The sequence below is a fragment of the Flammeovirga sp. OC4 genome, from assembly GCF_000812565.1.
Taxonomy (GTDB): domain Bacteria; phylum Bacteroidota; class Bacteroidia; order Cytophagales; family Flammeovirgaceae; genus Flammeovirga.
Window position 1 is genome coordinate 173,015 of sequence record NZ_JTAM01000001.1, and the last position, 57,671, is coordinate 230,685.

At 34.8% G+C, this 57,671-nt stretch carries 35 protein-coding genes (2 of these 35 running past the window's edge); 13 read left to right on the top strand and 22 right to left on the bottom strand.

The features are described 5' to 3' along the window. The 3 genes from PL77_RS00800 to PL77_RS00810 form a co-directional block, all read left to right on the top strand. Positions 1-668: the 3' portion of an AraC family transcriptional regulator gene (locus PL77_RS00800; protein WP_044201009.1), read on the top strand. Its footprint begins 253 nt before the window's first position; the window shows 668 of its 921 coding nt (coding positions 254-921); its start codon lies off the left edge, out of view; its stop codon occupies positions 666-668. 196 nt (positions 669-864) lie between these two features. Next, positions 865-2,829: a (E)-4-hydroxy-3-methylbut-2-enyl-diphosphate synthase gene (ispG, locus tag PL77_RS00805; protein WP_044200698.1), complete on the top strand. Its 1,965-nt coding sequence runs from the start codon at positions 865-867 to the stop codon at positions 2,827-2,829. A gap of 167 nt (positions 2,830-2,996) precedes the next feature. After that, positions 2,997-3,725, top strand: coding sequence for a DUF4184 family protein (locus PL77_RS00810; protein WP_082026336.1), 729 nt, complete (start codon positions 2,997-2,999; stop codon positions 3,723-3,725). A gap of 80 nt (positions 3,726-3,805) precedes the next feature. Here PL77_RS00810 and PL77_RS00815 read toward each other — a convergent pair whose 3' ends face one another. From PL77_RS00815 to PL77_RS00830, 4 genes are read right to left on the bottom strand one after another with little or no spacing between them, the layout of a single operon-like run. After that, entirely contained in the window at positions 3,806-4,408 is a 603-nt protein-coding gene (locus PL77_RS00815) for a DUF445 domain-containing protein (RefSeq protein WP_044200702.1), read from the bottom strand. Continuing rightward, the gene (locus PL77_RS00820) at positions 4,408-4,995 is read right to left on the bottom strand and encodes a Maf family nucleotide pyrophosphatase (RefSeq protein ID WP_044200704.1); all 588 of its coding nucleotides are present in this window, start codon (positions 4,993-4,995) and stop codon (positions 4,408-4,410) included. Before PL77_RS00820 ends, PL77_RS00815 begins: the two co-directional genes overlap by 1 nt. Before the next feature lie 55 nt (positions 4,996-5,050). After that, entirely contained in the window at positions 5,051-8,668 is a 3,618-nt protein-coding gene (locus tag PL77_RS00825; protein WP_044200706.1) for a caspase family protein, read from the bottom strand. 55 nt (positions 8,669-8,723) lie between these two features. Further along, positions 8,724-8,984, bottom strand: a complete 261-nt coding sequence (locus PL77_RS00830; protein ID WP_044200708.1) for a DUF2061 domain-containing protein — start codon at positions 8,982-8,984, stop codon at positions 8,724-8,726. Between the two features lie 230 nt (positions 8,985-9,214). Between PL77_RS00830 and PL77_RS00835 the strand changes: the two genes are divergently transcribed. From PL77_RS00835 to PL77_RS00860, 6 genes are all read left to right on the top strand, one after another. Next, positions 9,215-9,586, top strand: a complete 372-nt coding sequence (locus tag PL77_RS00835; protein ID WP_044200710.1) for a hypothetical protein — start codon at positions 9,215-9,217, stop codon at positions 9,584-9,586. Positions 9,587-9,615: 29 nt separating this feature from the next. After that, positions 9,616-10,203 carry a hypothetical protein gene (locus tag PL77_RS00840; RefSeq protein ID WP_044200712.1) on the top strand — a complete coding sequence of 196 codons (588 nt, stop codon included), beginning with the start codon at positions 9,616-9,618 and terminating at the stop codon, positions 10,201-10,203. A gap of 278 nt (positions 10,204-10,481) precedes the next feature. Next, positions 10,482-11,060: a DinB family protein gene (locus PL77_RS00845; protein ID WP_044200713.1), complete on the top strand. Its 579-nt coding sequence runs from the start codon at positions 10,482-10,484 to the stop codon at positions 11,058-11,060. Positions 11,061-11,335: 275 nt separating this feature from the next. Then, positions 11,336-13,075 carry an ABC transporter ATP-binding protein gene (locus PL77_RS00850; RefSeq protein ID WP_044200715.1) on the top strand — a complete coding sequence of 580 codons (1,740 nt, stop codon included), beginning with the start codon at positions 11,336-11,338 and terminating at the stop codon, positions 13,073-13,075. Between the two features lie 216 nt (positions 13,076-13,291). Next, entirely contained in the window at positions 13,292-14,788 is a 1,497-nt protein-coding gene (locus PL77_RS00855; protein WP_044200717.1) for a SulP family inorganic anion transporter, read from the top strand. 92 nt (positions 14,789-14,880) lie between these two features. After that, entirely contained in the window at positions 14,881-15,276 is a 396-nt protein-coding gene (locus PL77_RS00860; protein WP_044200718.1) for a hypothetical protein, read from the top strand. Positions 15,277-15,344: 68 nt separating this feature from the next. On the opposite strand, the gene PL77_RS00865 is transcribed toward PL77_RS00860, so the two are convergent. The 8 genes from PL77_RS00865 to PL77_RS00900 form a co-directional block, all read right to left on the bottom strand. After that, the gene (locus tag PL77_RS00865; RefSeq protein ID WP_216595867.1) at positions 15,345-16,838 is read right to left on the bottom strand and encodes a sulfatase-like hydrolase/transferase; all 1,494 of its coding nucleotides are present in this window, start codon (positions 16,836-16,838) and stop codon (positions 15,345-15,347) included. Positions 16,839-16,872: 34 nt separating this feature from the next. After that, positions 16,873-19,107, bottom strand: a complete 2,235-nt coding sequence (locus PL77_RS00870; protein ID WP_082026337.1) for a family 16 glycosylhydrolase — start codon at positions 19,105-19,107, stop codon at positions 16,873-16,875. A gap of 200 nt (positions 19,108-19,307) precedes the next feature. Continuing rightward, a complete protein-coding gene (locus PL77_RS00875) occupies positions 19,308-23,363 on the bottom strand; it encodes a hybrid sensor histidine kinase/response regulator transcription factor (RefSeq protein ID WP_044200722.1) in 4,056 nt (1,351 codons plus the stop codon). Positions 23,364-23,501: 138 nt separating this feature from the next. Next, positions 23,502-24,755: a hypothetical protein gene (locus PL77_RS00880; protein WP_156152199.1), complete on the bottom strand. Its 1,254-nt coding sequence runs from the start codon at positions 24,753-24,755 to the stop codon at positions 23,502-23,504. A gap of 138 nt (positions 24,756-24,893) precedes the next feature. Further along, positions 24,894-27,437: a TonB-dependent receptor gene (locus tag PL77_RS00885; RefSeq protein ID WP_044201015.1), complete on the bottom strand. Its 2,544-nt coding sequence runs from the start codon at positions 27,435-27,437 to the stop codon at positions 24,894-24,896. Positions 27,438-27,692: 255 nt separating this feature from the next. Then, positions 27,693-28,904, bottom strand: coding sequence for an NAD(P)/FAD-dependent oxidoreductase (locus tag PL77_RS00890; protein WP_044200724.1), 1,212 nt, complete (start codon positions 28,902-28,904; stop codon positions 27,693-27,695). A 104-nt stretch (positions 28,905-29,008) separates the two neighbouring features. Then, positions 29,009-31,525, bottom strand: coding sequence for a YfhO family protein (locus tag PL77_RS00895; protein WP_044200726.1), 2,517 nt, complete (start codon positions 31,523-31,525; stop codon positions 29,009-29,011). Positions 31,526-31,555: 30 nt separating this feature from the next. Then, positions 31,556-32,743: a glycosyltransferase gene (locus PL77_RS00900; protein ID WP_044200728.1), complete on the bottom strand. Its 1,188-nt coding sequence runs from the start codon at positions 32,741-32,743 to the stop codon at positions 31,556-31,558. A 99-nt stretch (positions 32,744-32,842) separates the two neighbouring features. On the opposite strand from PL77_RS00900, the gene PL77_RS00905 reads away from it, so the two are divergent. After that, on the top strand, positions 32,843-34,177 hold the full coding sequence (locus PL77_RS00905) for a flippase (RefSeq protein WP_044200729.1): 1,335 nt from the start codon (positions 32,843-32,845) through the stop codon (positions 34,175-34,177). Between the two features lie 489 nt (positions 34,178-34,666). Continuing rightward, positions 34,667-35,602, top strand: coding sequence for a hypothetical protein (locus tag PL77_RS00910; RefSeq protein ID WP_052444067.1), 936 nt, complete (start codon positions 34,667-34,669; stop codon positions 35,600-35,602). A gap of 61 nt (positions 35,603-35,663) precedes the next feature. On the opposite strand, the gene PL77_RS00915 is transcribed toward PL77_RS00910, so the two are convergent. After that, positions 35,664-37,106, bottom strand: a complete 1,443-nt coding sequence (locus PL77_RS00915; RefSeq protein WP_044200731.1) for a LysM peptidoglycan-binding domain-containing protein — start codon at positions 37,104-37,106, stop codon at positions 35,664-35,666. Between the two features lie 207 nt (positions 37,107-37,313). On the opposite strand from PL77_RS00915, the gene PL77_RS00920 reads away from it, so the two are divergent. Continuing rightward, entirely contained in the window at positions 37,314-37,793 is a 480-nt protein-coding gene (locus PL77_RS00920) for a glutathione peroxidase (RefSeq protein ID WP_044200732.1), read from the top strand. A gap of 121 nt (positions 37,794-37,914) precedes the next feature. On the opposite strand, the gene PL77_RS00925 is transcribed toward PL77_RS00920, so the two are convergent. The 5 genes from PL77_RS00925 to PL77_RS00945 form a co-directional block, all read right to left on the bottom strand. Next, a complete protein-coding gene (locus PL77_RS00925) occupies positions 37,915-40,155 on the bottom strand; it encodes a GH92 family glycosyl hydrolase (protein WP_044201019.1) in 2,241 nt (746 codons plus the stop codon). A gap of 63 nt (positions 40,156-40,218) precedes the next feature. After that, the gene (locus PL77_RS00930; RefSeq protein WP_044200734.1) at positions 40,219-43,263 is read right to left on the bottom strand and encodes a GH92 family glycosyl hydrolase; all 3,045 of its coding nucleotides are present in this window, start codon (positions 43,261-43,263) and stop codon (positions 40,219-40,221) included. A 44-nt stretch (positions 43,264-43,307) separates the two neighbouring features. Next, a complete protein-coding gene (locus tag PL77_RS00935; RefSeq protein ID WP_052444069.1) occupies positions 43,308-45,500 on the bottom strand; it encodes a beta-N-acetylhexosaminidase in 2,193 nt (730 codons plus the stop codon). Between the two features lie 128 nt (positions 45,501-45,628). Next, positions 45,629-47,854: a GH92 family glycosyl hydrolase gene (locus PL77_RS00940; protein WP_044200735.1), complete on the bottom strand. Its 2,226-nt coding sequence runs from the start codon at positions 47,852-47,854 to the stop codon at positions 45,629-45,631. A 56-nt stretch (positions 47,855-47,910) separates the two neighbouring features. After that, positions 47,911-48,891, bottom strand: coding sequence for an isoaspartyl peptidase/L-asparaginase family protein (locus tag PL77_RS00945; protein WP_052444070.1), 981 nt, complete (start codon positions 48,889-48,891; stop codon positions 47,911-47,913). Positions 48,892-49,361: 470 nt separating this feature from the next. On the opposite strand from PL77_RS00945, the gene PL77_RS00950 reads away from it, so the two are divergent. Next, entirely contained in the window at positions 49,362-52,280 is a 2,919-nt protein-coding gene (locus tag PL77_RS00950) for a two-component regulator propeller domain-containing protein (protein ID WP_044200737.1), read from the top strand. Positions 52,281-52,508: 228 nt separating this feature from the next. Here PL77_RS00950 and PL77_RS00955 read toward each other — a convergent pair whose 3' ends face one another. From PL77_RS00955 to PL77_RS00970, 4 genes are all read right to left on the bottom strand, one after another. Next, positions 52,509-54,086 carry a M28 family peptidase gene (locus PL77_RS00955; RefSeq protein ID WP_044200738.1) on the bottom strand — a complete coding sequence of 526 codons (1,578 nt, stop codon included), beginning with the start codon at positions 54,084-54,086 and terminating at the stop codon, positions 52,509-52,511. Between the two features lie 148 nt (positions 54,087-54,234). Further along, positions 54,235-54,720: an Lrp/AsnC family transcriptional regulator gene (locus PL77_RS00960; RefSeq protein WP_044200740.1), complete on the bottom strand. Its 486-nt coding sequence runs from the start codon at positions 54,718-54,720 to the stop codon at positions 54,235-54,237. Positions 54,721-55,074: 354 nt separating this feature from the next. Then, positions 55,075-56,325: an N-acetylmuramoyl-L-alanine amidase gene (locus tag PL77_RS00965; protein WP_172665783.1), complete on the bottom strand. Its 1,251-nt coding sequence runs from the start codon at positions 56,323-56,325 to the stop codon at positions 55,075-55,077. A 305-nt stretch (positions 56,326-56,630) separates the two neighbouring features. Further along, a protein-coding gene (locus PL77_RS00970) for an aspartate kinase (RefSeq protein ID WP_044200743.1) crosses the window boundary here: on the bottom strand, positions 56,631-57,671 show its 3' portion. The gene runs 285 nt beyond the window's last position; 1,041 of the gene's 1,326 nt are visible here — the last part of the coding sequence; its start codon lies beyond the right edge, outside the window; it ends in the stop codon at positions 56,631-56,633.

Consider the following 57,671-nt stretch of genomic DNA (forward strand, 5'->3'; position numbering starts at 1 on the left):
GCTTTATCAACGATAGAGACTCTTACTTGAGAAAAATTAATGATGATGTTTCATTGCATACCATTCACACAAGTTTCACGTCAGTTACATTTGACGCAAAAGCTTTTGACTCAGTGAATTTCTTTAACTCTCTTGACATCCCTCCTTTCATTATTCCAAAACACGAGGAGATCAGCGAAGCTATTGACAAGATATATAAAGAATCTTTAGGTGATAAACCTGGAAGAGACCGAATTGCGACGAATATCACTGAATATGCAGTGATTGAAGTCTTTAGACATGTACTAGAAAAGAAATTGTTTGTGGAACAAATTGCCACAAATAGCAATTACTTTAAAGATCCTCGATTGATTGATATTTTCAACTTCATCAAGGATAATATATCAAGTGATCTATCTAACAAGATCCTTGCAAACGTAGCCAATGTATCCGAAGATTATGTAGGGCAATATTTCAAAATGTTGACTGGTATTAACCCTCAAGATTACATTGAATACCAAAGAATGGAAAAAGCAGTTGAATTGCTTCGTACATCAAGAAAGAGTATTCGTGCCATCGGGTCTGAGGTGGGCTATAAAGACACCGCCTATTTCTGTAGACGATTCAAAATGATGTTTGGTATCCCTGCAGGAAAAATGAGAAGAAGAGATTCATTAATGAATGTATAAGCTCTTTTTTACAAGAAATTCTCAAAATGGAGGTCCTCATTAAAGGACCTCTTTTTTATGTTTAATAGTTTATTACGTACTTAACACCAAGCCAAAATAAACAAAACATTAAAAAATTGGTTATTGGTAACATATAACATTTATTCTATTCTGAATCTAAATTTTATCTGTATTTTTGTCGCAAACAAGCATTCCAATGAAAAAAGAAGATATTCAAACATATAACTACTGCGACAATATTAACGCGTATCAAAGAAGGCAAACCGTAATCGTTAATATTGGAGGAGTTCCTATGGGAGGAGACAACCCTATTCGAATTCAATCTATGACTACTGTTGACACAATGGACACTGAAGGGTCAATCGAAGAAATTATAAGAATGGTTGAATCAGGTTGTGAATATGTAAGAATCACGGCTCCTAGTAAAAAGGAAGCTGAAAACCTTCAAGAAATAAAAGACGGATTAAGAGCTAGAGGTTACAACGTGCCTTTGGTGGCAGACATTCACTTTACTCCAAATGCTGCCGAAGTAGCGGCCAAAATTGTTGAAAAAGTCAGAATCAATCCTGGTAACTATGCCGATAAGAAGAAATTTGACTTTATCGAATACGACGATGCTACTTATCAAGCAGAACTAGATAGAATTAGAGAGAAATTTATACCACTTGTTGAAATCTGTAAGGAACACGGTACTGCCATGAGAATTGGTACAAACCACGGTTCACTTTCTGATCGTATCTTAAGTAGATATGGAGATACTCCACTTGGAATGGTGGAGTCAGCTTTAGAATTCCTAAGAATTTGTGATGAATTAGACTATCACGAAATTGTGCTTTCTATGAAAGCTAGTAACACACAAGTGATGGTACAAGCTTATAGATTGTTGGTTCAAAAAATGGAAGAAGAAGGTTTAAAACCTTATCCTCTACATTTAGGAGTAACGGAAGCGGGTGACGGAGAAGATGGAAGAGTAAAATCTGCAGTAGGGATTGGAACGTTATTAGAAGATGGACTTGGTGATACGGTAAGAGTATCCTTGACGGAAGCTCCGGAGGCTGAGGCCCCTGTTGCTGAAGCCTTAATCAAAAGGTATGACAACAGAAGCACTGAAAGCAAATCAATCAACACACCAATTACATCGTCACCAAAAAATCCTTTCAAATATGAAAGAAGAGTAACCAAAGAAGTAGCTACATTTGGTGATCATAATGTCCCTAGAGTCATTGCTAATTTTTCTCAAATTGAGGAAATCACCATGAAGAACCTAAAAGTGATAGGACATCACTATTTACCTGCAACAGACAAATGGGCTATGAGTGATCATGGAGCAGACTATATCTATACAGGTAAAAAAGCACTTCCTTTTATGGCCCCTAATGGCCTAAAAAATATCGTTGATGCATCTTCATGGAATTCAACGGAGGACACCTACCCTCTTTTTGAACTAGATCAGTATTTGAATAGCGAAGAGGTACACCAAGAGCTTAATTTTGTAAGAGTCTCTTTTGAAGCTATTGATGAGGCTACCTTAACCTCATTAAAACAAGCAGAAAATGTAGTGCTTATCATTCATACTGAAAACGCTCATGCTATGCCTGAGTTGAGAGCATTATTATTTAAGCTTTACAGTGAGGAAATTAAAATTCCAGTAGTGATTGAGAGAAGCTATGAAAATCTTACGGATGATCAACTGCAACTTTATAGCTCTACTGATATTGGTGGTTTATTAATCGATGGATTAGGAGATGGCGTAATGCTTAGCACCACACACACTCTTGAAGCTACTGAGTTTTGTAATCGATTATCATTTGGTATTCTGCAAGCCGCAAGAACACGAATGACAAAAACGGAGTACATTTCATGTCCATCTTGTGGTCGAACATTATTTGACTTACAAGAAACGACTGCAATGATTCGTCAGAGAACAGATCACTTGAAAGGTGTCAAAATTGGCATTATGGGTTGTATTGTAAATGGCCCTGGTGAAATGGCTGATGCCGATTACGGTTATGTTGGTTCTGGTAAAGGAAAAATTACGCTTTATAGAGGACAAGAAGTCGTAAAAAGATCAGTTCCTGAAGCAGATGCTGTAGATGAATTAATCAAACTTATTGATGAGGATGGCAATTGGTTTGCACCTCAACAAGAGGTAGTTCAATAATATATAGCTATACAATAAGGGTTAAAGTCATATTTAACCCTTATTTGTTATAGTAATAATTGAATTAATTTAATTTACTTACATCATTATAAACAGATAATATAGTGATCGGTATGTTATCTGTTCTCAAATTTTTATCTTAAACTAGTAAAAATTTGCTTTAATATATGCCCATAACATTTGCTCATCCTAGTGCAGTTCTACCACTTTTCAGGTATTCCCATTATTTATCTGTCTCAGCTCTTATCATTGGAAGCATGATTCCAGATTTTGAGCATTATCTTCAGCTTCAGCAAAGTGTAAAACTAGCTCACACTTTTATTGGCATTTTTCTTTTTAATTTACCTGTAGGAATATTGGTATACTATATCAATAAATTATTTTTCAAACCTGTATTAAGAAGGGTTACTCCTATTCGTTTCAAAAGACGTCAAATAAGAACCAATTATTCATTTTTTCAAATTCTAGTTTCAATAACAATAGGCATTGCCACTCATTTTTTCCTTGATGCTATCACAGGTGAAGAAGGCTTTTTTGTAAAAGACCTACCCTATCTCATGGACGAGGTTTACATCACACCTTCTTTTAAAATGAATATTCATAATATTATATGGGTAAGCGTTTCATTGTTTGGAACAGCACAATGTGTTTGGTTGGCGATTACTGCATTTGACTTTAAAAATAGTTTGAAGAAGGTGAAACTGAGTGAGTGGTTCCCCTCTTTTTGGTTGGAATTATTTTGTATACTTATTATTATAATATTCATACGTAATCTAATTCTCCCTCCACCATTGATCTTGTGGGATTGGGGAATTGCTATTGGCGGTGCTTTTTTCTACGCTCTAACTTTCACTTGTTTTAGATGGCGTTACTTTTTGAAAATGATTAGAAGATAATAAGTACAAAATCAAAAATAAAAGGGATTGTATTTTTCAACACAACCCCTCCTTGAAAGTATAAAATGATGGATAAATATTTATGCTAGCATTAATATTCCCACTTGAATCAAACCAATAAAGAAACCAAGAACGGCTCCCATAATCTCTATAAAAGTAAGCTCTTGCTTAATAACTGACATCAATAAATCTTCAAACTTTGCATCCGAAAAATCCATGACTTTTTCATAAACCACTTGCTCGATACTAATACTTGAAATATTTGCTCCAATATCATCCAGCAGTTTCGGCACCATCTCTTTTACAGAATTTTCCATTCCAGTTCTAATTTGCTGAATAATCGCATCACCACCAAACATTTGTAGCATAGGTCCAAACTGCGTTGCTTTTTCATCAACAAATTCGTTGACTCTGACCATAATTGCCTTAAATAGTTTTTCCTGATTCTCTTCTGTTTTTAGCTTATCTAAAATCATATCAGGTGTAAAGAGATCCTTCTCAACGATTATTCCAAGTCTCCTTGCCAAAGTTTTCTTTCTTCTTGGAAAGACACCATGTAAGGTAAAAAACAATATCTTAATTGGTTTCCTTGGATGGAAGAGCATTTTAATTGCTACATAATTTGTAATCCATCCAATCCCAGCAGAAATCACTGGAAACATCCACATTAAATAAGAACTCATTAATTATCTTCTTTAAGAATTTGATTTAATTTTTGATATAAAATAGCAGTGGGCAAACCCATTACTGTAAAATAAGAACCTTCTATTTTCTGAATCATGGTCATACCTATCCATTCTTGAATACCGTATGCACCTGCTTTATCAAAAGGTTGCTTTTCATTGATATAATAATTCAGCACTTCTTCACTCATCGGAAGAAACGTTACTAAAGTACGATCAGTAAATGACACTTCTTGAGTACTTGTTTTTATACAAACAGCAGAATAAACAGTATGTGAATTCCCTGACAGACCTTGAAGCATTGTCTTAGCCTCTTCAAAATCTTTTGGTTTACCTAACACATCACTTTGGTTTACCACCACAGTATCCGAAAAAATGGCAATTTCGTTTTCTTTCAAATCATCAAACGCCTTTGCTTTTTGCTTTGCAATATATTCAGCTACCTCCTCGGGTGGAAGGGTATCAGGATACGATTCATCAACCTCTCTTACTTTTATCTCAAATGGAATATCCATATCTGATAACAGAGAAGCCCTACGCGGACTTTTTGAAGCTAAAATTATTTTTTTACCTTTTAAATCTATCATTTAGGTATAAATTCTCTTTGTTGTTCAGTTTTCGAAACTCAAAAATAATAAATAACTATAGATCCCTAAAAAAGTTTAGAATATCTATTATGCAACGTTCTAATAATGATTCCTTTTCATCCGCCGCATATTCTTTGTAATACACTTGCTCACTCCCTTCTACTATTTTCATTTTCAAAGCAATAGAATCGTTCACTACAGTATATCTACCTTTTATCCGATAAACATCCTCTCCTTTTGCAAAAGGCGAAAAAGTAAAATAATTATAGCCACTATTCAACCCCTCAGACAATCTCAGAAGCCTTTCATCAATCATCTTTGATATACCTTCATGATCCAACCAAGAACTATCCTCTTCAATTGCTGTTGAAGTCACCCTTGATAACGCAGTTGAAATATTAATATTACTTTTCAAATCATCCGTAACTCTTCCAATATCAAAACTATCACCTCCTTCAGGAATTCTCATTTCTGGTTGCTGAGATGCCCCGAATCGCTCGGCCAATCTTGGTACTTCATCGACGGCATTACCAAACATCATTTGTACATCTACAAACTCCCCTTTTCTAAGGTTACCTCTTTTTAAATAATCCAATAATGCATAAGTCAACAACCCTTGGCCGTACATTGTCGATTCATAGCTTACTTTATCTGCTGCAGACCCCGCTAAAAGATACATTCCAGACCTAGATCTCACTCGCTCTAAGGCTCTCAATCGAACAGACTCATCATCAACATTTCTCATCGCAATAATTGTCTCTGCAAACTTCCCCGCATTACACGCATCCATGATAAAAACTTGTCTTGTGACTGGAATTTTTTTCATCCAATCCAACCATTCTTTCCCTGCAATAGTATAATTATCTCTAATAGATTGATCTTTAAGATCTGCTGTGATCATATCTTTGGTAAGGTAGTAGAAATCTTCTTCCCCATTTTGTTCTTGTAATGCCATTCCATGCCCTGCAAGGAAAACAAAAAGTACATCGGATGGATTTGCCAAAGACTGAAGACTATCAAAGCTGTTTTTAATATTTTCCTTTGTGGGTTGATAAAGAGGATCTTCAGCATTAGTCGAAAATAAATCAACTCTTACTCTATGTTCCCCAAATAATTCCGAGGCAGATTCTTTGATGGATGAAGCTATTTTTTCAGCGTCATCTGCGGCATACTTTAGATCTAAAGTAGTTCCTCTGTAATCCGATACACCAATTACAATTCCATAAAAAGAAGGAATTTCCTTTTGAGTATTCTTAGATTTATGTCTGATCGTTAAGCCTCTTCCTGACAATGTTCCTTCTTTATTTTCTACCTTAACTGTGATATTATTGAGTGCATCACCATTTTGGAATAAATAACTTAAGGTGTCCATTGGCACCACATATTTAATCGTCTGACTCTTTTGCTTAAGTATATTTAAGTTTAAGTGATTAACATCAATAGCCATTTTATAAGGTGTCACGTCATCCAAAACTTCTTTGTTATTAACCATAACGGCTACTTTACCAATACCTCCACCTCGATCAAACACCTCAATATAAAGCTTATCATTTTTAGTGTATAAATTCGCTTCTGGATATAAAGATACCGTACTCAAGAAAGGAACTTCACGAAGCGGTTGCCCATTGAAGAGTTTTGTTCCCAAACCAGGTTCCCAATACATCCCTTGCAACTGTGCAATATCAATGATTTCGTTATCCACTACATAATACAAATTACTCATATTAGTTTCTGAAGCATCAAATAAACCAGAATAATGCTCTACTACCCATCCTACATCTCCATCAGACAATACAGCCCCAAATCGATTGGGCGATTCTAAATCCCAAATACCAACAGCAAAATCATTAGACAAGGTTACAAATACTTGTTTTCCTGGAAAATCAAAAAGCTCAATAATATCTCCATTATTCTGTGGGTATTTATAAACTTGATTTTTCAGATCACTGGAATAAGAAGTCAAGTCTCCACTTTCTTCTGCTAGCAATATATATTTCCCATCAAAAGTAAATGCAATACTTTTAACAGAATGCTTAACCTCTATTTGCTGTGCTATTTCTCCATTCCTAAGATCATACAAAAGTAATTTATGATTACCACCAACTAATAAAGATTGACCATCAAGACTAAAAGCCAATTTATTAATATGTCGATCACTCACTCTGATCTTTTGTATGACTTTAAAATTATTTTTAAGATCCAACACATGTACAGAACGATTGCTTAACCCAACGGCTACTTTGGTACCATCTAATGATATGTCTAAAGAAGTTATAGTATTGAAGGAGCTAAATACAGTTTTTGATTGTTGTAATTGATTGAGATTTTGTAAGATAAGATCACCTCCATTATTCACCAAAAATGCTAATGAGTCAACAGGGTGTAATTTTGAAAGAATAATAGGATAATCAAACTTCCTAGAAGACAGCAATTTATAATTATTTTGATGATTCCAAACTTTGAGTGTACTATCTAAAGAAGTTGTAATAAGTCGTCCTTTCCAATTAAAGAAGATAGATGAAATTGCTTTTTGATGTGCTTTCCACTTCTGTAAATCACCTCTACTTCCTGATTCCCAAAGCCTAATATTACCACTTTCAGAAGAAACCGCAATTGCGTTAGAAGTTAGAGACGCTGAAAACCCAATTGCTTTATCTAATATTGGTTTCCATGCTGCTTTCAATCGACGTCCTTTAATTTCCCATAGAGCAATTTCTCCATTTTTATAGGCAATCACTGCTAACTCTCCTTTTCGATTAAAAGCATTTGTTACGATCTCACGGTCTTCAAAGGTAGATACTAACTCTAAATCATTTCCAACAACCTTGTAATAATAAGCATGGTTTCCATGAGAAGTGACTATCAATCGATCCACAGAATGAGAGTAAGTTATCGATCGCACAGCATTGTTATCCGGTAAACGAATAGGGTCATTTATAGCATTATTTTGCTGATTCCATACCCTTAATGTTCCATCATAACTACCAGAAATAAGTATTTTTTTATCATGAATGTACCTTAAGTCAGATACCCAATCTTCATGTAACTTTTTGGTAGATTTAAGTTTTTTTTGAGTGGAGTTCCATATTTCCACTTCACCGTTATACTTACCAAAAGCAGTCCACGAACCCGACCTCGGTTTTGTAATAAAACAAGAAATACCTCCTGTCATTTCACTTGTCCAACCATTCACCTTTGAGTCATCAGATTGCCAATCCCAATGGAAAATATTACCACGTGCATCAATAAAAACAATGACATTTTTTTGAAACTTCGCCTCTACTACAGGCTCATTCAACTCTTTGAGTTCAGTTAAAAGCACCCCTGTCTTCGTCTGCCAAACTCTTACTTTATGATCAGCACCAGAGGAAACAATGTATTGTTTATCAGTAGAAAGAGCAATATCAGTAATCCCAATTTCATGAGCATTGATAGTTCTCAGTAAACGTTCTTGTTGTAAGTCCCAGACCTTAATTTTCTTATCCTTCCCTGCAGAGATGACTAAAGAAGCATCTTTACTAATGTCTAAAGACGTCACTTCCCCAAGATGACCTTGAGAAAACGTCAGTGTAATGTTAGAAGACTGAGAAAATAAAAAGTTTGAATAGCAAAAAAGAAGGCCAAACAAAATTATCAGCCTTCTTTTTTCTATATGATTTTCAATGAAGTACATATCACATTGTTTAATTTACAATGTAAATATAACCAGGAATCTATTGCTAAAGATATTATTTAGTGAATTTTTCCCACACTCTTTCGTGGAAATAGTATAACACCATTTTTGAAAACACTTCAAATGAGCCAATTGATACAGCCATTGTTATTTCACCAGTGACAAAATACGAAATCACCATTGTATCGACAGTACCTACAGCACGCCAAGATACTGATTTCGCAACGCTCACCCATTTTGGTTGTTTGTTGTTTTTATCCTTCACTGCGGAGTCGCTTTCTTCGATTCTTTTCTCGAAAACTTTATCTACAAACATTAAGTTATTAGTTTAATTTTAAAAGTAACACATTTACTCTAGTGGATTACTAGGCAATTATAGAAATAAGTTTACACTTTTCAAAAAAAGAAGCTTATGTTTTAGTGAAAGAGGATGTTTTTATAAAATAAATTTAGATAAAATTGTATAATTCGATGTATTTGATTTAATTAACATTTAATTGAATATAGCTACCAATTAGCGTCGATACTAATATACTTAACAAACTAATGAGAAAAAGGAAAAACTATCCTGGTGAACAGCGAGAAGTAGGGACAAAAGACTACAGCTTAATCCTGGGTAACTTGATGAATTATCGTAATCAACTAATGAGAGAAAATGAAGAGCAGCGTATGGGATTCATTTTTTCAAAAATTGCTGAGAAATTAAAAGAACTTGGATGTTTACGAGCTTCGAACACTGTAAAAAATAGAGTTGGCCGGAAAAAGTTAGGGCTTTATCAAGACATTACTCAAAAGAAAAAAGAGGAAGTAATTGAAATCACCAACAAATACTGGCATGAGGCAAAAGATAGACATGAAGCCGCTAAGGAAAAAAATAAAAAAGCAGCTAAAAAAAGTTCAACAGCACTGACAATTTAATTTTTTTTTAATATCTCTCCTCATCTATCATGCTTGTCAAACTACAACTAAAGAATTCTCCAAATCAGGTGATCGTTGATGATCATGTTTATGAATTTTTAAGAGACAATCCTTACTACAAAAGCCTAGACTTTATCTACAACCTTAGGGAACATTCTTCAGGCAGAGCAGTTTTCCAAAAATCTTGGAAACAGAGTGATGGTAAATACAAAACTGAAACCATTTATCTTCACAAACTTATAGCTGAAAAATATTTAGATGAAAGTACAAAGGGAGACTACACCTTAATTCGTATTATTAATGGTAACAAGTTAGATTGTCGAATTAAAAACCTGACGTACTCGAACCGATCTATTATAAAAAGAAACACACCCTCTAAACATAATAAGACAGGTTACATTGGAGTAGTAAAAGACAAATACAGCTATAGAGCCGTGATTTATAAAGATCGAAAACCTATATCTTTAGGCACTTATAAAACACCACAAGAAGCAGCTTTGGCTTACAATAAAAAATCAATAGAATTGTTTGGAAAAACTAGAAACCTCAACAAAATTAAGGACATCGAAGAGATAACTCCAGATGCTCCTGATAATTCTGATGAAACTCTTGATTAAATTTTACTATTTGTGAATACTGCTTTATCGTTAATTTAAGTACTGACTGTATTTTATTATTATTTGCTTTATTATAAGTTTTTATAAAAGAACTACTTCTTTATAAAGTATTCTGAACGCTTTCTTTTAAGCACTTTATTTCAGAGTACATAAAAAGAAGTAGTTCTTTTCTTTTTGATGCCTTTACCCCTACAGACAGTTACTTTATAAATTCTTGATCTCAATCAAGATTTACCAATGGAAGTTCATTCATATTTGTAAAAACAAAATCTTTACATATGAAAATCAACCAAGAACATTTTTTAGCCTCTCTCCAAAATAGTTTAGAACAAGAACTAGAACAGGTTGAAATACTAAAGGAGTTACCTTTGGCACATCTCCAATTTAGAAGGCATGAAAACGCCTGGAATGTACTTGAATGCCTCTATCACCTCAACTTATACGGCGAATTCTATATTCCCCATTTTCAGCGGCTATTAAAAGCAGCCAAGCAAAAAGAGAAAGAAGACTACAAAAGTGGATGGCTCGGTAATTATTTTGCTAAAAGCATGAAACCAAAAGAGCAAAAGGTTAAAAACAAAATGCCTTCTCCTAAAGAGAAGAATCCATTAGGGTTACCGCTTGATCGAGATGTTATAAATCACCGTCTGCAACAAATCAGTGATTTACTTTTAATTATTGAACAAGCTAAAAATAAAGACCTTGAACGAGAAAGATGCCCTATAACAATCTCAAAATGGATTACACTACAGCTTGGAGATACTCTTCATTTTATCATTAATCATGAAGAAAGACATTTACTCCAAATCAAGAAAATATTACTTTACAGAGAAAAAGAGAAAGAAGTAAATACATGATAAATTGTGGAATTCCCTAAAGGAAAATACCGAATAGAAGGATAGTAAGAAAACGCTGAACCTTTTAAAGATTCTACTTTCATTACACAGTGTTAGAAGTTTTTTTTTGGTACTTTTAGAATAAGCAAAATTTATTAACCCATTAAAAACATTGACACCCAAGTACTAACTGTAAATTAATCATTATTTGATCTATACATTTAGAATGTATAGATCTTTTTTTTGTCCAATTTTTGATGTAGTATTATATCAAAGAATACTTTAGTCTACTTAATATGGCAAAACAAAGAATCTCCCTTCAAAAAGTTTTTAAGGAAATTATCTGGCCAAGAAGAAAATATCTTTTCTTTGGTTTAGTTCTCATAATAATAAACCGCTTGAGCGGACTTGTCTTACCAGGTGCAAGTAAATATTTAATGGATGATGTGATTGTAAATGAAGATTATGAGCAGCTTCAGCTTTTAGTAACCATCGTTATTTCTTCTATCTTTATTCAAGCATTTAGTAGCTTTATGCTAACAAGAGTTCTTAGTATAGAAGCACAACGATTGATTTCTGAACTCAGAGCAAAAGTACAGAAACATATCATTTCACTCCCCATTTCTTTTTTTGATAATACAAAATCTGGTGTTTTGGTGTCACGAATTATGAGTGATGTAGAAGGAGTTAGAAATTTAGTAGGTACAGGTCTCGTTCAGTTAATTGGAGGTACAATAACAGCAGTCATATCTACTATACTACTTATTAAGATCAGCTTATCTATGACTTTATTTGTATTGGTTCCTGTTTCAATATTTGGTATCGTATCAATGAAGGCCTTTAAATCCATACGCCCAATTTTCAGAAAAAGAGGTCAAATAAAGGCTGAAGTAACTGGTCGACTTACAGAATCTTTGAATGGTGTAAGGGTCATAAAAGGCTTTAATGCAGAGGGGGAAGAAAATCGCATTTTTGAAGAAGGTGTTATACGGCTCTTTAATAACATTAAGAAAAGTATGACAGCCACTGCTATTATGACAAGTTCTAGTGCCTTTTTATTAGGTCTTGCCTCTGCTGGTATAATGGGTATTGGAGGGTATAAAATAATGCAAGGTGAATTAACAGTAGGAGACTTTTTATCTTTCACTCTTTACCTTGGTTTTATGGTCGCACCCATCGTTCAGATGAGTAATATTGGTAGTCAACTTACTGAGGCTTTTGCAGGGCTTGACAGAACGGAAGAAATCATGAACCAAGCAGGTGAACAAGATGATCCTTTAAGAATAGAAATGGTCCCTCATACAATAGATGGGAATATCAGATTTGAAAATGTATCTTTTGAATACGAAGAAGGAAAAGAAGTATTACATAATATAAATTTCAATGCAAAAGCAGGTAGTATTACGGCACTTGTGGGGTCTTCAGGTTCTGGTAAAACAACGATTGCCAGTTTAGCAGCTTCATTTTTAAACCCCACCAAAGGTAAGATTTTTCTCGACCATCAAGACTTAAGATCTGTACAACTTCACTCCTTCCGTCAACATTTAGGAGTTGTACTTCAAGATGATTTCCTTTTTGAAGGTAGTATTCGAGAAAACATCCTTTTCTCTAATCCAGATGCATCCGAAGAAGAATTACAAAATGCAATAAAGGGAGCTTATGTCGATGAATTTACGGATAGATTTGATGATGGACTTCTAACAATAATCGGCGAAAGGGGAGTTAAATTATCAGGTGGACAACGCCAAAGAATTGCTATTGCAAGAGCAATCATTGCCAATCCTCAAATCATTATCTTAGATGAGGCTACATCAAATTTGGACACTGAAAGCGAAGCCTTAATTCAAGAGTCATTAGCTAAATTAATGCAAGGAAGGACAACTATTGTAATTGCTCACCGTCTTAGCACCATTCAACAAGCCGATCAAATATTAGTAATGGATCAAGGAGAAATTATTGAAACAGGTACCCATGACACCTTACTTGAAAAGAAAGGAAGATACCATCAACTTTATAAATATCAAGCTAGAATTTAATTTAAAAATAATAACAATTGTTTTACTATAAACATATTTTCCATCTGCACTTTGTTATTGAGAATTAAGGGTGTTTTCATAATTTAATATCACTTTTAATCCAAATATGAAAAGGTGATTGTTAGCATTGTTCCTCTGAAAGTGTACACGCTATTATTGTATTATAATCATATACTATAATAATTCAAACAGATATTTCTGTCTATAACTTTTAAGATGAACAAATCAAATTTATTCAACAACTATAAGAAGGATTTTCCTGCTAGTATAGTTGTATTCTTAGTGGCATTACCCCTCTGCCTTGGAATTGCATTAGCCTCAGGAGCACCCTTACTTTCTGGTGTTATTGCTGGTATAATTGGTGGAATTGTTGTTGCTTCATTTAGTGGGTCTGCTGTAGGCGTAAGTGGTCCTGCCGCTGGGCTTGCCGTAATCGTTTTTCATTCAATTCAAGACTTAGGTTCATTTGAAGCGTTCCTTTGTACTGTTGTTTTGGCTGGTGTAATTCAAATTTTATTAGGTGTTTTTAAAGCAGGTGTAATAGGGTATTATTTCCCAAATGCAGTTATTAAAGGTATGCTTACAGGTATAGGTATCAATATTTTACTCCAGCAACTACCAAATGCAATTGGCTATACAGGACCTGATCATGAACTGACATTAAGCCTTTCTAACATTACGGTAGGTGCAGTAGTGGTTACTGCAATATCGTTATTAATTTTGATCGGCTGGGAAAAGCCGTTTATACAAAAAAATAAAATACTTAAAATTATACCAGGGCCGTTAGCTACAGTACTCTTTGGTATTCTTTTTTATGTGGGTACAGAAGGACATCCTACATTTGGTATCCTTGAATCTCAATTAGTTGCTCTTCCTGTAATTCACAATGTGGATGAGTTTTTGGGAACTTTTAGGTTTCCTGATTTCAGTGTTTGGAATAACCCTCATGTATATACCATCGCCTTTACAATGGCTATTGTGGCTAGTTTAGAAACGCTTCTTTCTGTGGAAGCTGCAGATAAAATGGATCCTCAAAAAAGACATACTCCTACTAATAGAGAGTTGATTGCTCAAGGAACAGGTAATATTATTTCCGGATTAATAGGAGGCTTACCAATTACCCAAGTAATCGTCCGTAGTTCAGTAAATGTTCAATCTGGTGGACAAAGTAAGTTATCTGCTATTTTCCATGGTGTTTTGCTATTTATTTGTGTCTTAACTATCCCTGTATTATTAGATTTGATTCCTTTGGCATGTTTGGCGGCTATTTTACTGACAGTAGGATACAAACTTGCAAAACCTCAGAATTTCATTTTGATGTACAATAAAGGTATTCAACAGTTTTTACCATTTATTGTAACAGCATTAGGTGTAGTATTTACCGATTTATTAGAAGGTATTGCTCTTGGACTTATTGTTTCTGTAATAGAAATAGTTTGGGAAACTATGAAAGACGTTGTGGATGTTAAGCAAGACAATCAACAACAAAGTGAAGACGGACCTATTCATATTGAATTGGCTAATCAAGTCAGTTTCTTGAATAAAGCACAAGTTAAAAAAGCCTTAGACAATGTTCCAGAAAACTCACAAGTAGTGATTGATGCAAGCAAGAGCAAAACACTACATAGTGACGTAAAAGAAATCATCGAAGAGTTTATGCATTGTGAAGCAGAACAAAAGAATATTCAAGCTGAATTAATCTTAGCAAAGTAATATTATAAACATAACTTACAACTCCTTACAGAAATGTAAGGAGTTTTTTTTATATTTAATTTTAAATTCATTAATATCAAAATAAGCAAACAATGTTAAAAGTATTACAGTTATTTATTTTAGCTACTTTTCTATTCTCGTGCAGTTCCAATGATAACATTACTGAGGATTGTAGTTCCACAGAATTAAGCCACATCAATGATGTTTCCCTACCATCTCAAGGCAAAGTTGGAGAACAGATCGAAGGTACTATTGAATATGCACTATCAAATGGGTGTGGACGATTCAATAAATTAAATCAAAGCGTAGATGGTAAAACAGTAACTCTATCCGTTGAGGTTGTTTACGAGGGGTGTATTTGTACTACTAATGCACCGATTGGAGAGGTTACATTTAATTTCACTCCAAATGAGACGGGAGAATATAAAGTAATTTTTGAATTACCGGATTCAAATAACAAAACCTTGACTATTCTAATTTCTGAATAACCTCCTAAAAACCAAAGCCTCACGATCTATTGATCATGAGGCTTTGGATGTATTATTTCAGATAATGGCTATTCAATAATTAAAGGTTTTCTTTTTGAAGCCTTATCTATCATTTCCTGATGTAATTCCTTATATAGTTGTAATCTACGTTTTTGGTAATCACCTGACTGTAACCAAATCACTGGTTTATTACCTTCATTCCATTTATTCCATAATGCAGCAATTTGAGCCCGCTTTTTGGGTTTACTTTCTACAATATTTTCACTTTCATAAGGATCCTTTTTCATATCAAAAAGCTGGGGTTTTTCTTTCTGTGAAGTCAATAGGTATTTGTTATCAACAGTTCTAACGGCCCAAGCCTTTCCTTCATTTTCTCTCCAAAAAATGGCATTATGTGGAGATCCTTTTTTCTCTCTTTGCATAAAAGGAACTAAATCTACTCCATCAAGTTGACGACCAACAGTATCTACTCCTGCAACAGCATAGGCAGTAGCAGAAATATCCAATGAGGAAACTAAGCCATCAAATTCAATTGGTTTTTTAATTCCACTAGGCCAATGTACAAAGAAAGGTACATGGATTCCTCCTTCAAAGAATGAACCTTTACCCTTCCTGTAAGGAAAGTTACTTGTATAGTGTACCGGTTGCCAAGGTTTAATAGATCTATCACCTCCGTTATCAGATAAGAAAAAGATAATCGTATTGTCATATTTCCCAGCTGTTTTTAAAGCTTCGACCACCATTCCAATACCTTGATCCATTTCATCAATCATTGCCGCATACGTTCTGCGATATTTATTTTCAATATGACTGTATTTTTGGATTGTTTCTTTTGGGGCCTGAAGTGGTTGATGTGGTGCATTATAAGCCAAGTATAATAAGAAAGGTTTGTCTGCTGATTTTATAAATGCAGCAGCATCCCTACTCAAGGCTCTTGTGAGGTACTCCTTAAATTCTCCTGCACCATTATTTCTCCATAAAGGTTTATAATCTCCTTCATTGGCACAATAATTTGGTAGTCCATTTTTGTTGACTAAAGGCGAAATAGCATTAATTCCTGAAGGAAAATAACTATGTCCTCCTGAAAGAAAACCATAAAAATGATCAAACCCCCTGTTATTTGGGTGATAAGGCGGTGCTCCTCCCATATGCCATTTTCCGATAATAGCCGTTGTATATCCCACTTCTTTCAATCTTTCACCAAAAGTTTTTTCCTCTAGAGGCAATCCCATATGTAAATCAAATGGTGAATTTGTAGGATTGATTTCCATACCAAACCTCGCTTGATGGCGCCCCGTTAATAAGCCTGCCCGAGAAGGACCACAATACGGATGTGTGACATAGGCATTAGTACAAACCACTCCGTTGTGGGCTAAATTATCTATTTGTGGTGTTTTAATATCTTTACACCCTGTAAAACCTACATCTCCATATCCTAAATCATCAGCTAAAATGACAATGATATTTGGACGGTTTTGAGTACCATTTTGTGCGTTGATTAATTGCTGGTAAACTGTCATAAATAACAGTAAAACTATCAATCTCCCTCTTTTTTGATTCATTTGCTTATTTGTGTTTAGCATACTGTAAATTCGATTAATTTCCCTTGATTAACAGTTTTGATGTCATATTAACTCCGGATAGGTGAACAAAATAGAGGCTTCCATTTAACCCATATAGTTCTATTTGATTTTCACCAATTTCCACTTTCCCTTCCTTTACAACATTACCGGTTAAGGTGATAATTTGGTAGTAATCCACTATCTCTGACTGTATTGTAAGATGGGTAGTAGCGGGATTAGGGTATATTTGAATCAACTGTTTTTGAACCTCAAGGCTCGTTGGGATTTCAGCATTCTTGTTATGGACAGGTATTACTTTAATATGACTTGAAACTTCCTCATTTTGATCTTTCAATAGAGTGGTAATAAATGAGTAATCCCCTTCTGTATAATCAGACATATCCACTTCAAATTCTTCAAAACCTTGCCCCTCTACTGATTTCAGATTTTGATAAACAATAACTCCATCTTTATCCGTAATTTGTAGTTGTAACTTTTTAGATCCTACGCTTGAATACTTTACTGAAACTTTATTTTCTCCTTTTATAAATTGAGCCTCTGAGTGTTGAACCCATGCTTCATTTCTTTGCCAAACCCTCACATAATCTACTAACATAGTTGTCGGGAATAAATCTTTATCTCTTATTGAAGCTTCAGGATTAGGATAAGTCTCCACGCCCTCAGCATACCCATCAGGTGCATTGAATACTCTGTAAGGTGCTCTTAATCCGATAGACAAATAGAGCCACATATCCATATGGTAATGATCATTGATATCCTCTTGGACTAACTCTCCATCAAAATACCATTTTAGAGAATCAGCAGATATCTCACAAGCATAAAGATGATAATCCTCCCTAGGGTCCCAATCTTTAATAATTTGCGTATGCTCTCTAACCCAAGTTTGCTCTCCATTTTCATCTCGTCCAATGTTAGCATGCAAATTACCACTTAAGTTACAACCAACTACCTTATCTCCTTCATACCTTAAAGGATTACTTTCATCAATTTCTACAAAATCTACTTCACTTGATTTATTTGCATCTCCGCCCTTTACCCAAAAAGCGGGGCAATTACCTGGTAATACATCAGCAAACTTTATTTTTGCTTCAAAATAGCCATAATTCAGTTGCTTTCTAGATCTATATTCTCCCATGGTGAAAAAGAAATCCATATTATTTCTAGTATGAGGTTCATAACGATGTACTAAATGTAACTTCCCTTCTTTTTCATAAGCATTTTTAGGTTCCCAACTCCATGCCCCCCAATCATGGATATCGTTATCCCATTTTTCTAAATCAATTTCGTTACTAAATTCATCTGAAAAATCAGGAAGAACTTCCCAAACTCCCGCTACACCTACGGGACGAACGTCTTTTGCGTGACCAATTCTTTTAAATGACCAAATTGGGCTCTGATAATTTCCACCTATAGCATTTTTTGCTTCTACTCTCCAATAATAAGTTGTACCTAATTCTAAGTTCGTTAACGTAGTAGAAGACGTCTTTAAGCCTTCTTCCAAAAGATCTAAATCATTGGGAGCCTCGCCAAAATAAACATTATAAGAAACCGCGTTCTCTGATCCTGTCCAGCTTACATTAAGGTTCGAATCTTCTATGATACTACCTACCTCAGGATTAGGAGAGGTAATTTTCACCTCATTTGTATCTTCTAATTCCTGCAAACTGAAATCATCAAAATAGATGGCATCACCTTCTTTTAAATAAGATATCAAATGGTTAATCCTTAAGATTGGAATAGGTTCCTCGAATTTTACTTTAATGGAAAATTTTTCATAGTCATTGGAAGCTTTTGTTGTGATTTGAATTGTTTCTCTTTCTACTTCTTTAAACCCTCCCTCATCATTTCCACTGAGAAAAATTATTGTAACTGATTCATCTGTTCTATCTCTGTCTGTCCTTAAGTAAAATGAATACTCGTACTCTTTTGCTTCAACTGAAGGTTCTTGATTATAACGAAAACCCGCAAAGTCTCCTACTCCGTAGTTTTTCCAATTAAGTTTTAATGCTTGGGTTCCTGAAGCAACAGGTGAATTCACCATTTCAAATGAAGCATAAGGCCATCCCCACCAGACATTCAAATAATTATCTATGCTAAGCCTATTTCGGTTAGCTTCTGTCACATTATAAAGCTTTCCATTTTCAAAGCTACCGTCAATTATAAGTTCATCGCTGTTGTTCTGAGCTAAAACTGAGAGGCTCAAAAAAAGTAAGCCACACATCCATATAAGTAATATTCTTTTCATCATCTCCTTGTGTTTTAAAGTATTGCTCAAATATCTATAAGCAAGAAGATATACATGGCACTATTTATTCAAAATCAAGAACTTAAACATATGTTCCCCAATTTTGAACATTTGTTTTCTAAGTAGTTCATAAATAAAGAAGAAAGAATCCGACTATTAGTTTTTACTTCGTAGAGTCATTTTCCTTTCAGTAAACAAAAGAATTATTCTTCATGAGTTTCAAACTTTTCTCGGAACTCACTCGGTAGAATCCCATATTGCTTTTTAAAACACTTGGCAAAATAGGAAGTGGTATTAAACCCAGAACGATACATTACTTCCTTAATGCTCCAATCCGTTTTCTCTAAATATTGATGTGCACACATTAACCTATATCTTCTGATATAATCTCCAGCGGATAACCCCGTCAAGTCTTTAAATTTATGGTAAAGCCCAGTTCTACTAATACCTATTTTTTCCACTAAAGTATCTACATTGAAATCTGAATCCATAAGGTTATCATCAAGAATTGAAGTTACTTCATCTAAGAATGCTTTATCAGACGAAATCATCTCTATTTCTTTTGGATGTATGATATCAGGCGATTGAAAGGAATTGATTAATGAGGATCTATAAGCTATGATGTTATTAACCTTCTGATGTAAGACACTCATACTAAAAGGCTTACAAATATAATCATCTGCTCCCACTTTTAGACCTTGTATTTGACTGTCTTCTGCCGTTTTTGCAGTGAGAAAAATAAATGGAATGTGATCATATTCTTTATTGGACCTTAATTCTTTTGCGAATTCTATCCCATCCATCACAGGCATCATGATATCACTAATTATTAGGCTTGGTGTGTGTGTGTTTAATAGACTGATGGCTTCCTTCCCATTTTCAGCTTCTATTACTTGAAAACAATCCATCATCCCTTCTTTTAGAAAGAATCTCATATCTTCACTATCTTCCACAATCATTACTAATGGTTTTGCGTTAGCATCTTTTTGATTTGAAGGTTTTAACTCTGTAATTTCTAAATGTTTACGCTCTATATTGATGGAATCAGTACTTTCTTGAGATGTCTTTTTTATTATCTTATCATTCAAGTAATACTCCTCTTGCATCGGAATTTTAACAATAAATTTTGCTCCATTAGTATAACTTTCATCTAACTCTATGCTTCCATGGTGTTGTTCTACAAGGCTTTTTGTTAAAGAGAGTCCTATACCCGAACTATGATCGCTATCTGATACTTTATCTTTAGTATTAAAAAAACGATCAAAAAGTTTGTGTTTATTTTCTGAAGGAATCCCTTTTCCTGTATCCTGAACTACAATAGTGCAAAAGTCTTCAATAACGTTGACTGAAAATTTCACTTGACCTCCAATTTTATTAAACTTAAAGGCATTAGAAAGGAGATTGTAAATTATTTTCTCAATAGCATCAGACGAAAAGAGAAATGCTACAGAATAAGTAGGTAATGTCACATCAAATTCAATGCTTTTCTGATTTGCGAGTGTATAAAATGTATCTACTATATTTTGTGTAAACGTAATAATATCCTTCTTTTCGAATTCTAATTCATACTTATTACCCTCAATTTTTCTAAAATCCAATAATTGATTGACCAATTTCAACAACAATGCACTGTTCTTTTTCATTAATGCATATTGGTTATATCTGTCATGATTTGTGAGGTGTTCTTCGTGCTCTTCAAGATAATCCAATGGAGCACTAATTAAGGTTAATGGTGTTCTAAATTCATGAGAAATATTTGTAAAAAACTGGAGTTTCATATTATGAACTTCTTCTTCTTTTTCTCTCTCTAATTGATCTAATAACCGTTTATTTTTAGTTTGTCTACGTTTTTTCAGTTCTCGATAGGTGATCACCACCAATAAAACTATGATGATAAAGTAGATAAAAAACGCCCAATATGTTTTCCAAAAAACAGGTTTGATTTGGAAATTAACCTGAGCATTCTCAGTGGACCAAATCCCATCATTATTGGCTCCTCTTACTTCAAAAGTGTATTCCCCTGAAGGTAAATTAGTATAACTCACAAAACGTCTTGAGGCAGGTTCATTCTGCCAGTCATCCTGATATCCAATTAATCTGTACTGGTACTTATTACTAGCTGGGGATAAAAAATGTAAGGCTGAAAATTCAAATGACACACTATTTTCGTTATGATTTAAAACTAGATGCTGTGTTGAATTCATCTCTTTTTGCAATAAAACTCTACCTTCTATTTCTTCCCCTGCCATTACTTCTTTATTCCAAAGGTAAAATGCTGTAATCCTCACTTTTGGGGCTATGGTATTTGATGTGATTTCTAATGGATAAAAACTATTTAAACCATTTATACCTCCAAATAGCATTCTATCATCTTTTAGATGTAGACATGCTTGTTCTTGAAATTCATAAGCTTGTAGTCCATCACTCACATCATAAACGGAAAATAGATTTTCAGAGAGGTTCATCTTACATAATCCCTTATTTGTTGAAACCCAAAGATTGCTTTCACTGTCTTGAAGTATACCTTTTATGGTATTATTAGGTAAGCCTTCTGATTCAGTATATCGTTTGAAAGTCCCTTGAGCTTCATTTTCAAGTTTGTTCAACCCTCCTCCAAAAGTACCTGCCCATATTTGTTGATCCTTATCTTCAAAAAGTGTCAGAATGTAATCATGACTGATAGAGGTTTTGTCATTTCTATCATTTTGAAATACACGAAATGAAGGTGAGTTCAGGTACTTTTCCTCTTTTCTAATTTTCACTAAACCTTTATCAGTACCTACCCAAATATTATGATCCTTATCTTCTAAAAGACTTCTGACCGTATTGGATGGAAATTGAGATTTCGTCTTTTTATTAAACTTTGTAAGTTGATGGGTATGAGGATTAAATCGAAGTAATCCATCAAAATAGGTTCCCAACCAAAGTACATCATTTTCATCTTGTACAACACTAAAAACAGCTCCCTTGTAGGCGTGAAACTTTTCAATATTAAACTTCTTATTTTTCTTATCAAACTCTACCCAAAAAGGACCATTACCGTTGGCCGTTCCCACAAACATTTTTTGAGTATTACCTATTTTACAAGACTGTATCGCAACTGCCAAGTCAATCGCTAAATGTTTAAAATGGCTTTTATCTTTATCAATATCATCAACGCTTATGATATTAATCCCCTTTCTAGTTCCAATCCATAAATTATTATTTTGGCTTAAACCAAATGATTTCACTGAGTTATTAGATAGGTTTAAGGCTGTATTGGAAGTGGAGATATGGTGAAACTGTTCCCCTCTTGCATTATATTTATTTAATCCTCCACCATGTGTTCCCACCCACAACATTCCTGTATGATCTTTACAAATAGATCGGACTGCATTTGCACTTAAGCTATGGCTCTGATTTACTTGATGCTCGAATTTTTTCAAAACAATTACTTCACCTTGATCCAATTTCAACAGTTGTAAACCTTGGTTCGTCCCTGCCCAAAAAGTAGCATCTTCATTATCTAATAAAACTGTATAACCTTGATGATTCAATTGTTTGACATGACCATTTACATAAGTATATAGACCATTCAAAGTAGCGAGAATTACTATATTATTTTGAATAATAATATCATAGATTACTATTTCATCCTCTACTTTTAGAGCTGTAGAATGATTATTTTTCAACAGATAAAAACCCTGAGTACTACCAATGAGGACATCGCCATTTTGATTTTTTTCAATACTATTCACCTCTAAACCTTCACCCAGCAAGATATTCGTAATGATAGCTTCCCCCGTTTTTTGATCATATATAACTTTATCCAATCCTTTTCTCGTTCCAACCCAAAGCGTATCATGGTCTACCAGTAATTCTTTGATATAATCACTACTCAAAACACCTTCATTTTCTGAGCTTTTAGAGCTTATAACGGTTACTTTATACTGTTCTCTGTCAAAATAATTTAAACCTTGTCCAGTTGTTCCAATCCAAAGGTTTTGGAACCGATCCTCTGCTATTTTATAAATAAGGTTACTACTCAAACTCAATCCTCCATTAGGAGCAATACCGAAACGTTTAAATTTATAACCATCATATTTATTGAGGCCATCATTCGTACCAATCCATATAAACCCTTTTTGGTCTTGGTGAATACATAAGGCATCATTTTGACTTAAACCACTATTGCTCGTTATTCTCTCAAAATAACCATTGGATTGTGCTGGGGTGAAAAAGGGAAGAAATGTAATAAAAAGAGTCAGTAAGTATTTCATACTAAAGCAAGGATCGTTTAAAAAGTAGCATTAAATTAATGATATTTTTAAATCCATAAGCTTGCCATCAAAACAGATTTAATCGTTATAAAATCTGTCACCTGTTTTTGATTATTTTATTATCTAGTGAATCCATTTCTATTGAAGGAGCTCTTGAAATTTACTATTACGGATCACCTCTTTAAAATCATCAGTCGTCAGTATCGTTTTAATCGCTTTTTGTTTATCCTCTGCATTTTCATAAAAAGATCTGCAAATCAAGAAACCCATTGTATAGCCAAGATTACTCGGCCGATCTTTAATACCTCCTCCGTTATGCATCCATTTTGATAGATCATGGCTGTAAAGGTCTGTTTTCAATTCACGTATCACAAAATCATAATTATTCTTATCAGCTAAATAATCAAGGTTTCTCTGCACTCCAGGACTTACTTTATGATTCTTAGTCAATAAAGACACTAAAAAATCACAAGATCCTTCTTCGATCAACTTCCCTAATAAGATTTCCTTTCCTTCGAAATCTGAATAAGACTGTTGAAAATGCATTAATTCATGTACCAAATCATACTTCATATTCTCAAATTCTGTAATTGTTCCCAATTGCCAATCGTTTAAATTCGTCAAAGGCATACTATCCGATTTTGCGAACATATCTACTCCTATATACAAACTTGATTCTGTTAGGGTACCAGAACCATTGATCAAATCAGGAACAATATAAGTTTTTGGGAAAACGGCTTTTGGATAAAGTGAAGAAAACTTTTTCATCATTTGGGTAGATTCTTCTGCTACTTGATGTAACATTTGGGGAGTAATATATTTCCTTAAATAACGGTAATAATCAGGATTCCTTTTAATCATTACATTGTACATATTATCCACATTTTCATAACGAATATGGTAATAGTCTTTTAGCGCATTTGAACCCTCACATATATAATTAGAAAGGTAAATTTTAGCATTTAATGTATCGTCGAGGGCTTTATCAAAGTAATTCCAAAAACGATCTACTGGAGCGGTGACGATTTCAAAATTTTGAACCTCTGTATTTCGTTTTTCAATCTGTTTTAAAAGTTGATCTATTTCATTTCTGAGAGGACTATTTCTAGTACTTTCCTCTATGCCTGTCTTCTCTAGAATATATGGATTATTTAAACCGTATTGAATCGATTTCTTTATAGCAATAAGTGATGAATCTGCTAAATTAGCCTCTCCATATTGCCAAGCTGCATAGACAAAAAGCTCACTGGATTGATTTTGTATTCCTGCATTAAAGTATAAATTTGCTGCTTTTGCATTCGCTCCGACAGATCTTAACGAATCACATTTCAATCCTACCTCACCAATATCAAGGAGTTTACAAGTTGGAGTAGTTTGGGATTGACAACTCATTAAAAAGAGTAATAAGAGAATTGAAAAATAAGACTTCATCACAAAAATATATGCTTTCAAAACTAATTTTAAGAAGAATTTAAGCAAAAAAAACCTCATCACCAATCGGCAATGAGGTTAACACAATAATCACAATATTTAAAAAGTGAAGCCTAGTTTAGTATAGAAATAAGCTCCATTGAATCCCATTTGAACAGCATCATGATAACCACCCGATTCGGTAGCTAAAGGATCTTGTTTTGTAGGATAAACATTGAAAATGTTATTTCCACCTAAAGTCCAGTTCACTTTTGGACTAACAGCATAAGTAATAGCAATGTCAGTTGTCACCCTTGGGGCGTAATGATCAACTTCTCCATCCCAGTTCATCAACTCCACTTCAGAGTATCTGTTAAGACGGATCATTGATGATAATTTTTTATAGTTATGGCTTAATGAGAAATTGAATTTACTTCTTGGCGCGGATGCTAATAAGAACATCTGCTCTCTTTCTCCAAAATAAATATCTTCTTTCCCTTCTAACTTATCATTTGTATTGATCTCACCTAATTCCATATGGTTGAAATTACCCGCAACTGAAGCAGTAAAATTATGTAAGTCCATCTGATAAGTGTAAGCTAAGACAACATCAATACCATAGGTTCTTGTATCTAAAGCATTGGTGAAGAACTGAGCTGCTCCTACATTCAAATCTTTCAAATCATCTCCAATATCTGGATCATCGTCAGTAAAGGCACCTGTCAATACAATTCTATCATCAATTGCTACATAGTAACCATCTACCGTTAAAGATAGCCCTTCAATTGGGTTTAATGTAAAACCTAAACTTGCGTTCAATGCTTTCTCTTGAGATAGTTCAGGAATACCTAACGCTTTCGCTAATTCACTGTCGTTTGGAGCAATTACTTTATCAATTGTCACTCCACCCTCTACATCTGTAAACGTTGAACTATAATGCTTTTGAGCTAATGATGGTGCTCTAAAACCTGTACTTACTGAACCTCTCATCGCAAAGGCGGGAGAAAACTCATATCTCGTTGCAATTTTACCATTCAATGTTGAACCAAAATCACTGTAATTTTCATAACGGCCAGCAATAGCTACCATCCATTTTTCAGTAATATCAGTTTCAATATCCAAATAGAAAGCAACGTTTGTTCTGTGAGCATTTACTTCATTTTCAGGTCTAAAACCTGGGAAACCTTGAGATCCACCCGGTGCACCTTCTGGAGCTCCACCTGTTCCGCCTGGATATTGAGCATAAGAGTCATATTCACCTGCACCAATTCCGTAAGTATCAATTCTAAATTCAGAACCAAATGCGATGTTCATTCCTTCTAAAACTCCATCATAGTATTTTGAAACATCTACACCTGTTACATTTTGAGATAAATAATGTTTACCTGCATAAAAACTTGTAGGTGACATCATTCCCATTGATGCATTCACTGTATTGTTCAATGAATACTTGAATTCGTTGTGACCGAAAGTGTTGTTGAAATCAATTTTCCAGTCTTTATAACTTGTCTTTACACCAGCACTGATTGAGAAGTCAGTAATGTCTGAAATAATATTTGGATCGAAACCGTCAGGGAAAATACCTGGAACATTTCTATCATCATCTGCTGTACGTGTCCATGCATAAGATTCACCATGACGGTAGTTTGCACCACCAAAAGCATAGATTTCAGTATTTTCTGATAACGGTAAACCAGCATTAAAAAACGCTCCACCACTTTGAGCCAAAGCATCACCAACATAGTTTCTAAATACCTCTTGGTTTTCTGGCACCCTGTTGGTTCTATCTCTGAACTGATATTGACCGGTAAGATTCAAATATCCACCATCATTACCTAATTTAGTTCCATAGTTTACGTCCATATTTGCAGTCGCTCCATCACCTTCTGAAGTCACACCTGTTCCAATATTGACATTTACACCTTCACTGTTTTTCTTTAATACGATATTAATCACACCAGCAATGGCATCTGAACCATATTGAGCCGAAGCACCATCTCTAAGAATCTCAATTCTTTCGATTGCAGCCATAGGAATTGCATTCAAGTCAGTACCAGTATTACCTCTACCTCTTGTACCGTAAATATTGACTAATGAAGATTGATGTCTTCTTTTACCATTAATTAAAACTAATGTTTGGTCAGGACCTAAACCTCTCAAAGTCGCAGGGTCAACGTGATCCGCTCCATCCGCACCCGACTGACGGTTGGCATTGAAGGAAGGTGCTACGTATTGTAATAACTGATTCATGTCCAATTGTCCTGTTGCAGCAGTTACTTCTTCCAAATTGATAACATCAATAGCCACCGGAGTTTCAGTAACCGTTCTGTTTTGGCTTCTTGAACCTACAATCTCAATGGCTTCTAATTCAGTAGCATCTTCTTTTAAGCTCACTTTCATGTTTTGGGTGGCTACAACTTCTTGCTCTTGAAAGCCCATCAAACGAACTATTAAAGTAGCGTTTTCTTTCACTTCAATTTGAAACTGTCCTTCAAAATCAGCAGCTGTACCGTGTGAAGGATTTGATTTCTCATATATTACAGCTCCAGGCAACGGATCTCCATTTTGATCATTGATAATACCTGAGATTAGTGTAGTCTGAGCATTCAAGCTCGTGAAAGATATGAGTAGTAATAAAAATAAATTAGGTAAGATTTGTTTCATGTAATTATTGTACTTTTCTTCTTTTCTCTGTTTGAGATGAATCAAAGTTGTAGGGATTAAGATCACAAAAACAAATCATGAACTTTGTTATGAGACGTATTAAATCTTATTAATAATATTCCCTTAATTGTTGGTTTTAGATAAAAGAGCAATGTTCAAAATTTAACACCATTACTTATGTGTTAAATTTTGAACATTTAGTTTATATTAAAATAGTACAGTAAAAGCACTTAATAATTGTACTATTCTAAGATTTTAAACACTTTTTGATGCAATAAATGACGTTGTCCATGCAGCTTGAAAATTAAACCCTCCTGTAATTCCATCAATATCCATGATTTCACCAGCAAAATGTAAGTTCTTTACTTTCTTGCTTTCCATTGTTTTCACATCAATATCTGAAAGGCTAATTCCTCCACAAGTCACAAACTCCTCTTTAAACTTCGTCTGCCCCACCACATCATATTGGTCAGAAAGTAAGAAATTGATCAGCTTATTCAGTTCTTTTTTACTAAGATCTAACCAAAGTTTGGTCTCAGGTATTTCAATTCTTTTCAGACAATAATCCCATAACCTTTGTGGGAGTTGGAAAGGGTTCTTATTTTTTATCTGTTTTTTCTTTAATGCCTCCTTTTGCTCATAGACGTACTGTCTTAATTCCTCTTCCGTATAATTATTTAGCCATGAAACCAGAATTGAAAATTGATAATTTTTATCAGATAATACTCTAGCACCCCAAGCAGAAGTTCTTAATACAACTGGACCACTAATTCCCCAGTGTGTGATCAATAATGGCCCTTCTTCAACTAATTTTTTCTCACCAATCACTCTTATCTTAGCATTCGGAACAGATAACCCCATTAAAGCAGTGAGTGGTTTATGATTGATCTTAAAGGTAAATAATGAAGGTACTGGACTTTCAATTTTATGACCTAATGATTTTAACCAATTAAAACCTTCTATTTTAGGTTGTCCTCCTGTACAAACGATCACTTTATGAAAAACCTCTTGTTTTCCTTCAATCTCTAAACCAATAGTCTCCTCCTCTAATGCTGTAAGACTTTGCACCGTAGTGCTGTACCTTAATTGTATCCCTAATCTTCTCACCTCATTCATCAAACAATCAATGATAGTCTGAGAATCGTCCGTATCAGGAAACATTCTTCCATCCTCTTCCGCCTTAATTTTCACTCCTCTTTCTTCAAACCATTTTACGGTATCTTGACTATTAAAATGGCCAAATGCTTTTTTAAGGAATTTCTCTCCTCTAGGGTAATGCTTTGATAAGGGAACGGGCTGATAGATCACATTCGTGACATTACACCTTCCACCACCGGATATTTTTACTTTTCCTAATACCTTACTTGTTTTCTCAATGATATGTACTTCAGCTTCTGGATTATTTTCCGCTGAATGTATGGCTGCAAAAAAACCTGCAGCTCCTCCTCCTATAACTCCTATTTTCATTTTTCTCTATTTTGAGCAAAGGTAACTAATTCGATCAACTACAAAAAAAGCGAAGCCGGTTATGACTTCGCTCTTTAATTTGTTTATCTCTATTTAGAGTAAACCTATTTTTTTGTTTCGTTGTAAACAATCAACCCCACTGCTGCAAAAAGAAGCAATAGTGTGATGTAACTTGCTATTTTAGAAATCAAACCACCAACTACAAATGAGTTCGGGTCAAAATCAAAAGTGATTTCATGTTTTCCAGCAGGAATATGAATACCTCTTAGAATATAATTTGTACAAACGATATCTACAGGTTCGCCATCAATTTTGGCAACCCATCCTGCAGGGTACCAAACTTCAGAGAATACTGCAAAACCACCGTTTTTACTTTCTGCTGTATATTTCAATCGTCTTTGATTAAATGATGTCAATTTAATATTATCACCCTCATTGAAGCTTGTGGTAATATTAGCATTTGGATATTTGTTGACATCTACAATCGCTTGGAAACTTGGATCAATTGTCGGCAATGTCTCCATTTCCTCATCAGCAGAATTTACTTTTATCACCTTATCTACAAACCAAGCATTTCCTAAAGCATTAGGGTTTCTGAATACTGCTTGAGCAGATGGACCTAAAATAGCATATTTCATATTCAACATATTCAATGCAGGAGTTGCCTTTACAGATAAAGTATCTCCTTTTTGAATACCATTGGCTAAAACTTGCATTTCTCTTGAAATGGCTCTTTCAATTAGATCTTGATACCTTCTTAATTTGATAGCTGAATAACCTCCAATTGATTTGTGGAAATAAGAGGTAGTTGATTCATTAAAAGAATTTGTTGTCAAATTAAGTACTCTGTAATTTGGGTCTTTGTCCTTTAAGATCTCCTTATCCGCTGCATTTGCGGCATGGAATGTCTTGTTGGTTTTCTTTTGAAAAGATGCTTCGTTGACATAGCGTTTAGCCACTACCCAAACATCTCCTAAAGTCAATACGCCCAATACAACAATTACTAGCGAAGTGCCCAATTTCTTCTTTGAAAAAGCGAAAATTGCTCCTAAGCCCGCTAGTAAGAAGAAAATAGAACGCATTACATCTGCCCTCATCAATGAAATTCTTTCTTCATCTAAAGCATTTGTAAACTGACGAATCATATTTTGATCATTCAAACCAAACATTTGTTGGAAAATCGCAGCATCTCTTGGACCACTTACATCCATCATTCCTGCACCAATCCACATCAAAATCAAAAGACCTAGTGTAGTTCCTCCTGCTTTTAGAAATGCTTTTTGTGTTTTTTCATTCCAACCTTCTTCAATTACCTTACTCAAACCAAGTGCAGCACCTAATGCCATCACAATACATCCTACACCCAACGCCATCGCAGGTGTTCTGAACTTGTTCATTCCTGGAAGAATATCAAACAAAGTGTAATTGAACCACTGCAAATGTTTACCCCAAGCAAACATCAACGTAATTAATGTTCCTCCAATTAACCAAGATCTTTGTCTTGCATCCAGTACAAATAATCCCAGAATAAAGAAGAAAGATATTAATATACCTTGATAAATTGGACCACCTGTGTAGGGTTGTTCTCCAAAATAAAGAGGCAATTTAAAATTAGGGTTTTGAACAATATTTTTAGCTTGTTGTTTACCAGCTACTTTTTCTAATTGTTTTGCTAAAGGACCATCTTCAGAAACTCTTTCTTGGCTACTTCCACCATAGAAATTAGGAGCAAGTAATGTCAAAGATTCCATTTTACCTTCACTCCAACTAAAAGCATAATCTTTATCTAAACCTTCCTCTGTATGATTATTCTCCTGACCTGGCAATGCGGATAGTTCTTTTTGACCACGAATTGAATAAGTAGCATATTCTTGAGTAGTCCACACTCTCCATAGTTGAGTTGATGCCCCTAAACTTGCGGCTAAAATACCGATTGGAACAACTTTCATCAAGAAAGTATTGAGCTCTCCATTTTTGAAAGCAAAGTACAATTCAGATAGGCCGTAAATCAATACCACAAAACATAAATAATACGTAATTTGGTAGTGACCTGCTCTTAATTCTAAAGCTACAGAAGATGCCATCAACGCCCCTCCAAGAAGGAATTTACGATCAAATATTAGTCGCATAGATCCTAAAATCAGTCCTCCGTAACCAATGGCCCATAATTTTGTAACGTGTCCTGCTTCTAAAGAAGTAATATAGAATGTATTCAGAGAGAATGCTGCCGCTATGAAAGCCGCTACCCACGGGTTCACTCTAAAACACATCAATCCAATCCAAACTCCTAACATCAAAAGCATCACCGTCATTGGTGTTTCAAAGCTGTCATACATAAACAACATTGATAATGAATACAGGAAGTGGGTTGGATCTCCTTTTAAACTTGAAGTCAACAACTCAGGCATTCCTGAAAACATGGCTGAATTCCAAAGTGGCGATTCACCTGTTTTCTCTGCTTCTACTTGAGAAGCATGTGACATACCTTCAAAATGGACTAAATCGCTTTGTTGTAGTGATTTGTTATCAAAAAACTCGGGACTAAAATAGATCACCGTTAGGATAAAAAATACTGGAATGACAAGTAACCAGCTGTATTTTTTAAGATTTCCTTTGCTCATAATCGACGTATATTCCAGAACTCTATGGTTCTAAATTGTTTGTAATCTTTTATTTATTAAAGTTTTTAAAGCTTCACCTCTTGTTTTCAAATTGAACGTTTCGGTGATCTCTTTTCTAATTTGCTTTCTGTCAAATACTGGCGGATGGTCCACCCATTGTTGTATACCTTCAGCCAATGCATCTACTCCTAACTCTGAAATAATTATACCATTTCTCTCGTTTATTATTTCTTTCATGCCTCCATTACTAAAAGACATTACAGGAGTACCACAATATAAGCTTTCCAACATCACATTAGGCATATTATCTTCCAAGCTAGGCAAGATAAATAAATCTGAAGCACTATAAGCCATTGACATCTCTTTTTCTGACTTCAGTACACCTGTTGTATAAACATTTTCGGCGTCAAAGATAGACTTATCATAGTTACCGACCACCAAAATGGAAATATTCTCACTAAATTTCACTTTTTTTAGAGCCTCAATCAACAAAGTAGCACCTTTTCTTCTATTCGAGATTCTTTCACTGACAAAAAGAAGAACTCTACCTTGCTCTGGTAAATTAAACAAGGTCCTTGCCACTGACTGTTCATGGTATTTCACTCTTTGAGGATCTAAACCATAAAACATTTTATGATGAGGAAATCCCCCCAACAATTCACTTTTTTGAGATAGATCAATCATCCATTGAGAAGGTGCCAATACTTCTATATCTTTCCCTGTATAGGCTTTTCCTTTAATCTTCTTGAATAAACTTTCCAGCTTTTGATACTGAGTAAACCGATTCACATCTCCTGAATAATGAAACCCGCCATGAAAGTGATTCATATCGTGTAGGTACAGATAAACGGGTTTATTGATCTTTTCAAAAAAAGTAGAATAATCCAAAAAGTTACTGACCCATTGTACAATTACCACGTCAGCCTCTTTAACATCTTTATGTTCGTGAACATGGTATAAAGACAGAGGTGATGAAAAACCTTCACACTCCTCATCTGCTTTATAGATATTAGGTAAAATTTTAATCATCTTCCAAAGTGTGGAGACCTTTCTAAACCACACTGAAGCATTAAAAGCCTTTACGCCCTCATTATCCAAGGTATAGTCTCGTGTGATGACCTTTGAATCAACACCATTTTCCAATAAGCTTTTATGCATACGGATGGTTGCGTTTCCGGCTCCTCCATTGGGATATGTGCTGATATGGACGATTTTCATAAAAAGAATAAGGTTTATCTCTATATTTGTGCACAAATATGGTCACAAAAAAGGCATTATAAAACGTAATCTGAAAAATATACCTAAATAAGTATACTGGTGAAGATAAAAGAGACAATTAGAGGTTGGTATCAGAAAGAAGGTGTAAGTTCAATTTTGAAAAATATTAATTGGCTTGTACTGGACCGAATCATTCGAATGGTTGGAGGATTATTGATCAATGCCTGGGTGAGTAGATATCTGGGACCTAAAAACATCGGTATCTGGGATTTTTCTGTTTCCGTTACTAGCTTTTTCCTTATTTTTTCATCTCTAGGCATTGAAAGGGTTGCTATTAAAAACTTTGTAGAGGTTTCTCATGAAGAGAATATCAAAAATTTCTCTACACTTCTCTCTCTTAGAATAATAATATCCATCATTTCATTTCTTGGTGCTGGCTTTTTATTACAATATTATGCTGAAAATGATATTGAGAAGATAGTCATTGGTTGGTTGGTTGCAAGTAGTATTCTGATTCAAGTAACTGAAGTGATAACGTTTGATTTCCAGGCCAATTTACTCTCCAAGTTCACCGTAATTTCAAAAACCACTGGGTTTATTCTAGCTTCTTTATTAAAAGTATATCTCATCATTTACAACTATGAGCTTACTTATTTTATTGGGGCTTTCTTATTAGAATTGTTTGTGGGTTCACTATTACTACTTTACCACTACTTCAAACTAAGAAAACCTGTTTATTTTTCTTTCTCAAAACAGTTATTTCAAGAATATCTTCACTCCTTCCTCCCTTTATTATTATCAGCATTTGCCTACACGGTGTATACTCAGATAGATCAAGTGATGATTGGAAGAATGATTGGTGATGAAGCTTTAGGAGTTTATAGTAGAGCTGTAAAACTATTTATGATCTCGACAGCTATTTACACTATCCTGGGAAGTTCATTATTTCCAGAACTTACAAAACAATGGAAGAAAGGGATCGACTCTTTAAATTCTTCTTATGAACGTATCTCTTCAATGCTAACCGGAATTAGTTATGTAGGTGTCTTTTTTACTTGGATTTTAGCCGATTTGGTAATTGACATTTTATATGGAGAAGCATTTGCTGGAGCCGCATTAAACCTCAAAATATTGATGATCAGTGCAATTTTTCAATACAATGGAGGCATGAGAGGAAATTACCTTATCTTGACGAACAAAAGGAACATTATTATGATCAGTAGCTTCTGTTCAATGGGACTAAATGTACTTTTGAATTATTTACTGATTCCTAAATATGGAACGAATGGTGCCGCTTTTGCATCCGTTTTCACAGTCTTCTTTACTGCTTTTGTATTGAACTTTTTCTTTAAAAAGACGATCGTAATCGGATTAGCTCAATTGCGTTCTTTCTTTATGATTTACTTCATTAGAAAAGTCTTTAAAAGAAACTAAGGTTTAAAGCTAACGTAATCACACATTTCCGAAATGCAATTTTCATCTTAACTAAAATTACACTTTTCAATTCTTTTTTTTCACTACTTTTACCACGTTTTTTTAGGAAGAGAAATCACTCAATACATTGTAAAATAAGCTTTCGTTAATTTATACAATTCCTTTATAAAGGATAATGTATTGTGGTTCGCGAGGACGTTGTAATACAACGTCCCTACAGAACTGCATTTTAGAAGATAATTATAAAACCATTATCTTTTGATCTGTAATCAGGCAATCATTTAGCAGTAAATCCCTCTGCCTTGAAGGGAAATTTACCTTTTGACTTCTAAGCCTTGAATTTTTTGCTTCGTTTTTGTTTCAAGACAAAAATGAAGAAGAAGGAAGTTTGAAAGTAGACCCTATAAATGCTTGCAGAAAGGCCTATTAAACGTTGACGGTAATTTAGTTTACAATGTACTTAATGATCTATATATTTTAATAATACTAATGTCTTATTCCCCTATCATATTATTTGTTTATAATAGAGCTTGGCACGCCGAACAAGTATTAATGGCTATTCATAAAAATCCTGAGTTTCAGGATTCGCCTTTATACATTTTTTGTGATGGGCCAAGAAATGATGCTTCTACAAAGGAATTACAAGCGATTAAGGCAACAAGGGATATTGTTAAAAATCAAAGATATTGGTCTAAACAAACGCAGGTGATTGAAAGTGATCAGAATAAAGGTCTTGCTACTTCGATTATTGAAGGAGTTTCAAAAGTGATTAAGCAGCATGGGCAAGCAATCATTTTAGAGGATGACATTGTCACTTCTCAAGGTTTTCTAAAATTTATGAATGAAGCCTTGGAACTGTATAGAGAAGATGACCGTGTAATGCATATTAACGCCTATCTTCCAAAATCCCCTTTTCAAAAGAACAACTTTACTGCTACTTCATTTTACTCAACACACATGTCGTGTTGGGGTTGGGCAACATGGGACACTTCCTGGAAATTATTTAATGCTGATACAGGAACTTTAATTGAAAAGCTAAAGGGTCGAAAATTAGAAAAAACGTTAGACCTCAATGGGTATTTCCATGGCACGAAGCAATTGGCTCAAAATTTAAATGGGGAAATTAAAACTTGGGCGATCAAATGGGGAACAAGTATCCTTCTAAATAATGGTATTTGTTTAAACCCTTCTCAATCATTGGTTAATAATATTGGAATGGATGGTAGTGGTGTCAATAGCGGAAAGTTATTTTGGGACCCTTTCAAAACAGAAGTCACCAACGAAATACCAATTTCTAAATTAGATAATGAAGATATCGAGGAAGGGAACCGATACTTTATGAAGTTTTATAGATATGTCAATGTCAAAGGAATAAGGAGAAGACTGATAAAATTTTATTTCTATTTCTTCAAATCTAATCAATAAAAAAAGAGTAGCTCAAAAATTATTAGTTGAGCTACTCTTTTTTATTGATATGGATATAATTTTATTGTCTGATATAAACTCTTAATTCCTGTCCTGGATGAATCACATCAGATGACAATTCATTCAGTTTTCTGATGTCTTCCGGTTGTATATCATATTTATTGGAAATAGTACCAATACTTTCTCCAGGTAAAATCTTGTGATCAAAAAACAGTGCTGGAATTCCAACTTTCACTGTTTCATTATTTTTAAAAATACGATCCATTGAAATTGACTTTCCTTCAGCATCTAATACTTTCTTCTCAGGAACTTTATAATGGTTGGCAATGCTGATTACGGTTTCTCCGGCTTTGCTTTTATGTTTGATCCAAAAGTCTTCTTTTTTATTATCGTTCATCGCTGAAATCTGCCCCATAATAAATCCGCTCAATTGCGTCAGTCTTTTTTCTTGGGCAGGAGTGAATTCATTTGTTCTTTCAGCTTGTTCAATCATCGTCACCCCTTCTTTCAGCTTGGCCATACCGTATTCGTAATTTCTGAGGTCAGCCATTTGCTTTAAAACATCTGCTTCAAGTTTTTTAAAAAACACGTCCGATTCTGTCAGTACCTCGTCAGCAGCAGATGTTGTTTGCTCTGTTTCGTCAGTAGCTAAGACTGATGAATTTCCAGAAAAGGAAAGAATGAAGCTAAAAATGGTCGATATAAATAGGCCCAAAATAAAAGAGAATGAGCCAATAATCGTATATCTAATTTTATTTTTTTTCGACAAGCCTCTTCTCCTGTTAACCGGGCCAGACTTTCTTTTTAATCTTGTGGTTGAAGGAGCTACCTCTACCGTTTTATCCTCTTTTTCAGGAGTAGGTTGCGTACGCTTTAATTCCTCATCAATCAATTCTACTCTCTTTTGAGCATTGGTCACTCCTACTTCGGCTGCACGAGCAAAGAATTGTCTTGCTTGATCAATGTTTCTGAAAGTACCCATTCCTTTCTCGCACATATCGCCTAATAGATACAATGTTTCTCCATCCAAAAGAAGATCATCTGCATAATCATAAGCAATAGCCTTAAAAGTCTCGTCATACAATTCCTGCTTGTAAAGACTCTTGATATCAAGTAATTTTTGTGTGCGATCCAGCTCTGGTAATTTCAAAGCAAAAAGAAGATCTTTTTCATGCTGTCTCAATGCTTCTTCATCCTTTTCATTGATAATAAGCTCTACCTTCTCTTGAATTTCTTCGGAGTAATTATCCAACATACGGATCGTATATTGAATAGAACCAAAAACATAAGTATCGGAATTTTCTGAAGTCCCTTCAAAAGAAAAAGTGGCTCCAGCTTCAAATGAATCAACAGGTTCTTTCGCTATTATTCTTGGAGAAAGATCGGAGATAACGAGTACAGCATCTTCCTCTAATTTACCGTAGAAAACTTTACATCTATCACCAATTACAATTGGAGTTTCTCGATTAAATTGATAGCGTTCTTGAAGTTCCTGAATTGTCATAAACAAAAAAGTTGAATCTATTTAAGGAGTAATTATTTACAATAATCTAATCTATGAAAATTATCGTTATCATGTATGAAAATACACATTTTTTAAAAACATTCCCCCCATTTATATGTTATTCTAAACAAATGATTGATTATTCACTTTTATATAATCATCTTTAATTTACATTACATATTAAATCAACATTCCAACGTTAAAAAAATGAGTACACCTTTTTATGACTTCTCTGCTAAGAATACTTTGGGCGAAGATATTGCGATGAGTGATTTCGAAGGAAAAACGGTATTGGTCGTTAATACGGCAACACAATGCGGTTTAACTCCTCAGTTTCATGGACTAGAAGAACTCTACCAAAAATACAAAGATCAAGGTTTAGTGATCATTGGTTTTCCGTGTAATCAGTTTGCAAGTCAAGAACCAGTAGAGAATAAAGACATGGTTTCTACTTGTCAATTAAACTATGGAGTAACGTTCCCATTAACAGCAAAAGTGAATGTCAATGGATCAGACGCTCACCCCATTTTCAAGTTTTTGAAAAAAGAATTACCCGGAACGCTCATCAATGCGATCAAATGGAATTTTACAAAGTTCTTAATTGATAAAAATGGAAATCCAGTAAAGCGTTTTGCTCCAAATACTGAACCTCAAAAAATCGAAGGTGATATTTTGAAAGTATTATAGATTTTAATTTGATATCAGACGTTATTTTGAAATTAAACAGATAGCGATCTGAGATTATTTCATATAAAAAAGCCAAGGCTGAATGACCTTGACTTTTTTTTATACACTTTGCAGCGGTGCTCTATTTTGTAGTAAAGATGATTTCCTTAGCTCCCACTAAATCTTTGTGAGAAATAAAGTACCCTTTCTTCGTTTTTCCATTCACTTTGATGGATTGAATATGGTTTGTATTTCCACCTTCTTTTTTAATGACAAGCTCATCAGTTCCCCAAACATCGTTATCTAGTTTGATCGTCACCTTATCAAAAGCTGGAGTAGTTAAAGCATATTGAGGTGTTGATGGAGCGTCTGGGTAGAAGCCCATCATAGAGAAAACTACCCAAGCTGACATCGTTCCTGTATCATCGTTTCCGGCAATACCGTCAGGCTTGTTGGTGAAATATTTCTCTCTTAATTCAATTACCTTGTCTTGTGTCTTGTATTCTTTTCCTTTGATGTAGTTGTAAGCGTAAGGATATGCCATATCAGGCTCATTGGCCATATCAAATTGATCTTTTTCGAAGATCTCATCTAAACGATTGACGAAAGCTTTGCTGCCGCCAAACTGCTTTACTAAACCAGGAATATCATATTGTACCATTAGGTTGTATTGGTAAGCATTCCCTTCTACGTACCCAATATTGTGCTCAAAATTCGCACCGTGTGCTGGATCAAATGGTTCGTGCCATTTACCATCCATGTGTTTTGGTCTTAAGAAGTTCGACTCTTTGTCAAACATCTTTTTATAACCCATTGAACGGTTATAGAACTCTTTGTACTTTTCTTGATCACCCAATTCTTTTGCAAACTGAGCAATGCTCCAATCCGCCACCGTGTATTCTAATGTTGTAGAAACTGAACCCCAAAGTTTATCTTCTAATTCATCTTCTACAGGAACATAACCGTATTTGATGTAATTGTCTACACATGGTCTTACCGGGTTCCCTCCTTCAACAGGGTAAGCTGATTTTAGAATGGCTTCAAATGCTTTCTGCTCATCAAAACCTCTTAGTCCTCTTAAATAAGTATCTGCTACGACGATTGCGGCAGGGTCACCTACCATTGTAAATGTTTCTGTTCCGTTTAATTCCCACTTTGGTAACCAACCTGTTTCATCATAAATATCCAACATGGTATTGACCATATTCAATTGTTGTTCTGGATAAACAAGCGTCATTAATTGGTGCAAGTTTCTGTACGTATCCCAAAGACTGAAAACAGTATAACGTTCACCCTCTGTTTTCTTTGTTTTACGCGTTTTTGCTTCAGGATATTCTCCATTTACATCACTCATTACGTTCGGGTGAATCATAGAGTGATAAAGGGCTGTATAAAAAACAGTTTTGTCATCATCAGAACCACCTTCTACTTCAATTCTTGATAATTTTTCATTCCAATTGTCTTTGGCTCTTTTGGCAATTTCATCAAATGAAACGTTTGAAACTTCTTTTTCTAAGTTCTCTCTTGCGTTTTCGATACTTACATAAGAAATACCAATTTTCACTTCTACTTCAGTCGCTACTTCAAAATCATAAGAGAAATAAGCTCCTAATGAATCACCGATTATTGGGTAATAAGCATCTTCAATAATTCTTTGCTGACCATTGTAAGCAGACATCCATTGTGCTTCAATGCCATCAATTTTATTGTGCTGTTGCCAAACACCTGTTCTATCAGCTTTCTTATTTACTTTCATCACGAAGTAAACCGGGTAAATAGTCTTAGGATTATTATAGCAGAAAGACCCTATCATTCTCATTCCTTCGATCTCCTGATCGTTGACTACTTTCACCATTGCACCGCTTTCATTAGAAAGGGCTTGACCTAAGTTCAAAAGTAAATTGGCTTTACCTGCTGGGAATTTATATTTGCTAATCCCTGCTCTTTGTGTCGCTGTCACTTCAGTTGCAACTTGATATTTCTCTAAGAAATTAGAATAATATCCTGCCTTGGCTGTTTCTTTTGAATAAGTTGTCCCGTATTCTGATGGATGAATATTCAAATCGCCTGTGGTTGGCATTACTATAACAGCTCCTAAATCAGGACAACCTACACCGCTTAAATTCACATGGCTATAACCTGTAAAAATGGTATTTTCATAAGCATATGGGAAGGACAACCAATCGCTGTCTTTTTCCATTTTATTGCCTTTGCCTGATGTATTAAAAGGAACTACTGAAACCATACCTCTTGGTGCAATTGCTCCTGGGTTGGTTGCTCCGTAATTTGAAGTTCCGATAAATGGGTTCACATACTCTGTATAATCTTGTGCTAAAAGTGAAGTGCTCAAGAAAAGAGTTAATAAGTAAAATATTTTTTTCATTGCATCTATTTTGAAATTAAGCCCCATGCTTAAGTAATACGCATGGGGCCTTTATAATTGGCTTTATTCAATCACTAATTCATCTGTAAACATCCATGGTGTGTTTCCTGCACCTAAATGCCAAGTTGGTAATTTCTCGAATGGCTCTGCTACCACTTTTACATATTGGTACGTGCCGTTCACTTCTGCCGAGAATCTTGTTACGCTGATCACTGGGTGATCATTTGGCATTTCAACTGTTTGTTGACTTACCTCAGTAAATTCTTTGCCGTCTTTTGAAACGTAGAATGTGATTTTTTGAGGTAAGAATAACCATGAAGAGGTGTTTTCCAAGAAGCCCATAGACAATTGGTGTAATTGTTTTGGCTCACCTAAATCAACAACAGCTTCTAAGTCTTGTCCTGAAACGCCATCCCACTTACCGTCTCTTAAGTTATCTGACGCATATTCTCCATTCAGAATACCCTTATCACCAGCATCATATGAAGCGTTTTTCTCATAGTTGATCGTCAACTTAGGGAATTCTTCACCTGTATTGTAATACGATTTTTTGAAATCAAATTCTGATACTTTGCTTGACGCACCGTGTTCGTTGATTGCAATTGCTTTTACCATTGTTGATTGGTCCAAAGTAAATGCTTCATTGTATTCTGTAGAAGACGCTGAAGGTGTAGAACCATCCAATGTATAGTAAATTTTCACTTCAGGAGTGATGCATTTCAAACCAACTGTAGCAGTTGTATTAAAGATTACTGATTTATTTGTGATTGCCGGGCGGAAAACTTGCTCTTTTACTTCTAATAATTCAGCTTCTTCAGCAGGAGTAATCGCATAAGAAACTGGACGGCTTTCTTTTGCCTCACCCCATGTTGATTTTGAGGCTCCCATTTCAAATGTGATTTTTCCACCTTCTTCAATTTGCTGATGTGTGATAAATGATTTATCAAACGGGTTACCATTTAAAGTTGCACCTTGGATATAAAGATTATTGATGTCGTTGTTTTTCGCTTCAATCACGAAATCGTTTCCATTATCTAAGTGAATGGTTACTTTTGAGAAAATCGGGCTACCAATGATATACTCTCCGTTAGCGGGGTTTACAGGATAAAAGCCCATTGCTGAGAACACGTACCAAGCCGACATCTGACCACAATCTTCATTACCTGAAAGACCATCTCTTTCGGCAGTGTACATTTCATCCATCACCTGACGGATTCTTGCTTGTGTTTTAGAAGGCTGACCTGCATAGTTGTATAAATAAATGGCGTGGTGCGATGGCTCATTACCTTGTGCATACTGTCCAATCAAACCTGTTACATCATGTGCCATATGGTTATCATTTACAGCTTCTTGCTCAAACATTTCGTCTACTTTAGCTACAAAACCAGCGTCACCACCATGCAATTCAATCAGGCCGTTTACGTCTTGTGGAGCAAAGAAGTTATAATGCCATGCATTTCCTTCAGTATATTCACCAGCTCCTAATAAAGAAATATTCATTGGGTCAAAAGGTGTCACCCAGTTACCATATAAATCTTTTCCTCTGATAAAACCTGTTTCTTCATTGAACAATAATTTGTAGTTCAATGCTCTATTGCTATACTTTTTGTAATCTTCTGTTTTACCCAAACGCTTTGCTACTTGAGCTACCGTCCACATATCATAAGCATATTCCACTTGTTTAGAAACGGAGTTCGCTTCTTTTTCCATTGGAATATAACCTTCAGCATTAAACCAGTTCAATCCTCTTCTTGGATCTTCAGCAGCAGCTACTAATGCCTCATATGCTTTTTGTTCATCAAAATTAGTTTGACCTTTTAGCATAGCATCCACAATTACAGGCGCTGAGTGGAATCCAATCATTGTTCCTGTTTCATTAGCAGCTAATTCCCAAACCGGCAACTGACCTGATTGCTCATATTTTGCCAACATTGATTTAATGAAATCATTGTTTTCTTTTGGCGATGTTAACGTAAATAATGGATGCGTTGCACGGAAAGTATCCCATAAAGAGAATAGCGTGTAGTTTGTAAACCCTTCCGCTTTATGAATTTTATGATCCATACCTCTGTACTGATGATCAACGTCCATGAATACGTTTGGAACCGTCATAGAATGGTATAAAGAAGTATAGAAAATAGTACGTTGTACTTGATCACCACCTTCTACTTCAATTTTTGATAATTTCTCATTCCAAGTTAAATCAGCTTGTCTTTTTACAGCCTCAAAGTCGAACCCTTGAGTTTCTGCTTCCATATTTTTACGAGCACCGTCAATTGATACGGAAGAAATGGCTACTTTTACCACAATTTCTTCATCCAATTTTGTATCATAATTGATCACGGCTTTCACATCATCACCTTCCACTTTGGTAGCGTTATTGATCAATTCACCACCTTTTACACCCTGGATCGATTTGAAAGGTTTTGAGAATTGAGCTACAAAATAAATGTACTGATCTCTTGCCCAACCTGATGAACGTCTTAAACCGACAATTTCATTATCTCCATTCACTTGGAACCATGTCTCTCTTGCTGTATCAGAAATACCATGCTTTAGATCTAAGATGATATGTGATGCATCAGACTCTGGGAAAGTGTAACGGTGCACACCTACTCTTGTTGTGGCTGTTAACTCTGCTAATACTTTGTAATCTTCTAAAAATACTGAATAATAACCTGGGTTAGCTTGTTCCTTGACATGCTCAAAACGTGAACGGTATCCTTCATCAGGATTAGCTTTAGAGCCTGGTTCAGTTTTGATCTTACCCACTGTTGGCATTAATAAAATATCTCCATAATCTCCGCCACCTGTTCCTTGCAAGTGGGTATGTGAAAATCCCATAACAGAAGAATCTGAAACGTGATATCCAGAACTCCAGTCCCATCCTTCAACACCTGTATCGGGACTTAACTGTACCATACCAAATGGCACCGTAGCACCAGGGAAGGTATGTCCATGACCACCTGTTCCTATAAACGGATCAACATATTTTGTGTATGAAATAATTTCTGGCTCATCTTGAGCACTACTTGCAACGTTATTTAGATGGGACACACACCCAAAAAGGAGTGGAATCCACAATAAAGAAATGGAGAATCGATTCATTGTTTATTAATAGTAAAGTATATATTGAAGAACCAAGGCAGTTCTTATTGTATGATAATCTCGTCGATAAATAACCAAGCTGGCTTACCTGCCCCCAGATGTCCTTTTGGAAGTGGCCCGCCGTTGGTATAGATAATTTTGATTGATTTGATGGCTTTCGCTTTTGATAAACCTTCCCAATTATAAATTAATACGTCACCATCACTGGAAATGGCGTCCGTTTTAAATTTATTAGCAGATTTATACTTTTTTCCATCTTTAGAATAAAGCACTTCCACCTCCTTTGGAGCCATAATCCAAGACCCCACTTCATCATAAGCACGAAGTTGAATTGCTGAAATCGAGGTTGGTACATCAAAAGTCAATGTGGCTGTTACATCTTCCCCATTGAAGCCTATCCAGCTTTCATCACTGAACTTCGATTCAAAACCTAATCTTCCGTCGATCAAACCTTCTACTCCTGCTTTGTGATAAGGTTTTGAAGGTGCTGTTGATAATTCAATGTTGGCTTGGTTGGCTAAATGCATCACGAAGTTGGAAGAAACAGGATCACCATAAGCTTTTCCATTTCTAAAACCTTGAATGATAATCTTCCCTGTTTCTTTCACTTCTATTGCTTCATTATAATCAACAAACACTTCTGATGAAGGCTTTTTATATTTTAAAGTCACACCCTCTATTAAAGCTTGGGCCTGTACTTTTAATTCTCCAATATGATTCAAAATTTCAACATCCAACACTTTTGAAGATGGACCATATTCTACTCCTTTTGAATCCAAGTATGTATATTCTTTTTCTAATCTTTCAGCGAAATTATCGAAGCCTTGTTTTTGTCCTACCCAAAGCGCTTCAGAGAAAGCAATGATTCTTGGGAAAACCATAAAATCCAAGCGGGCATTATCAGGAATTCTTTCCGTCCAAACTGTACATTCACCACCCAATACATGATGGTGTTTCTCCTTTGCTAAATCTGAAGGTACAGGCTGATAGTTGTACACTTGCTTCACATCCGTCGTCACAATGTCATAATCAAAATAACACATTCCTGTAGGTGATACGATGACATCATTCCCCATTTCAGCAATTTTTCTTACAGCATCTTTATCATGAAAATCTCTCCACAACTGTACTGTTGCGGTTTCCGATAATCCTCCTTCAAGAATCTCATCCCAACCTGTCATTTTCTTTCCATTGGCATTCACCATTTTCTCTACTCTTTTAATAAAGTAGCTTTGCAGTTCGTGTTCGTCTTCTAAACCTTCTGCTTTGATCTTTCCTTGGCATTTCGGACATTCTTTCCATCTTGCTTTAGGGCACTCATCCCCACCTATGTGCATGTATTTTGACGGGAACAATGGCATAATTTCATCCAGAATATTTTGAACAAACTCATAAGTCCTTTCATTACCAGCACATAAAACATCTTCATGGACACCCCATTCTGTTTGTACCTCAAAAGGACCTCCTGTACATGAAAATTCTGGATAAGAAGCCAATGCCGCTACCATATGACCTGGCATATCAATTTCAGGAATTACTTCAATTCCTCTTTTCGTTGCATATGCTACTACTTCTTTGATTTCTTCTTGAGTGTAAAAGCCACCGTATCTTGTTCCGTCTTTTTCAGTTCTGTAAGCTGAGTTCTCTGTTAATTGCGGGTATTGTTTCACTTCAATTCTCCAACCTTGATCCTCAGTCAAGTGCCAATGGAATTTGTTCATTTTATAATGTGCCATTAAATCTAAATACGACTTGATGGTCTCCACATCAAAAAAGTGTCTACTTACATCCAACATCATTCCTCTCCAAGCAAACTTTGGAGCATCATCAATTACAACTGCAGGAACTTCTAAAGTACTTCCTACAAGTTGTAAAAGTGATACAGAACCGTTGATAATACCTTTTGTAGTTTTCGCTTTAAGTTGAATTGAATTTTCGGTTACCGCTAATCGGTACCCTTCCTCCTCTTTTATATCATTAGTTTGAGAAAAGAGAATTGTAGCCTCTTCACTATTTTGCACCACTTGTAATACAATGCCTGTTTGAAACTTTATTTCATTAATGAAATGATTCGTATCAAAATTTTCATCCTCAACAAATAGTGTGGTATTGTTAGATAACTCAAATTGGCCTTCATTCCACTTCACCTCTTGAGGATATGGGATAAGTGTTGGTTTGTTTTGTGCAAAAACAAAACCTTGAACCAAAAGTAATATTGCTAGTAAGTTTAATTTCATTTCAGATTTGTTTAATGGATTAGTTAAGTCTTAGTAGTAGATTTTTAATCATCATCACCCGCAACTGATGCCATGGGTGATGATGATATTTTATAGGACTTTTACTGAAGGTGGCCCTAATTTTTATATTAAATGAACTCTAAAGTTCCTCCTTTCATTAATTCGTTGTGACTGATCTTCCAACCTTTGATTTCCTCTCCATTGAAAAGAACTTTCTTCACTGTTGGCTTAGCATCAGAAACAGTTTTAGCAACAATTTTCAATGTATTACCATTACCCAATTGAACCGTAGCGTTATTGAATAAAGGCGTTCCTAAGTCATACATTGCATTACCTGGGTTTACGGGGTAAATACCAATTGAACTTAAGATAAACCATGATGACATCTGACCGCAATCCTCATTACCACATACGCCGTCAGGTGTTGACTTGTATTGCGTATTCATGATTTCACGGATCAATTTCTGTCCTTTTTCAGGCTTGTTGATGTAGTTGTATAAATAAGCTACGTGGTGACTTGGCTCGTTACCGTGTGCGTATTGACCAATCATACCTGTTGAGAAAATTGGTAACTCATCTTCTGGGGCTGGGTAGTAAGTGAACATTGAATCTAATCTTTGCTCAAAACGATCTGCTCCACCCATTGCGTCAATCAATCCTTCGATGTTTTGTGGTACATAGAAGAAATATTGCCATGCGTTACTTTCGCAGAAATGATCTGTATAATCTTTAGGAAGGAAATCTTTGATAAAGTCACCTTTTCTATCTTTTGGACGCATAAATGAAGATTCCTCATCATATACATGTCTCCAGTTTTCGGCACGTTTCGCGAAGTATTTATAATCGTCCTCTTTTCCTAGTGCTTTCGCAAATTCAGCTATACACCAGTCATCATAAGCGTATTCTAAAGTTTTTGAAACTGACCAGTTTTCGTGATCAAAATTTAACGGCACATAACCTAATTTGATATAATCCGCCATTGCATCTCCTTTCTCATTCATTGCTGAAGCTTTACATGCTTCATATGCTTTTTCAACATCAAAACCTTTGATTCCTTTGAAATAAGCATCAGTAATTACAGGAACAGCGTGGTACCCAATCATCATGTTTGTTTCATTACCTTTCATTGACCATACAGGCAATAAACCTGTTTCGTCATATTGAGAAAGGAATGAGTTAATCATATCTGGTACTCTCTGCGTATGGATCATAGTATACAGCGGGTGTACAGCTCTATAAGTATCCCATAAAGAGAAGGTATCGTATTTTTTATAACCTTTTGCGACGTGATTTTTTTGATCCGCACCTTTGTAAGCACCATCAACATCTGAATGTAAAGTTGGAGCCAATAATGATTGATACATTGCTGTATAGAATACTTTCAAATGCTCCTCATTCATAGAAGAAACTTTGATTTTTTCTAATTCTGTTTCCCAAGTATCCGATGCATCTTTTCTTACTTGATCAAAATCCCAAGTTGTATTTTCAGCCGCTAAGTTCTTTTGAGCTCCTTCAATACTTGATGATGAAAGAGCCACCTTTACTAAGACTTCATTTTTATCATTTGGTGTATCAAAATTGAAATAACCTCTTGTTTTCAAAGCCTGGATCTCATTACCTTCCACTACTTTCATATCATTTCCTTTTACAGAATTCACTAATTGATAAGAAGTGAATGGAACACTGAATTTCGCTACAAAATATTCTTTTTGGACAGGTGCCCATCCTGACGAAAATCTATAACCAACTACTGTTTGATTGTCGATTACTTTCAAATATGTATCTGTAGGACCATCCCAGTTCAAGGCATAACCTAAGTTGATATAAATTTGAGATTTATCGTCCTTCGGGAAAGTATATTTATGAAAACCAGTTCTAGATGTGGCTGTCATTTCAGCGTGGATATCATAATCCAATAGATCTACTGCATAATAACCTGGTTCTGCCTCTTCTTGATCATGTGAAAACAAAGATACAGGACGAACGTTACCATTTTCAGTGATGGTTCTGTCAGATTTACTATTGAAAGGCATCACCAAAATATCGTATAAATCTCCTGCACCTGTACCTGACAAGTGAGTATGAGAAAAACCTGCAATTGTTGAATCTGGCCAGAAATATCCTGCGATTCTATCCCATCCACCATAACCGTTGTCTGGCGAAAGTTGTACCATACCATGAGGAACAGTAGCTCCTGGATAAGTATTACCTGGACCATCTGTCCCAACAAAAGGATTAACGTAATCTGTATATCTTACTTTTTTTGAAGATGTCTGTTCCTTCTCAGAAGAAGTACAAGCACCTAAGAAAGGTAGGATTAATAAAGCTAGTAAGGCTGACCTTAATTTAATCATCGATAAGGGTAGTTATTGTTATAAGTAATTTTGATTTTAGTGAGAATAAGTCAATGCTACCATTCCATTTTGAATTGAGCATCTTCCATTCTATTTCCATTTTCCGTATCTACAATCGCGTAGTTGAATCCATTTCTAATACTGTAACCTCCGTATTCACCATTTTTATTGATGGCCAAGAATCCAACTTGGAGGTTTTCCATACGCGTTTTGTGCGTATCCATAATTCTTTTTACTGCAATCTCACATGCTTCTACAGGTGATTTGCCCATTCTCATATGTTCCACTACCATGGCTGAACCTGCTGTTCTGATCACTGCTTCTCCTAAACCAGTTGCACAAGCGGCTCCAATTTCTCCATCAACAAAAAGTCCTGCACCAATCAAAGGTGAATCACCTACTCTTCCATGCATTTTATAAGCAGCACCTGATGTTGTACAAGCACCTGCAATATGTCCCTTTGCATCAATGGCCAAAGCTCCAATAGTATCGTGGTTTTCAATATTAATCACTGGTTTGTATTCTGATTTTTTCAACCATTCTTCCCAGTCTTTTTTCGATCGCTCTGTTAATAGGTTTTCCTCTTTGAAACCTTCTTTCAATGCGAAAGTTTTCGCTCCTTCACCTACTAACATTGCATGAGGTGTTTTTTCCATTACTAATCGTGCCACAGAAATTGGATGCATGATATTTTCAAGAGCAGCCACCGCACCACATTCATAGTCGTGGTTCATGATACACGCATCTAATGTTACTTTTCCATCACGATCGGGCAATCCTCCATATCCAACACTTCTTTCCTTAGGGTCAGCTTCGGGTACTCTCACACCTGCCTCCACAGCATCCAATGCGGAGCCTCCTTCTTTTAAAATCTCCCAACCTGCTTCATTAGATCCAAAACCATGATTCCAAGTCGATATCATTAAAGGTTTAGATCCTTTTCTCTTTCCTGCAAATGAAAAAGCAGATAATGAAGGTGAAATCATTGCGGCTGAAGTTAATGCCGAAATTTTTAAAAAATCTCTTCTGCTACCCATAGTTTTTAAATAAAAATTGAGGATTTAGTAATTATTTAACGTGTTAAATATACACGTTCAATTGAAATAAACGCACAAACATGCATAAACATGCTTAAACAAATGATATTTATTAACAATAATCACGCAAAAAGAAAGATATTCAATACACTTCAAGTATCATTTGTACTTCAATAAGAGCATCACCGATGTGGCTATTGTTTTCTTGATCGATCATAAGGGATAATCATCACACACTTTTATTTTTGAGGTATTTTTAATGAAAACATAATAAAATACTTTCCTTATTGTATAAATCAATCTTTTCCTAATGTATACACCTCAATTACAACAATTTGCAATTGCATCAAGTAATCTATACCTCTATAGCCCTTGCTAAAGTAAGTCCTATATTATTTGACTATTAACGTTAATAAATGCATATTTAAGAAATATTAAACAATAATAACACTACTACATAAACTCTGAACATGCATCAGCTAACATTGCTTAAGAGTGGCTTTGCTATTCTTCTATGCACACTATTAACGACGCCTTCAGTATTATCGAACAATCTAACACCAGTTAAACTATCCGGATTTACTACCAAACAGGGGTTATCCCAGAACAATGTCAATGCAATTGTTTACGATAAAAATGGTTTTCTATGGATTGGGACTGATGATGGCCTCAATATTTTTGATGGTAATACGTTTAGATCATTCAATGCTTCTGACATCATTACTAATGGTTTAAATTTTAATACGATTCGATGCTTGGCTATTGATCCTAAAGAAAATTATTTATGGATAGGTACCAATGGTGCCCTTGAAAGAATGAACCTGAAAAATAAGCAGGTCAAAAGAATTGTACTTGAAAATAGAGAAGAGGTCGAAGATGTTAAAGGAATTACATGGTCCATTGAAAATGAACAATGGGTCGGTGTTAATAACCTAGGCGTTTTTTACTCTAAGAATCAAGAAAAGTATTTTAAGATTCCAAATAGTAATGTATCCATTAATGCTATTCTATCCTATCAAGGCTACATATTAGTAGGTCATGACCAAGGTATAACCATTTATAATTCAAAAACTCATGATGCTCTTAACGTTCCAGCTTTTAATGAACTCAATGGAAAATCCGTTTTCTCTTTAAAGGCAATTGACAATACGATCTACATTGGTACATCCGAGGGAGATTTATTCAGCGTTGATCAGCATTTTAAGATGAAAAAGCTTTATACTGGCACCAACAAAATAAAATCGATCACGGAAGATAATATCGGAAATATTTGGCTTGGTACAGAGGGAAATGGTATTGTTCGTCTAAAAAAGGAAGAGAACTTTAAACCCTACACTTTACTTCATCACAAATGTACCAATAGAACGATTAATTTCCTGTACTATGGCGCCCACCATAATATATGGATTGGTACTTTCGGAAACGGATTACAACTTTATAATGAAAATGATCCCTTCTTTACATTGAGCGAAGATAAAACGTATGGAAAAGGGCTATCTCATAATAGTGTCACATCGTTTGAGCAATTAAATCAAAATGAAATCCTTATTGGCACTGATGGCGGAGGAGTGGATAAACTCAATATTAAAAATGGGAATATCCAAAATATAATCTCCAATCAATATGTTATTTCACTAAAAAAGGTAGAGGATAAGATTTTGGTGGGTACCTACCAAAGTGGGCTTCGCATATTAAATGATAAAAATATACTATCTCCGTTAGATGCCATTGATCAATTCAATGATGATTTATCTACTGATAATGTCTGGGATATTGAAGAAGATTATTTTGGGAATATTTGGCTAGCGACCACCAATGGTGTAGTAAAATTAAATCTTGACAAGAAAACTTTTATTCGCTTTAAAAATAATCCTTTGGATACTTCATCCATCTCTAATAATGACACACGAAAAATTTACAGGGACATTAAGGGAGATATTTGGATAGGTACTTTTAATGGTTTAAACAGATATGATAAAGAGACCAATACTTTCAAACAGATCCATTTTAAGAGTAGAAAGAATCAGAACATCAATATTAATAATGCCATCATCTCCATTGCGGAAGACGACAAACTAAATTTATGGATTGGTACATTCGGGAATGGGTTATGGAAGTTGGATCGTCAAACGGACTCTTTGTATGCCTCAAGCATCAATGCTCAATTGCCTAATAAAGTAATTTATGCTATTGAAAACGACTCACATGGTGCTTTGTGGTTATCAACTAATCAAGGTATAGCTTCTTATAATCCCAAAGATGAGAGCATAAAAATGTTTACGGAAGAAGATGGTCTTCAAGGAAAACAATTCAATGTGGGAGCATCATTGATGTTAAAAAACAACTTTTTGATCTTTGGTGGTACTGAAGGTTTAAATATCTTCAACCCCACAAAAACAATTTCATTCTTACAAAATATACCAAAGATTAAAGTCAATACCATCACTGTAGTTAGAAATCAATTGATGAACCAAGACATTGATATTTCTCAAGTACGTCAGATTGTGCTTACTCCTGAACAGAGAACATTTTATCTTAATTACTTTGGTCTAGAATACAATTATCAACATAATATTGAGTACGAATACAGACTTCGAAATTTTGAGGAAAACTGGAATCAAACCTTATCTAACTCCTCTATGCTTTATTCTAACCTTCCTAGTGGTACTTATTTCTTTGAGATAAGATGTAGATACAAAAATCAGGTTTGGGGCTCTACTTTAAGTTTTCCAGTTATTTTAGAAGCTTATTATTGGGAAACGCCTCTATTTAAGTTTATCATTTTAGTGCTTCTTCTAGTAGTTGGACTTACGATTTATTACATGTATATCAGAAACTTGAAGCATCAAAAATTAGCATTAAACAGGATTGTACAAGAACGAACGCAAGAACTCCTCAACAAAGAAATAGATATTATTGAAGTTGAAAACCAAAAAGCTCAACTGATTAAAGAGACATTAAAAATTCGGGAGAAAGAATTGACGACACATGTGTTACGTTTAGCACATATGAATTCTTTGGTCTATCAAATTGACAGAAGCCTTGAGGAATTGCAGAAGTCTAATGATCCTATCTCCAAAAGTAAAATCAACAGTATTCGACGTGAAATTAAACAAGCTGAAAATATTGAAAATGATTGGAAAACGTTGAATGGTCTGTTCTCAGAAGTACACCAAAATTTCGCACAAAAATTAAAGGAAAAACACCCCGATTTAACCGAGGGAAATCTTAGGCTTTGTAATCTCATAAAACTCAATATGTCAAGCAAGGATATCGCTGCTATTCTTGGAATATCACTCAATAGTGTGAAAGTGGCTCGAAAAAGACTAAGGAAAAGACTTGAACTTAATATTGATGATAGCTTGGAGGAGTATTTAATGGCTATTTAAACTGGTTTAAATTCTCATTTTTCAATCTCTTTTAAAGCGTTATTCTTTTTGTAAAAATCACATATTGAAAACTTAAGTTATAAAAATCTTAATTATATATACGGTGATTTAATCTTCACAAGAGTGGCATATAAACTTTACAAAAGCATCTAAAAAATTAATACAAGAAAAAACCTCGAAGCGTAACATCTTTTACACTTCGAGGTTTAAAATATTTCTTTTTTTAATTTATTTCTGTTGTTCTGTCTTTTGATCTACAACTGGTGCATTGTCCCTATTGGCCAATTCCCAAGCGGTTGCAAAAACTAATTTTGCTCTTTTAGCCATGGGACCAAAAGTGATTTTATCAACCGTATCCGTTGGTTGATGATAATCTTCGTGAGTACCGTTAAAATAGAAAATCACTGGAATACCGTGCTTCGCAAAGTTGTAATGATCAGATCTGTAATAATATCTATTGGGATCATCCTTCGCATTGTAAGTATAATCTAGATCTAGTTCAGGTACATATTTTTTAGCTACTTTTTCGTGAATATCATGCAATTCTGATGATAACATATCTGCACCTATCACATAAACAAAATCAGGATTCTCACTATGTGCGGCATCTCCTCTACCAATCATATCAATATTCAAGTTGGCAATAGTGTTATCAATAGGGAAAATTGGGTGACTCGAATAATATTCAGATCCTAATAAACCTTTTTCCTCACCTGTTACCGTCATAAACAATATCGACCTTCTTGGGCCATTCCCCTCTTCTTTTGCTTGAGTAAAAGCATTTACAATTTCCAATAACCCTGTCGTTCCAGAACCATCATCATCGGCACCGTTGTGAATTTCTCCATTGATGATACCTACGTGATCATAGTGCGATGTGACCACCAATACCTCATCTTTTAAGTCCGTACCTTCCATAAAACCTAAAACGTTTTCCGTCGGCATTTTTCGAGTCTCAAACTGAGCATTGATATTCAAATTAAAAATTTCTCCACTTGCTGCTGATTTCCCCTTCGCTACAGCCTTCGCCACTTTCTTTTCAAACTTACTTTCACTAACCCCAATTAAATTAAAGAAGCTTGAGGGTTTCACTAAGACTAAACCAAAACCATTATCATTTTTTACTTCTGGCTTATCAAACATTAATCTTCCCTTAGAAATATAGCTACCATAGCGTTTTGCTTGAGTAGTGTATTTCTCATCAGATTCAGCAATCACTATCGCAAATGCGGCACCTTTTTCAGCTGCTACTTTTGCTTTTAGTCTTAATCCACTTGTTCCTTTTTTAGATGTACCATAGTTTTTTGGTGTTTTTTCGAAAAAGACAACCCCTTTACCTTTCACGTCTACGTTGTCATAATCGTTAACCATACTATTTTCCTCACCATAACCGATGAATATCACTTCTAAATCCTCTTTAAAAGAGAAGTTACCGTATGGAAAAATATCTTCAATGAGTTGAAGTGTTACGCCTCCTTTTTGAATGGAGAAATTAGTATACTTTTGTTTATATAAATCGAATTGTTGAAAATAAGGGTTTGGAACATTTGGAACCGGTCCTTCTAAACCTTGATCCATAAAAAACTGAGCGATATAATCTGCTGCCATTTTTTGTCCTCTCTCACCAGTCTCTCTTCCTTCAAACTCATCAGAAGCTAGAATCGTGAGATGAGATATCATCTCCTCTTCTGTGATGGTCGATTTGTACTTGTTGACTTTTTCACTTTCTGATTCCAAAGTGATATCTTGAGCAAAAGCCGATGAAATAAGAATTGATAATAATGTCGATAAAAGTGTTTGTTTCATAAAACGATATTAATAATGAAGAAGGTAACCAGTAAATTAGGTAAGGAATATTTATTTGACTGGATACTTATTAATTGAATTGGTAATATGTAAGTACCTAATAACATGAATTGTTATTAGGTACATTTTTTTAATCTCTTTACAATGCCTAAGGCACTGGAATTGTGTGTGCGTCTTTTGGAGAAGATAGAACGATCATAGACTGTAAATCATCCACTTCTTTAATTTCACTAAGCTTGTTTAACAATACTCTTTGATATTCCTCAATATCAGTAGTAATTACTTTCAGTAAGTAATGGCTGTTACCCGTTACGTGATGGCATTCAATAACCTCTGGTATGTTATCAACTTGCTTTAAAAAAGAGGTATGATTTTCTTGGTTATGCTTCTCAATCTTCACATTTACAAAAGTAGTCACTCCTAAGCCTAAAGCTTTAGTATTTAATTTTGCGTGATAACTTTCAATAATCCCCGAGTTCTCTAATTTTTTTACCCTTTCCAAAGTAGGAGCTGGAGATAAGTCAATTTCTTTTGATAACTGAGCGTTTGTTATTTTAGCTTGTTTCTGGAGAATATCTAATATTCTCCTATCTGTTTGATCAAGCCTTAAAACTGCTTTTTTAAACGTTGACATTTATAATGTAATTATAATGATTAATATATGTGCTGTGATAATAAATATTTAACCGATAGGTATTATTTAGTAACGTTAAATTTAAGTGCAATAAAACTCTAATAATGAAGACTATACCAAAACAACATTGATATGCTTTCAAAATCTGTATCACTTCAAAAAAACATAAACTGTCTATAAAAAACTATTGATTAATTATTTATTCCGATAGTTTATAGAAATAAAAGATCTTTTTATTACTAAGATAGATTAATGCAATTTATTAGAATATTTTGTTAATTACGAATTTCACCAACTAAAATTCCGAAAAATTAAAAAACAATTCTATTCACAAAATAAGATATAGCTGTTCTACTAAGGGGTATGTTTGGATTTCTGATAATTTACATATTCAAGTATGCCATAAAAATAGCTATTAGCAACTTCAATTACTCTTTCGGAAATCTTGCCTGACTTTAAGTCATTATCATTAAGTGCTTTAAGCTCATTAATATTATCTTGAAGAAGAGGTTCACCGTAGCACATCGGGCTGTTTAATAATCGGCAAAGTCTTAGATTTCTTGCATAAATACCGTTTCCTAAAGGCATTGCTACATTTTTAAGATATCGGGGTTCATTAGTATTGTTAACAGCAGGGACTTTTAGATAATCCACAAATTGTTGCATGATGAACTTACTTAAAAAATAGGAATCTTTTGTATTATCACTGATCAATATTCTGAGAAAATCATAACGATCTCTTTTGGTAGACAGTTCTTTTCGCATAAAGGAACCTGGAACAAACACCATACTGAAATTCCTTTGAGATGGTTTTTTCCATCCCACATTTAATTCATCAGCATTATAATGTAAAACAACAGTTACATCAGGTTTAAAGTAATTGATTTTGTTGGCTCTTACTTCTAGATCATCCTGCAAATAATAGTCTCTGTATATCTTTGATTCAGGAGAATGATATAAAATATGAAGCAACTGTTTTTTGGTCAGTTTACGATGCTCTCTTAATTTATTAGGGAGGTGCTTACTTTTCCAGGATTGATAAGAGACATTTGATGCGCCTTTATTACCAATTGATGTACGAGTAAGAAATACCTCTGCTCCATACTTTTCTAGACTATCTTTTAGTACGTAAGCAGTCGTTAGTGTCAGATCTCCTTCCCTAAGATTTATCTTTTCACCACTTTCTAAAGTCATATCGATAAATCTCCCCTCTATTTTGGCCATTTTCATATCTGTAGCAATATGACCTGGATCAATAGCTACTCTGATTCCGGAAAGAGGTTTCATCACAGATGATGGTATGAAATTATGATTCAGCTTCAAAATTCTTATGGTCTGAATTAGATCGTCAGAAAATGGCTTTACGCCTTTATTCGCGTAGACATTGTATTGAAAAGAACGGTCTGTAAATTCAAAAACATCTTTTAAAGTAGATAACTCGCTCCAAGGTAGAAAAAACTCTGCTACGCCTTTCTTATGGTGTAACGCAGATGCATATATAGTGATTCCTTTTTGATTGATGGTGAAATACTCATATAGGTGAGGGCTTTTCACAAGGTACTTTTCGGCTCTTCTTTTATAATAATAAGCTAGTTGCTGATTCATTTGTGCATAAACTCCCCCTCCTACTTCAAAACAAAGCAGAAACATAAAAAGAATGATTTGTAGGGATTGTCTGAGCATCATATTATTTAATTAGGGCCCCAAAGTTAAGTAGTTAATACTGTAGTATTTGTGAACAACGGGAAAAGATGGGTAAATCTTACTAAAAAAGTACCTTTTTCAGGGTTTTTCATCAATAATTTACAAAAGAACAATAATAATGTCAAAATTTTGTCATGTACAAAAAAAACTCCAACAACTAAATTGCTGGAGTTCGTGAAATCTATTTATCTATTTTGGAGTGGTAATTACACCAATTCCTCAGTGTATAATTCTTTATGTAATAAGTTTAATGCATTGTTTTTCTCGAAAGTAGGAATCAATACTGAGATATTACTCTTACTTCCTCCGTAAGAAATCATTCTTACAGGCAATGATCTTAATGCATTTACTACTGAAGATACAATATTTGCGTTTTCTACTAGCATTTGTCCAACAACACAAACAATTGTCATATCTTTATCAACTTCCACTAAACCTAAAGATTGTAAATCTCTTACAATTTCTTCAAGATGTGTATCATTATCAATAGTTAAAGATACCGCTACCTCTGATGTTGTAATCATATCGATTGGAGTGCTGTACTTTTCAAACACTTCAAATACTTGCTTCAAGAAACCATAAGCCATTAACATTCGGCTTGACTTGATTTTGATGGCTACAATACCATTTTTAGCAGCTACTGATTTTACTGGAATAGCATTATCAGAAGTTGGTCCAATTAAAGTTCCAAAAGCTTTTGGAGCCATTGTATTCTTTAATCTAACAGGAATATCTTTTGTTTGAGCAGGTAATACAGCTAATGGGTGAAGGATTTTAGCACCAAAGTAAGCAAGCTCTGCCGCTTCATCATAAGTTAACTGTTCTACTGCTTTTGTATTTTCAACGAAACGTGGGTCGTTATTGTGCATACCGTCAATATCAGTCCAAATCTGAACTTCTTCAGCATTCACACAAGCACCAATAATTGTTGCTGTATAATCACTTCCTCCACGTTGTAAATTATCAACTTTTTCAAATTCGTTCGTACAGATATAACCTTGCGTGATGAATAGAGTTTCGCCTTTATGCTGAGCAAGAGTTGCTTCCAATCTCTTTTCAATTTCAGGATATGCAGGCTCACCATTTTCAGATCTCATGAAATCAAGTGCTGGTAATAATACCGACTTCACTCCTTTTTCTGTAAGGTATAAATGCATTAATTTTGTTGAAATTAGTTCTCCTTGAGCGTGAATTTCTCTTTCTTGCTCTGTTGAGAATCCTTCAACACTGTAAGAATTTAACAAGTC

What these genes read in the sequence shown, in the direction of transcription:
- PL77_RS00955 (WP_044200738.1), bottom strand. Translation starts at nt 54,086, where the DNA reads ATGAAACAAACACTTTTATCGACATTATTATCAATTCTTATTTCATCG.
- PL77_RS00875 (WP_044200722.1), bottom strand. Translation starts at nt 23,363, where the DNA reads ATGAAATACTTACTGACTCTTTTTATTACATTTCTTCCCTTTTTCACC.
- PL77_RS00845 (WP_044200713.1), top strand. Translation starts at nt 10,482, where the DNA reads ATGAAAATCAACCAAGAACATTTTTTAGCCTCTCTCCAAAATAGTTTA.
- PL77_RS00865 (WP_216595867.1), bottom strand. Translation starts at nt 16,838, where the DNA reads ATGAATCAAAAAAGAGGGAGATTGATAGTTTTACTGTTATTTATGACA.
- PL77_RS00895 (WP_044200726.1), bottom strand. Translation starts at nt 31,525, where the DNA reads ATGAGCAAAGGAAATCTTAAAAAATACAGCTGGTTACTTGTCATTCCA.
- PL77_RS00945 (WP_052444070.1), bottom strand. Translation starts at nt 48,891, where the DNA reads ATGGGTAGCAGAAGAGATTTTTTAAAAATTTCGGCATTAACTTCAGCC.
- PL77_RS00950 (WP_044200737.1), top strand. Translation starts at nt 49,362, where the DNA reads ATGCATCAGCTAACATTGCTTAAGAGTGGCTTTGCTATTCTTCTATGC.
- PL77_RS00815 (WP_044200702.1), bottom strand. Translation starts at nt 4,408, where the DNA reads ATGAGTTCTTATTTAATGTGGATGTTTCCAGTGATTTCTGCTGGGATT.
- PL77_RS00900 (WP_044200728.1), bottom strand. Translation starts at nt 32,743, where the DNA reads ATGAAAATCGTCCATATCAGCACATATCCCAATGGAGGAGCCGGAAAC.
- PL77_RS00890 (WP_044200724.1), bottom strand. Translation starts at nt 28,904, where the DNA reads ATGAAAATAGGAGTTATAGGAGGAGGAGCTGCAGGTTTTTTTGCAGCC.
- PL77_RS00910 (WP_052444067.1), top strand. Translation starts at nt 34,667, where the DNA reads ATGTCTTATTCCCCTATCATATTATTTGTTTATAATAGAGCTTGGCAC.
- PL77_RS00915 (WP_044200731.1), bottom strand. Translation starts at nt 37,106, where the DNA reads ATGACAATTCAGGAACTTCAAGAACGCTATCAATTTAATCGAGAAACT.
- PL77_RS00855 (WP_044200717.1), top strand. Translation starts at nt 13,292, where the DNA reads ATGAACAAATCAAATTTATTCAACAACTATAAGAAGGATTTTCCTGCT.
- PL77_RS00850 (WP_044200715.1), top strand. Translation starts at nt 11,336, where the DNA reads ATGGCAAAACAAAGAATCTCCCTTCAAAAAGTTTTTAAGGAAATTATC.
- PL77_RS00960 (WP_044200740.1), bottom strand. Translation starts at nt 54,720, where the DNA reads ATGTCAACGTTTAAAAAAGCAGTTTTAAGGCTTGATCAAACAGATAGG.
- PL77_RS00840 (WP_044200712.1), top strand. Translation starts at nt 9,616, where the DNA reads ATGCTTGTCAAACTACAACTAAAGAATTCTCCAAATCAGGTGATCGTT.
- ispG (WP_044200698.1), top strand. Translation starts at nt 865, where the DNA reads ATGAAAAAAGAAGATATTCAAACATATAACTACTGCGACAATATTAAC.
- PL77_RS00860 (WP_044200718.1), top strand. Translation starts at nt 14,881, where the DNA reads ATGTTAAAAGTATTACAGTTATTTATTTTAGCTACTTTTCTATTCTCG.
- PL77_RS00810 (WP_082026336.1), top strand. Translation starts at nt 2,997, where the DNA reads ATGCCCATAACATTTGCTCATCCTAGTGCAGTTCTACCACTTTTCAGG.
- PL77_RS00920 (WP_044200732.1), top strand. Translation starts at nt 37,314, where the DNA reads ATGAGTACACCTTTTTATGACTTCTCTGCTAAGAATACTTTGGGCGAA.
- PL77_RS00835 (WP_044200710.1), top strand. Translation starts at nt 9,215, where the DNA reads ATGAGAAAAAGGAAAAACTATCCTGGTGAACAGCGAGAAGTAGGGACA.
- PL77_RS00870 (WP_082026337.1), bottom strand. Translation starts at nt 19,107, where the DNA reads ATGATGAAAAGAATATTACTTATATGGATGTGTGGCTTACTTTTTTTG.
- PL77_RS00930 (WP_044200734.1), bottom strand. Translation starts at nt 43,263, where the DNA reads ATGAATCGATTCTCCATTTCTTTATTGTGGATTCCACTCCTTTTTGGG.
- PL77_RS00880 (WP_156152199.1), bottom strand. Translation starts at nt 24,755, where the DNA reads ATGAGTTGTCAATCCCAAACTACTCCAACTTGTAAACTCCTTGATATT.
- PL77_RS00885 (WP_044201015.1), bottom strand. Translation starts at nt 27,437, where the DNA reads ATGAAACAAATCTTACCTAATTTATTTTTATTACTACTCATATCTTTC.
- PL77_RS00965 (WP_172665783.1), bottom strand. Translation starts at nt 56,325, where the DNA reads ATGAATCAGCAACTAGCTTATTATTATAAAAGAAGAGCCGAAAAGTAC.
- PL77_RS00825 (WP_044200706.1), bottom strand. Translation starts at nt 8,668, where the DNA reads ATGTACTTCATTGAAAATCATATAGAAAAAAGAAGGCTGATAATTTTG.
- PL77_RS00925 (WP_044201019.1), bottom strand. Translation starts at nt 40,155, where the DNA reads ATGAAAAAAATATTTTACTTATTAACTCTTTTCTTGAGCACTTCACTT.
- PL77_RS00820 (WP_044200704.1), bottom strand. Translation starts at nt 4,995, where the DNA reads ATGATAGATTTAAAAGGTAAAAAAATAATTTTAGCTTCAAAAAGTCCG.
- PL77_RS00935 (WP_052444069.1), bottom strand. Translation starts at nt 45,500, where the DNA reads ATGAAATTAAACTTACTAGCAATATTACTTTTGGTTCAAGGTTTTGTT.
- PL77_RS00830 (WP_044200708.1), bottom strand. Translation starts at nt 8,984, where the DNA reads ATGTTTGTAGATAAAGTTTTCGAGAAAAGAATCGAAGAAAGCGACTCC.
- PL77_RS00940 (WP_044200735.1), bottom strand. Translation starts at nt 47,854, where the DNA reads ATGATTAAATTAAGGTCAGCCTTACTAGCTTTATTAATCCTACCTTTC.